We start from the raw sequence: 55,386 nt of genomic DNA on the forward strand, positions 1-55,386 counted from the left end.
TCGTCGGCTTCGACAACGTGATGAAGACCTACATCGTGGAGCGCGGGATCTCCTGCGCGCAGCTCGCCATCACCAAGAACGGCAAACTCGTGCTGGCCAGGGCCTACCGCTACAGCGACGACCCGGCGGCCGGGTGAGGGTGCGCAGCTTGTCAGGGGCGCGCTCCGGCACGTCCAGCGAGCGCGGGGACGGCGGCGACCAGGAATTCCCGGATCGAGCGTTCCATCTGCACCGAGTCCCGGTCGAAGAGCCACTGGGCCTGCACGCCGTTGATGAGCGCGATGGTCATCGTGGCGAGCGTCTCCGGATCGCTGGACGAGTGCAGCTCTCCGCGGTCGGCCAGGGCCTGGAACGCCATGGCGTAGAAGCGGCGGAGCATGCGGTAGCGCTCGGCGTAGTACGCGTGCGCCGGATGGTCGGGAGAGGTGGCCTCCCCCGACACGACACAGTGCAACTCCATCAGGCCGGGCTGCAGCTCGTTGTCCACGATGACGGAGAGCATGCCCCGGAGGCTCTCGACGGGGTTGGCGGTGGGATCGAGGGCGCGTGCCGATTCGAGGTAGGCGGTGCCGCGTTCGTCGCGCAGCTCCAGCACGGCCGCGAGCAGCTCCTCCTTGCTGGAGAAGTGGTGCAGCAGGCCCGTGTAGCTGATGCCGGCGCGCTTGGCGATGTCTTTCATGGTCGCGCCGTAGAAACCGGTCTGGCCGAAGGCGTCCACGCAGGCTTCGACGACCCGGCGGCGGATCGCGGCCGTCTTGGCGTACGGCCCGCGGCTGGTGCTCTGGCTCACGGTCTCCTCCGGCGGCGTTAAATTCGTACTCCTATTCGGGTTTGATGGTATCGCGGCGGCGCGCCGGCCCTCGCCCGGCGCGCCAAAATAGTATCGCGATTCGAGTTTCGGTGTTACCGTGTGTCGACCCCGCAGTCTCGAGCAAGGACCGAACGATGACCCGACCCGGATTCCTCTGGGGCGCGGCGACCGCGCCACACCAGGTGGAAGGCAACAACGTCAACAGCGACTGGTGGGTTCTCGAGCAGCGCATGCCGGGCATGGAGCGCAGCGGCGACGCGTGCGACAGCTACCACCGCTACGCCGAGGACATGCGCCTGCTGGCCGAGGCCGGGCTCGACACCTACCGCTTCGGCATCGAGTGGGCCCGCGTCGAGCCGTCTCCGGGGCACTTCTCCCGGGCCGAGCTGGCCCATTACCGCAGGATGATCGACACCGCCTTCGACCTGGGGCTCACCCCGGTCATCACGCTGCACCACTTCACCAACCCGCGCTGGTTCGCCGAGGAGGGGGGCTGGATGGGAGAGCGGGCGATCGAGCGCTTCCAGGCCTACGTCCAGGCGGTGACCGGCATTCTCGACGGGGTCGAGTGGGTCTGCACGATCAACGAGCCGAACATGCTCGCCCTGATGGTGACCATGAGCAGGGCCGCGCAGTCCGGCGACGCCAGGTCGTGGATGAGCCCGACCGTGGAGGGCGCCGCGCGACCGGTGCTGCCGAACCCCGACCCGGAGGTCGGCCACCGCCTGGCCGAAGCGCACGACGCCGCCCGCGAGATCCTGAAGAAGCACACCGGCGCGGCCGTCGGCTGGACGGTGGCCTGCCAGGCCCTCACCCCGACGCCCGGCAACGAGGACAAGCTCCGCGAGCTGCGCTACATCCGCGAGGACCTCTACCTGGAGGCGGCCCGCGGCGACGACTTCATCGGCGTGCAGTCCTACTCCAGCCAGGCCGTGGACGAGCACGGCGTCGTCCCGCACCCGCAAGCCCCGGACAGCACCATGACCGGCAACGCCTACCGGCCCGACGCGATCGGCATCGCCGTCCGGCACGCCTGGGAGGCGACCGGGCACACCCCGATCCTCATCACCGAGAACGGCATCGCCACCCCCGACGACACCCGCCGCATCGCCTACACGGACGAGGCCCTGCGCCACCTGTTCGCCTGCATGGACGAAGGCATCGACGTACGCGGCTACATCCATTGGACCGCGGTCGACAACTACGAGTGGGGTCACTGGGGGCCCACGTTCGGCCTCATGGCCGTGGATCGCGAGACGTTCGAGCGCAAGCCCAAGCCGAGCCTGGCCTGGCTCGGCGAGGTCGCCCGCCGCGGCGGGCTCGCGTAGGCCCCGCGTCAGGTCGACGCGCGGTGGACGACGTGCGGGTCCAGCGAGGTCGGCGGCAGCCGCGGCCTGCGGCCCGACAGGCTGGCCACGACCGCGTCCGCCAGGGATCGGCCGACCTTCTCCAGGTCGAAGGCGATCGTGCTGAGCGGCGGTTCGGCCGCCTGGGCGAGCGGGATGTCGTCGGCGCCGATGACCGCCAGGTCGCCGGGCGCGGTGAGCCTGGCCCGGCGCATGCCCGTCAGGAGCGCGATCGCGACCTCGTCGTTGTAGGCGCACACCGCCGTCACCGACTCCCGCCGCCACCGTCGCGCGGCGCGGGCCATGGCGGCGGTGTCGAGCTTGGTATCGAGCGCCAGCGGGGGTTCCAGGCCGGCGTGTGCGCAGGCCTCGGCGACGCCGCGCATCCGGTCGTCGGCGATCCTGCGGAGCAACGGGTGCTCTGGCATGGCGTAGCCGAGGCGACGATGGCCCAGGTCGATGAGGTGCTCGGCCTGAAGGCGGCCCATGCGCCGCATGGTGGGATGGGCCTCGACCTCGGTGGTGAAGACGAGGTCCGCGCCCGCCCGGCGCAACGCCTGCGCGGTGTCGTCGTCGAGCGGGTCGAGGCTGGCGACCACCGAGGCGTCGATGGCGGCGCAGACGTCGGGCAGTGACCGGCCGGGCGCTCCGGCCAGGTGGGTGACCAGGGTCAGGCCGGCCTGGGCCAGGCTGGCGGCGAACTGCTCCACGAACCGGGTGATCCCGGGGCCGATCGACAGATGCGGGATGGACAGCAGCACGACGTCGCTGCGACCCGCGGCCAGCGAGCGGGCCGAGCCACGCGGACGGTAGCCGAGCTGCTCGACCGCCTCGAGGACCCGGCGCCTGGTCTCCTCCGGGATCGACTGCCCTGGCGTGTCGTTGAGCACGTAGCTCACGGTCGTGGCGGAGACGCCGGCCGCCCGGGCGACATCAGCGCTGGTGGCCCGCTTTGCTGGGGGTGTCATGTCACTTCATCGTATGACGTGCTGGAACACATATGTGACTCATGTCTCCGTTGCGCAGTTGTTACGGGCGGATGTCTTGCGATCTGGTCCGCGGTCAACGGTAGGTTACTGATGCGCTTAAGTAACGAGCTGCACTTTCTCTGGCCCTGACTTCTCTGGAAGGGGTGTTCATGGCCACTCCCCCCTCTCTCGAACCCCTCGACGCCGAGGCGTCCGACAACCTGCCGAGGGCACGGGCGAGCTACATCTTCTGGATGATGGCCGCCAACTTCGGCATCTCCATGGCGTTCGTCGTCCCGCTGTCGTTCTCACTGGCGGTGCGGATCGACGAGCTCGTCCCCGGACGCGAGGAGGTGCTCGGGTACGTCACGGGCACCGCGCAGACGATCTATCTCGTGCTCAGCCCGCTGCTCGGCGTGTGGAGCGACCGCACCCGCAGCCGCCTCGGCCGCCGCCGCCCCTTCATGCTGGCCGGCCTGGCCCTGGGCCTGGCGGCGCTGGCGGGCATCGCGGTCGCGCCCAACGTGCTGCTCGTGGGAGCCGGCTGGATCGTCGCGATGCTGGGCTGGGCGACGGCCGCGCAGGCGATCCTCAACGTGCAGGCCGACCGCATCCCCGAGGAACAGCGCGGCAAGATCGGCGGCTTCACCGGACTCACCGGCCAGATCGCCCCCATCATCGGCATCGGGATCACCTCCGCCGTGGCGGGCAGCACGTTCCTCGTCTTCGTCCTGCCCGGTCTCGTCGGCGCGGTGCTGCTGGTGGTCTTCCTCGTCGTGGGCAAGGAGGCCGACACGCGCGGCACCGTCCGCACCGCGCCCGTGTCGGTGCGGACGCTGGCCGCAAGCTACGTGTTCAATCCCCGGAAATATCCGGACTTCGGGTGGAACTGGCTGGGCCGCCTGATGTTCTTCCTGGGCCTGTACTTCAACACGACGTTCACCACGTTCTTCTACGCCCAGCGCCTCGACCTGCCGGTCAGGGAGGTCGCGGGCACGGTGGCCATCATCGGCGTGGCCGGCGTCGTCGCCGCGGCCCTCGGCGCGGTCGGCGGCGGCTACCTGTCGGACAAGCTGCGCAGGCGACGGCTGTTCGCCCTCATCGGCGCGCTCTTCTTCGTCGCCGGCGGGAGCGTCGAGGCCTTCGCCCACACCTTCGTGACGCTGATGATCGGCTCCGTGCTGATGCAGCTCGCGATCGCGTTCTTCAGCGCCGTCGACCAGGCGATCGTGCTCGCCGTGCTGCCCAGCCGGGAGGAGGCCGGCCGGTACATGGCGGTGGTGGCGTTCGCGCACAAGCTCCCGAGCGCGATCGCACCGCTCATCGCGCCGTTCGTCATCGGCATCGGCGCGGGCGGCGGCGACAAGAACTACACGCTCCTCTACCTCGCGGGAGCGGCGCTGGCGCTGATCGGCGGACTGCTGGTGTTCACCCGCGTGAAAGCGGTGCGCTGAGCATGGGCGCACCTTACGACCTTCGGATCGACGCCGGCGGCGACCAGTTCCCGGTCTCCGAGGAGCGGCCGTCGCTGTCCTGGAAGCTCCCGCCGACGTGGAGCGGGCAGGACGGCTACGACCTGCGGTTCCGCGTGGACGGCGAGGAGCGGGCGGTGGCCGACGTCGCCTCCGGCCGGCACCTGTTCGTCGAATGGCCGCTGCCGCCGCTGCGCAGCCGCCAGTCCGTGGCGTGGCGGGTCCGCGCCCGGCGCGGCGAGGAGGTCTCGGGCTGGTCGTCCTGGCACGCCTTCGAGTCGGGCCTGCTGGACCGGGACTGGTCGGCACGCTGGATCTCCCCGCGGGAGGACGGCGAAGACCCCCGTCCCGCTCACGTCCTCGCCGGCAGCGCGCACCTGCGCGACGACATCGCCCGGGCCCGGCTGTACGCCACCGCGCTCGGCGGCTACGAGGCGTTCGTCAACGGCACGCGGGTGGGGACGGCCGAGCTGGCGCCGGGCTGCACCTCGTACGGGGACACGCTCCACGCCCAGGCCGCCGACGTCACCGAGCTGCTGCGCGGCGGCGTCAACGACCTGGAGATCCTGCTCTCGGACGGCTGGTACCGGGGCAGCAACGGCACCTGGCGCAAGCGCGACTGCTGGGGCACGGCCACCGCGGCCAGGCTCCAGCTGCACGTCCGCTACGCCGACGGCACCGAGGCGGTCGTGGTCACCGATGCGGGCTGGACCTCGCGCCGCAGCCACATCGTCGCGGCCGACCTCATGAACGGCCAGACGACCGACTTCACCGCCCCGCCCGGCACGCCCCGGCCGGTCCTGGTGGACGCCGTCACGGCTCCGCCGATCAGCTACTCGCCGGCCCCGCCGGTGCGACGGGTCGAACAGCTCGCCCCGCGCTCGGTGACCCGGCACGACAACGGCGCGTACATCGTGGACTTCGGCCAGAACGCCTCCGGCTGGATCGCCCTCGCCGACCTCGGCCCGGCGGGCACCCGCACGGTGATCGACCACGGCGAGCACCTGGACCCCACCGGAGACCTGACCACGAGCCACCTGGACAGCCGGAGGCCGGGCGAGAGCCCGATCCCGTTCACGCAACGCGACGAGGTCGTCTCCTCCGGCAGGCCCGGCGAGGTGTTCGAGCCCCGGCACACCGTCCACGGCTTCCGCTACGCGCGCATATCGCGGGCCGTGGACCCGGCGAGCATCACCATGCGGGTCGTGCACACCGACCTGCGCCCGACGGCGACCTTCGCGTGCAGCGACGACGACCTCAACCGCCTGCACGAGGCCGCCCGCTGGAGCTTCCGCGGCAACGCCGTCGACCTCCCGACCGACTGCCCCACCCGCGAGCGCCTCGGCTGGACCGGCGACTACCAGATCTTCGCCCCGACCGCCGCCCGCCTGTACGACGTGGACGGCTTCAGCCGCAAGTGGCTGCGCTCGGTCCGCGACGACCAGCTCGCGGACGGCCGCGTGGTCAACTCCTCGCCGGACGCCAACCGGCTCAAGATCCACGACGACCCGATGGCGGACGCGATCACCGGCTCGGCCGGGTGGGGCGACGCCGTCGTCCTGGTCCCGTGGGTGCTGTACGAGACCTACGGCGACACCGCCGCCCTCGCCGAGAACTGGCCCGCGATGCGCCGCTGGGTCGAATGGGCGCTCACGACCGCCCGCCAGGCCCGGCACCCCTCCCGCGTCGAACGCTCGGCCGAGCCCCTGCCCCACGAGGAGTTCGTCTGGGACGGCTCCTTCCACTGGGGAGAGTGGCTGGAGCCGAGGCGACGCGCCTCGGACGGCACCCTCATCGACCCCGTGCTGGCCGACCCCATCGCCTGGTACGCGGCGGACAAGGGCGAGGTCGGCACCGCCTACCTGTACCGCTCGGCCGACACCACCGCCGCGGTGGCGGAGGTGCTGGGCCGAGCCGGCGACGCGGCCCGCTACCGCGAAACGGCGCGAAAGGTACGCGAGGCATGGCAGACCGAGTTCCTGGACGCGGCGGGCCGCACGAAGGCCGGCACCCAGGCGAGCTACGTACGTGCCCTGGCCTTCGGCCTCGTCCCGGAGGAGCTGCGGGAGAAGGCGGCCCGGCACCTCGTCGGCCTGATCGGCACCGCCGGCGGCCACCTCGGCACCGGCTTCCTCTCGACGGCCGACCTGCTGCCCGTCCTGGCCGACACGGGCCATCCCGACGTCGCCTACGCGGTGCTGTACCAGCGGTCGTCCCCCTCGTGGCTCGGCATGCTGGACCGGGGCGCGACGACCATCTGGGAGGACTGGGACGGCGTGTCCGAGGACGGCACCGCCACCGCGTCGCTCAACCACTACAGCAAGGGCGCGGTCATCCGTTTCCTGCACACCCACACCCTCGGGCTGCGCCAGGCCCCGGGCTCCGCCGGGTGGGAGTCCTTCGTCGTCGCGCCGGTGCTCAATGAGGCGATCACCTGGGCCACGGGCACGTACGACAGCCCGCAGGGTCTGATCACCGTCGGCTGGCGCGTCGAGGACGATCACCTGGCCATCTCGGTCGACGTGCCCGGCGGCGCCCAGGCGCAGGTCCGCTTCCCGGACGGCCACACGTTCCACACCGGCCCGGGCCGTTTCTCCCGGCGCCGGCCCCTTTCCCACTGAAGGAGATCATTCATGTCCACTGCCGATGTGTCGGGCAAATCCCTGGCCGAGCTCGTCTCCCTGCACGGGCGACGCGCGGTCGTGACCGGAGGTGGCCGAGGGCTCGGCAAGGCGATCGCGCTCCGCCTGGCCGAGGCGGGAGCCGACCTGCTGATCGGCGACATCGACGAGGAGCTGGCCGTGACCGCCGCCAAGCAGCTCGCCGAACGCCACGGGGTACGCGCGATCGGCGCCGCCATGGACGTCACGGACGCGGCGGCCGTGGCCGCGGCGGCCGACCGCGCGGTCGCCGAGCTCGGCGGCCTGGACGTGTGGGTGAACAACGCCGGGATCTTCCCGAGCGTCCCGCTGCTGGAGATGAGCGAGGAAACGTGGGACCAGGTGTTCGCCGTGAACGCGCGCGGCGTCTTCGTCGGCGCGCGCGAGGCGGCCCGCCGCATGTCGGCGGCGGGCCCAGGCGGCAGTAGGGATGGTCGCGGGGGCGGTGTCATCGTGAACATCGTCTCGACCGCCGGCTTCCGCGCGAGCGCGCCCGGCCTGGCCGCCTACGTCGGTTCGAAGCACGCCGCCCGCGGACTGACGCGCGAGCTGGCCCTGGAGCTGGCTCCGCTGGGCATCCGCGTGCTCGGGGTGGCACCGAGCTTCGTCCCCACGGAAGGCAACATGATGATGGCGGCGGCCGTGATGACCGACGGCGTCCCGCCGACCGACCTCATGCTCGACAGCCCGATCGGCCGGGTCGGCGTTCCTGATGACATCGCGCGCGTCGTCCTGTTCTGCGCCTCGGACCTGTCGGCCTTCATGACCGGCAGCACCTTGCTCGCGGACGGCGGCGACACCGCCTGAGCAGCGGCCGACCGGGTCACGGGAGAGCCGGCGGTCAAGCGGGGCCGGGCGGGAGCTGGACGGTCATGATCAGGCTGCAGGTCCCGGTGCCCGAGCCGCGATAGACATGCGGGACGTCGCCGTTGTACGTGGCGGTCTGCCCGGCCTCGACGGCGTGCTCGGCGCCGTCGATGATCAGGGTCATCCGGCCGGAGGTGACGCTGACGGTCTCCACGACTCCGGCCTGGTGGGAGTCGCTGGCGTATTCCTCGTCCGGTTCCAGCTCCCAGCGCCACACCTCGACCGGGGCCGGGCCCGAGGTCGTCAGCATGAGCCGGGCCTGGCTGCCCCGTTCGCCGGTCCACAGCGGCGCGACGGCGCCGGCGGTCACGACGCGGACGCGGCCTTCGGACGGCCCCTGCATGAGGGCGGACACCGAGATGCCGAGGGTGTCGGCCAGGCGCACCAGGGTGGCCAGGTTGGGGTTGCCCTGGGCTTTCTCCAGTGCCACCAGCGCGCCCTTGCTGACCTGCGCGCGCCGGCTGAGCTCGTCGAGGCTCAGGCCCGCGCGGTTGCGGGCCGCCCGGACGTTGTGCGCCACCGTCCGCAGGGCTGTGGCCGTCTCGGCCATCTGATCACCATCCTCACAGCTGGACCACTTCAATGCACCATGCGGTCGTTTGATTAACCCTATCCGGTCGATCTATTGTACGCTCTGGTCGTTGTACTGGTAGTGAAGGATGTGCTGTGATCGCTCTGCTGCTGGCCCTGGGCAGCTCGCTCGCTTATGGGTGCGCCGACTTCCTCGGTGGTCTCGGTGCCCGTAAGGCTCATGTGCTGCGTACCGTGATGATCGCCGCCCCGGCCAGTCTCGCGATCGAGCTGCTGCTGTGGCCGGTGCTCGGCGCCTCGTTCAGCGCCGGGGCGCTCGGCTGGGGTGCCGCCTCGGGGGTGGCCTCGGCCGCCGCGTTCGCCCTGCTCTACCGCACCCTGGCGATCGGTCCGATGAACGTGCTGTCGCCGGTGACCGCGCTGGTGTCCGCCGTGCTGCCCGTCAGCGCGGGCCTGCTGCAGGGCGAGCACCTGTCCGCCGCCGGGCTGGTGGGCCTGCCGCTCGCCCTCGTGGCGGTGGTGCTGGTCAGCGCCGGACACGGGACGGGTGCGGCGCGCCCGTCCCGTGCCGCGCTGCTGCTGGCCTTCGGCGCGGGCGCCGCGATCGCCCTTCAGCTGATCTTCCTGCATCAGGCGCCGTCCGACAGCGGGGTGGCGCCGCTGATCGTGGGCCGGGCCTTCTCCTCGGCCCTCACCCTGGCCGCGGCCGGGCTGATGCGCCGCAAGCTGGGCCCCGAGCGGCCCGCCTACGCGATGTCGGCCGCCGCGGGTGCGCTGGACTCCGTGGCGAACCTGCTGTTCCTGCTCGCCTCCCGCGGCGGGGACCTCGCCGTCGTCGCCGTGATCGTCGCTCTCTACCCGGCCGGCACGGTCCTGCTCGCCCGTGGCGTGCTCGCCGAACGCGTCGGTCGCGCCCAGCTCGTCGGCCTGGGCACCGCCGCCGTCGCCGTCAGCCTCCTCGCCCTGACCTGACCGAAGCCGCCCGGCGGCACGCGACGGCCTTCAGGAGGCGTCCGGCCCCGAGGAGCCCCGCGGGCCCTCCGTGCCCGCCGGTTCGCGGCCGGCGAGCGCCGTCCAGCGGGCCCGCAGCGCGTGGGCCGCGGCCTTCGGCCTGCGGTCGCGGGTGAACACACCCTTCCTGTTGCCGTCCACGCGGTGGATGCCGTGGGAGGTCTGGAAGTCGGCGAAGTTCCACACGTGCTCGCCGACGAACGCCTCGATCCGGTCGAACACGCGGTGGTTCATCGCGAGGTAGGCCTGCTGGTACTCCTCGGTCCACGGCGTGTCCCACACCGAGTGCAGGCCGGGCAGGGTGTCGGCGCCGTACTCGCTCATCATGATCGGTTTGCCGAACTTCTCCGCCCAGCCGCGCAGGTCGTGCTCCAGGTAGGTCTCCGCGGTGGCCAGGTCGCCGGTGGCGATGTACCAGCCGTAGTAGCGGTTGACGCACAGGACGTCGAACAGGTCGGCGATGCGGTCGTTCTCGTGCGTGGCGAAGATGACGGCGGCGTAGCAGACCGGACGGGTGGGGTCGAGCTCGCGGGTCAGCTCCACCAGCGGCTCGAAGTACTCGCGGGCGCCCTCTTCGGCGGAGGACGGCTCGTTGGCGACGCACCACATGACGACGCTGGGATGGTTCTTGTCGCGGGCGACCAGCTCGCGGATCGCCTGGGCGTGCGCCTCGCGGGTGGCCGCGCCGAAGGTCTCCGGCGAGAAGGTCGGCCGGGGCGGCACGCCGGAGAGCCCGCCCTGCACCGCCAGGTTGAGCCCCACGGCCGCGGTCTCGTCGATGACGACGATGCCGTGCCGGTCGGCGAACTCCATCACCTCCTCGGCGTAGGGGTAGTGCGAGGTGCGGAAGGAGTTGGCGCCGATCCAGTCCATGAGCTGGAAGTCGTGCACGAGGTAGGCGTCGTCATGGCCCTTGCCGCGCACCGGCGAGTCCTCGTGCTTGCCGAAGCCGGTGAAGTAGAACGGCTCGCCGTTGATGAGGAATTGCGTGCCCCGGACCTCGACGGTGCGCACTCCGAACGGCTCGGTGCAGGTGTCGACCACCCGGTCACCGTCGAGCAGCTCGACCACCAGGTCGTAGAGGTAGGCCGCGCCGGGCCGCCACAGCGTCACGTCGTCGATCCGGAGCACGCCGTTCTCGCCCTCGGCGGCGGCGACCTCCGCTCCCGAGGCGTCCACGGCACGGACCCGGACGTGCCCGGGGGCGCTGGTGCGGACGGAGTAGGCCACCGTCCCGGAGTCCCCCTCGACGCCGGTCACGATCGTGATGTCCTCGACGTGCACGTCGGGGACGCTGCGGAGCCACACCGAGCGGGCCAGCCCGGCGTAGTTGTAGAAGTCGTGCAGGTAGGTCTGCTGCCGCCGCCCGTCGCGCGTGACGGTGACCGTGCCGGGCGGGATGGTGCGGCCGGTCAGCTCGTTGTTCACGCCGATGGTGAGCCTGAACTCCGCGCCCGGCCTCACCCGCTCGGTGATGTCGGCCTCGAACGGGGTGTAGCCGCCCACATGCTCGGCGACCAGGACGTCGTCGACGTAGACCCTCCCTTCGTGCGTGGCGGCGTCCACGCGCAGGAACACCCGCTCGCCCGTCCAGCCGCGCGGCACGCGCACGGTCCGCTGATACCACACCCAGCCGACATGATCGCGGATCGCGGGGTCGGTGAACAGGTCGTTGTAGCTCGCCGGCACCGCGGCCTCGAGCGGGGTGTCGAGCGTCCCGCCCCACGGCCGCTCACCGGCGGCGGAATCGACCGCGAACCGCCACAGGCCGTCCAGATTGACCAGCTCACGGGTGGCGGTGGCACGTGGCCTCAACATCGCGATGCCTCCTTGGCGCGTCTTTGAACGGCCACCCTAGCATCGAAAACCGAATTGCAATACGAGTTTCAAGGGAAGGTCGCTCGATGACTACCCAAGCGGATAGTTTCTTGACCCGACGTGGTAGTAAGCTATCCGAGCGAATAGGAGCGACGACATGACGACAGCAGCAGCTCCCGAAGACCTGACCGCCCGGGCGCGCATCAGGGACGCGGCCATCCAGCACTTCGGCGAACTCGGCTACGAGCGGGCATCCCTGCGCGGCATCGCCGAGACGGCCGGGGTCTCGCCCGGTCTGGTGCGTCACCACTTCGGGACCAAACAGGGCCTGCGTGAGGCCTGCGACGAGCACCTGATCAGGATGATCCGCCAGACCAACGACCATGCCAGAGCCGGCTTCACCTCGGGTGCGCTCGACTCGGCGCTCGCCGCGCGCGCGATCCCCGAGTCCCAGCGCCGCTACATGATGCGGGCGCTGGCCGAGGGCTCGGCGGGCGCTCTGTTCGACGAGCTCGTACGGCTGACCGTGCCGTGGCTGCTCGAAGCCGACCGGAGCCGGCCGGATCCCCCCGCCGTCGACGTGCGGATCCGCGCGGCCATCGCCACGTCGATGGCGCTGTCCGTCGGGATCCTGCACGAGCACCTGTCACGGGCGATCGGCGCGGACGTGTCCAGTCCGCGCGGCGACCGCCTGCTCGCCAGGGGGCTCGTCGACCTCTATTCGCACCCTCTCCTCAGCCTCGAGGACGCGCGCCGGATCCAGGCCGCGCTCGACGAGGCCGAGCGCACATCCCCCGAAGGAGAATCACGATGACTGACGCCATCGCGGTGTCCGGTCTGGTCAAGACATTCGGTACGAGCCGGGCACTGAACGGCCTGGACCTCAGGGTCGGCACCGGCGAGGTGCACGGCTTCCTGGGGCCCAACGGCGCGGGCAAGACGACAACCATCCGCGTGCTGCTCGGCCTGCTGCGGGCCGACGCCGGGAAGGTGAGCCTGCTCGGCGGCGATCCCTGGCGAGACGCCGTACGCCTGCACACCCGGCTGGCCTACGTGCCCGGCGACGTGAGCCTGTGGCCGAACCTCACCGGGGGCGAGGCCATCGACCTGTTCGGCAACCTGCGCGGCGGGCTGGACAGAGCCCGTCGCACGGAGCTGGTCGAGCGCTTCCAGCTGGATCCGACCAAGCGCTGCCGCACGTATTCCAAGGGCAACAGGCAGAAGGTGGCACTCATCGCCGCCTTCGCCTCCGACGTCGAGCTGTTCGTCCTCGACGAGCCCACCTCCGGCCTGGACCCGCTGATGGAGGCGGCCTTCCAGCAGACCGTCCGCGAGGTGAGCGCTCGCGGGGCGACCGTCCTGCTGTCCAGCCACATCTTCTCCGAGGTCGAAGCCCTCTGCTCGGGAGTGAGCATCATCCGTGACGGCGTCACGGTCGAATCCGGCACGCTCGCCCAGCTCCGCCACCTGACCAGGACCTCGCTCGCCGTGGAGGCGACCGAGCCGATCACCGGGCTGGCCGCCCTGCCCGGTGTCCACGACGTGGTGGCCGACGGCACGCGTGCGCGGTTCGACGTGGACTCGGCGCAGTTCCCCGAGGTGCTGCGGCACCTGGCCGGCTTCGACGTGCGGGCGTTGACCAGCCATCCGCCGACGCTGGAGGAGCTCTTCATGCGCCACTACGGCGACGCGCCCGCGGTCGGAGCAGGTCGATGAGCGCCTGCACGGGCACGGGCCGGCTGGTCCGCCTGGCGCTGCGGCGCGACCGCGTCCAGCTGCCGATCTGGATCGCCGGCTCGGTGCTGCTGCTGGCGGCCGGTGCCGCGGCGGTGGCCGACGAGTTCCCCGACGAGGCCGGACGGCTCGCCGCGGTGAAGGGCGCCGGCACCAGCCCGGCCGTCCTCCTCATGCGCGGCACACCGGTCGGCACCGACCTGGGCGCGGTGGTGAACTTCCGCAACTTCGCGTCCATGCTGGTGCTGGCCGGGCTGATGAGCACCTTCGCGATCGTCCGGCACACCCGGCAGAACGAGGAGAACGGCAGAGGTGAGATGCTCGGCGCGGGCAGCGTCGGCAGGTACGCCGGTCTCACCGCCGCTCTGGTCGTGGTCGGAGCGGCCGACCTGCTGCTCGGCGCCGCGCTGACCGGCACCCTGCTGGGGGCCGGCCTGCCCGCCGACGGCGCGGTGGCCTTCGGCGCCGCGACGGCCGCCACCGGCCTGGCCTTCGCCGGCCTGGCCGCGGTCGCGGCCCAGCTGTTCCAGAGCGCGCGCGGGGCCAACGCCTTCGCCGCGACGGCCGTCGGCGTGGCCTACCTGGTACGCGGCGTCGGCGACGCGCTCGGCGAACGAGCACCGGACGGCATCCAGGTGACCAGCGCCTGGCCGTCCTGGCTGTCACCCATCGGCTGGGGCACGCAGGCGCGCCCGTTCGGCGAGGAGGTGTGGTGGGTCCTCGCCCTGCCGCTCGTGTTCCTCGTCGCCTGCATGGCCGTGGCCTTCGCCGTGGCCGACCGCCGTGACTTCGGCGCCGGCCTGATCCCCGACAGGCCCGGACCCGCTGCGGGCACTCGCCTGCTGGTGAGCCCGCTCGGGCTGGCCTGGCGGCTGAACCGCGGCACGACGCTCGGCTGGCTGATCGGCAGCGCGCTGTTCGGCCTGGGCATCGGCACGCTCGGCGACACCGTCAACGAGGCGATGACCGGCAACACGGGCGTCACCGAGCTCCTGGACCAGCTCGCCAACGCCGGCGGCGCGACCCTGGTGGACACGTTCTACGCCGCGATGATGAACGTCTACGGCGTGCTCGCGGCGGCTTTCGTCATCCAGGCGCTGTTGCGCCTGCGTTCGGAGGAGGCCGGCGGACCGGCCGAAGCGGTGCTGGCCACCTCGGTGGGCAAAGTCCGCTGGGTGTGCGCGCACCTGGCCTGCGCGGCGATCGGCGCGACCGCGCTGCTGGTGCTGGCGGGCGCCGGCATGGGAGTGGCCGATGCCGCCGTCGGCGGCGTCACCGGCGTGGGCCCGCTCGTCGGCGCCGGGCTGGCGCAGCTGCCCGCCGCGCTCACCCTGGCCGGCTTCGTCGTGCTCGTCTTCGGCCTGCTGCCCCGGCTGACCGTCATGCTCGCCTGGGCGGCGCTGGTCCTGAGCATCGCCTTCGGGCTGCTCGGGGAGATCTTCGGGCTGCCCGAGGCGGTGCGCGACCTGTCACCGTTCACCCACGTGCCCCCGATCCCGGCGGCCGCCGTGACGGCCGGGCCGCTCGTGGCGCTGGTCATCGCGGCCGCCGCGCTGACGGCGGCCGGGCTGGCACTGTTCCGGCGCAGGAGCCTGGCCTTGTAGTCCCATGATGGCCGGCCCGCCGCCCTGGTGGTCTCCGCCGGGCTGTCCCGGTGACCTGCGGGCCCGGCTCACCGGCGACACCGGTGGGCCGGGGACCGGGAGAGGGCTGAACGTCCCGGGCGCCTGAGCCCTACTCCGCCAGGCTTCCGCAGGTGAAGCCCTTCTTGCGGTCGGGGGGCCACATCTGGACCTCGGTCAGGATCGTGCTCTCGGAGAACTTGCGGAAGGTCAGCGCCTTGTCGCAGTCATAGATGGCGTACCCTCCCTCGCGCTCGCCGAGCACCATCATCCAGCGGCTGTCGTACAGGGGCTTGCCGCTGCTGTCCTGGAGTTTGGCCCACTGCGTCTGGAAGCCGACGGCGTCCAGCAGGGCGGTGGACTCCCCCTTCTCCAGCACCGCGATCGCACCGTAGATCATCTGGATCATGAGGAGGTAGCCGAGCCCGATCCCGGTGAGCGCCCCGACCAGCACCTTCAGCCCCGCCCGGCCCATCGGTTTGCGGCGCAGCAGGCGGAAAGGCACGAGGTAGGCCAGCACACCGATCCCGGCCGCGATGAGCACGTCACCGGCTTCGACGGTCACTTTCGCGGTGGGATCGGCGGCGTCCAGAGCGGTCATGAAGTACATCCAACCCAGATAGGACGCACCCGCCCATGCCGCTGCGAGCGCGGCGATGATCCACGGCTGCTCCCGGGTCCGCTGCACGGCCCGGCCCACCAAGCCGCGCGTGATCACGTTCAGCAGCCAGCCCAGGCTGATGAGGATCCCGACGACGATGGCGCCGAGGATCAGCAGGGGCAGCAGCGTGCCCAGCAGCCGGCCCAGCAGCACCGACTGGTCGATGCCCGCCTGCTCGGGGGTGATGCCGAAGATCGCGTACATGCCCTGGTAACCCATGTAGAGCAGCGCGTACAACGTCACGCCGAGCGGGACGACGACTGATCCCACCTTTTCGAGCAGGTCGAGCACGCCCACCCTGTCGTCGTCCTCCTGGCGCGACCCCACTTCCGCGGGCTCTGCTGCCACGGGAGCCGGTAAATCGGAAATCTCCTGACTGGGAGAGTTTTGTGTATAGGGCGGAAAAGTCATGGGCGGAAGCATAGGGCGATGGCCTCCTTGGTGCGATCTGGAGGCCCGCGCCGGAGCCCCGTGCCCGGTTCTCGGGTCAGGCCGGATCGGGCCGCGATCCGGACCCGGCCAGCCGGTCCAGCAGCTCGCGGAGCAGGCCGTGCTCGCCGGCCGTCAGCCCTGTCGGGTCTTCGTCGACGAGCGTGCGCAGCGTCAGCGCCGCGCCGGCCCGCGTCGCCGCGGCGGCCGCCCGGTCGGGAGCCGGTTGTCTCGCGGCCGGGTGGAGGACGGCGGCCAGCGCCGCTTCGCGGACGCGATCGGACAGCCCCATGTCGCGTTCGCCCTCGGGCTGGGTGATCAGCGACAGGGTGGTCCCGACGTTCGCAGCCAGGATCTGCTCGGCCGCGTCGTCCACGGGGACGCCCAGCAGGCCACGGCGGGCGGCCTCGGTCAGAAGCTCCCGCAACATGGCGTGCGCGGGCGCGGTGATGGCGCAGGGCCTGCCCGGCTCGACCTGCCCGTACAGCAGCGCGTAGAAGGTCGGATGATCCAGCCCGAAGCGGACGTGACGCTCCCAGCCCTGACGGATGTCGTCCACGGGGTCAGCGGAGCCGCTGGAGGCATGCGGCTGGACGTACTGGGTGAACCCGTGGTTGAGCACCGCGTCGATCAGGCCCTGCTTGCTGCCGAAGTGGTGGTAGAGCGTGGGTGCCTGAACGCCGGCGCGCTCGCACACGGCGCGGGTCGACAACGTGCGGCCGCCGGAGCCGTCCAGCAACTCGGCGGCGGCGAGCAGCAGCCGGTCGCGAGCGTTGCCGCTCCGTCCTCGAGTGGTCATATCGCTATAGTAGCTTCTGTAGCGCTACATTATGTCGTATAGCGAAATTAGCGACCCCTGAAGGAGAGCTCATGAACGTCACCGTTCCCGGTGCTGTGGCCCGCTACTTCGAGGCCGACGCGCGCCGCGATCCGGACGCCGTCGTCGCCCTGTTCACCGAGGACGCCGTGGTCACCGACGAAGGCCGGACGCGACGCGGGGCCGAGGAGATCCGGGCCTGGCGAGAAGGCGCCGCGTCGCAGTACCAGTACACGACCGAGCTGCTCGGCGCCGAGGTCGCCGACGAGGACACCGTGCTGGTCACCGGCCGCCTGGAGGGCAACTTCCCGGGCGGCACGGCGGTTCTGAAGTGGCGCTTCTCCCTCACCGACGACCGCATCCGCCGGCTGGAGATCGCGCCTTGACAGGAGGCGGCGGAGGCGTGTGCCAGGGCGCCGAGGCCGGGCCGCAGACGGGAGCCGCCGAGATGGAGCGCCGAGATGAGAGCCGCGCACCCACGCGCGGGCTGTCCGCCGTGGTCACCGGGCGCGTCGGCTCACTTGCCGAGGAAGCATCCCTGGGCTCTGCGGTCTTCTGGCTGAGGGAGAGGCGCCGCAGGAATAGCATGCCTGGTGGGGCCGTTGTGGCCGGTGTGCGCGCCTGGCGGGCACCGTGGCCAGTGATCGCGCGTTCGGTCGCCGCCACCACCACGGGAAACCCCGCTGACCATCCTTGATCCACTGCAGTGCCGGGAGTGTGCATGACCGACCGCCTCACCGCCGTCATGATCAGCCAGGCGGCCGAACGGTTGCGGCCGGTGATCCGCCGTACCTCGCTGGAGCCGAACGAGCGGCTGTCCGGCCTGCTCGGCGGCCAGGTGCTGCTCAAGCGCGAGGACGCGCAGGTCTGCCGCTCCTACAAGGTGCGCGGAGCGTTCAACCTGATCGCCTCGCTCACGGAGGAGGAACGGCGGCGCGGCGTGGTCTGCGCGAGCGCGGGCAACCACGGGCAGGGCGTCGCGTTCGCCTGCGCGCGTCTGGGGATCAGCGGTCGCGTGTACGTCCCGTCCACCACGCCACGGCAGAAGCGCGAGCGCATCGCGGCGCTCGGCGGCGACCGGGTGGAGGTCGTGGTCGGCGGCGGCACCTACGACGAGGCGAGCAACGCCGCGCACATCGACAGCGAGCACGCCGGCGCGATCTACGTGCATCCGTTCGACGACGTCCGGACGATGGCCGGGCAGGGCACGGTCGGCCTCGAGATCCTCGCCCAGGGCGGGGAGGCGCCGGGCACCGTGGTCGTCCCGGTCGGCGGAGGCGGCCTGATCAGCGGCATCGCCGTCTGGCTGCGCGAGCACTCCCCCGGCACCCGCATCGTGGGCGCCGAACCCGCCGGAGCGGCCAGCATGAGCGCCGCCCTCGACCACGGCGGGCCCCTCGCCCTGCCCGAGCTGGACACCTTCGTGGACGGCGCCGCCGTCGGAAGGGTGGGAGACGCCACCTTCCCCCTGGTCAAGGACCTGGTCGACGAGGTTGTCGCGGTCGACGAGGGCGCGGTCTGCACCGAGATGCTGGACCTCTACCAGACCGACGGCATCATCGCCGAACCCGCCGGCGCCCTCGCGGGCGCCGCCGCCCGCGAGCTCCTGCCGCACGCCCCCGGAGGGCCGGTCGTGTGCGTGGTGTCGGGCGGCAACAACGACGTCAGCCGATACAACGAAGTGCTTGAACGCTCTCTCGTGCACATCGGCCTGCGGCACTACTTCCTGGTGACCTTCCCGCAGCGCCCCGGCGCCCTGCGCCACTTCCTGGACGATGTCCTGGGCGAGGGCCAGGACATCATCGCCTTCGAGTACGTCAAGAAGAACAACCGCGAAACCGGCCCGGCACTCGTCGGCATCGAACTCGAACGGCCAGGCGACCTCGACAGCCTCCTGCTCCGGATGAAGGCCGGCCCGCTCACGGTCGAGCGCATCCCCCCGGGCTCGCCCCTGTTCACGTTCATTCTCTGACCTCCGTCGAGGGTGGCCGAGCCCGGCCCTGGGGCATCCGTCCGGCCGGTTCCTCTAGGGATATCCCTGAGCGGCTCCCGGTGTCCGCCCTTCCGCCTCCGCCCGTACGGTGACGGCACCATCACGTGGAGGGAGGCGCCAGATGACAGCGGCGTACGAGGAGAAGCTCGTCCCGGGCCTGCTGCGCACGTCATGGCGGGAGGGCGCCCTGACCCGGATCCGGGAGCTGGAGGTGCTGTCGGCCTGGGCGCACGGCCAGGGCGAGGACCCGAAGCGGCACGAGGGCATCATCCGGGCGACCGAGGAGCACATCCGGCGGGCCAGGGAGGCCGTCGCCTACGACCGCAACTCCTACCGGTCCTTCACCGGCGCGCTGTTCGAGGCGGCCAACAGCAACTGCGACGCGGCCGAGGCCAACCTGTTGCGCATGGCCCCGAACTACTTCCTGCTCGGGCAGCTCCCGAGCCTGACCGCCCACGTGACCCGGCACCTGCCGGAGGGCGACCCCCGGCTGCAGGGCTTGGACGAGCTGCGCACCGACCTCGCGATCAAAGGCGAGGGCGCCTGTACCGAGCAGGCCAGGACGCAGCTCGTCGCGCTGGTGCGGGCGGCGAGCTCGGAAGCGGGCCGGGAGTTGATGAGCGTACGCCGCTTCCGCAACGTGCTTCTCGTGGCCACCTTCGTCCTGTCCCTGATCGCCGTGGCCGTCGCGGTCGCGGGCATGCTCTTCAAGGACGTGCTGCCGTTGTGCTTCACGCCGCAACGGGGTGCGGGCGTGTGGCTGGTGTGCCCCACGGGCGAAATGTCGCTCGCCTCGACGCCGCTGCGGCAGGCCGTCGCGGCCACGACACAGCCGTTCGACCTGCTGGTCGTGGAGCTCCTGGGCTTGGTCGCCGCGGCTGTCACCGCCGGGGCGGGCATCCAGGGCATGCGGGCGCGGACCGGCGCGATCGGCCTTCCCGTCGCTCTGGCGCTGTTCAAGCTGCCGTTCGGAGCGCTGACCGCGTTCATCGGGCTGCTGCTCATGCGCGGGCAGTTCGTGCCGGGCCTGAGCGCGCTGGACACCTCGGCGCAGATCATCGCCTGGGCGGTGCTGCTCGGCGGCTCGCAGCAGGTGTTCACCCGGCTGGTGGACCAGCAGGCCAAGATCGTGGTCGGCCGGGTCCGCGGGGCGAGGCAGGTCCGCCAGAACGCGATCAGCGCGTCACCCGCCTGACCACTCCGGGAGCGATCATGGCACTTCCCCTCTTCGGGGTGTCGACGGGGAACCGGCCGTCCGGGCTGGTACCGCCGTACGTCGATCTGTCCGGCTGGACCGAACTGCGGGTTCACGGCGTCGGCGGCTCCACGCCACAGAACCTCCTGGGCGACCTGGCGCCGCAACAGGTCTGGGGGGATCGTCTCGCCGGTTTCTACCGGACGGCGGACACCGCGGGCCGCCACGTCGAAGGCTACTCATGGGGCGGGCTGACGTCCCGGAGCGGGGCACGCGTGCTGTGGCTGCTTCTCCTGCCGTTCACGCTGGCGAACCTGGCGGGGTGGATGTGGCCGTTCGCCGTACAGAGGACACCGCGAGGATTCCGGGCGTTCCGGCTCTTGGTCCGGATGGCGGCGCTGGCGCTCACCCTCAACGTGGTCCTCCTGGTCGGGGCGCTCGCCATGGACTACGCGGCCTATCAGTGCGCGGGGGACGTGAGATGTCTGGATCCGTGGTGGCCGGACCTCCTGCCGACGGCCGCGGTCACGTCCCATCCCGGACGCCGCCTCCTGGTGGGGGCTCTCGTGCCGCTGCTGGCCATCGCTCTGCTCGCGTGGCTGTCGCAGAGGTCCCAGAGCCGCTACGAGGCGGTCCCGCCACCGGGTACGCCGGATCCGCCCCCGCCGTGTGACCACAGCGCCGCGGGCCTGCCGGCCGGATTGCTGGACCCCGACTTCTGGAACACCGCCCCGTATGTGCGCGTGCTCGGCCGCATCCACGTCGCGGCCGCCCTGGCCCTGCTGGCGATCCTGCTCACCCACACCGTCCGTTCCGCGGTTCCGGCCTCGCCCTCCATGGCGGGGCTGCTGATCCTGGCCCTGGCAGGGGCGATCCTCACCGGCGCGGTCGTGGCGCTCGTACCCGAAAGGGCTGGGCCCGTTCTGCTCAAGCTCGGCTCGGTGCTCGAATACGGATCGTTGCTGGCTGTGACACTGGCCGGGGTGTTCGCATGGCTGACGCCCGGTGCTGCCGCCGCTCCCCCGCAGGAACTGCCCGGCCTGGGCGAGATCATGTCCTGGGTCTACGGCGGGACGGCCCTCACCCTGCTGCTCGTGCTCGCCTGCCTGGTCGCCGGCGCCGTATCCCGCTCCGTGTCCTCACAAGGGCCACGTCGGGCCTTCCGCTGGGGCGCGCCGTTCGTACTGCTCGTCCTCGCGATCGGCCTGACCAACGCCGTGATGATCGGCCTGATCATCAACGTGGCGGACGCCTTCGGCGAGATCCGGTACGCCTCCCGTACCGCCGCCGACGGCTCCGAGCCCGTCATCGTGATCTTCCCAGGGTTCAGAGATTTGGCAGTGCAGCTGAACCTGGTTCCTGTCGCGCTGGCAGTGCTCTTCGCCGGCTGGCAGGCGGCCCGGTGGCGGGCGGGGCGACGTGAGAGCGCCGCGATGGTTGCCGCGGAGTATCGCGAAATGGACATGCCTGTGCCCGTCACTGCGGACATCTGGTCGGTCTCCGCTGCCGACGGCCCGTCGCCGTCACCGCTCCCCGACGTGGCCACATGGTCCCGCCGGGTCGCCAGAGCCAGGCGTTTCGCGGGGCTCCCGCTCCAGGTCGATCTGTTACTCAGCGCCATCGTCCTGGTCGGCCTGCTGGTGCTGCTGCTGCCGGGCTGGGGCCTGCGGGCGGTCGATGCCAACGGCACCGCCGGCTGGGTGGTCGGCACGGCCACCGTGCTCGCTCCGCTGCTGCCCCTGGTGATCCTCATGCTCGTCCGCGCCTCCTGGAAGGACTCCAGCACCCGGCACAACGTGGGCGTCCTGTGGGACATCGGCACGTTCTGGCCGCGCGGTTACCATCCGCTGGCGCCGCCGTCGTACGCCGAGCGCGCCGTGCCCGAACTGCAGCGCCGCATGTGGTTCCTGCACGACCGCGGAGCGCGCATCCTCCTGGTGGGCCACAGCCAGGGGGCGGTCCTCGCCGCCGCGGCCCTCGCGCAGCGTGGCTCCGTCCGCCCGCCGGACCTGCGGGTCACCCTGGTCACGTGCGGCTCGCCCCTGCGCAAGCTGTACGGCTGGGGCTTCCCGGCCTACTTCACCGAAGAACTGGCAGCGGCCCTGAACAGCGCCGAACACGTCGCCTTGTGGCGGAATTACCACTACCCCACCGACTGGGCCGGCGGCCCCTGCGCGGCCGGGACCGACCCGGCCGTGGACCGCCCGCTGCCGGATCCTCCGACCTGCCGCTTCCTGTACGGCGACACCCCGCCGCAGATCGGCGGCCACAGCGGCTACTGGCGAAACCCCGCCATGTGGCAGGAGATCGACAGCCTGCTGTCTCCTCCTGCTGAGCGGCCCGGTACTGGCCCGCGTCCACCTCCCTCATCACTCCAGCCCTCACTTCAGTCACCGTCCCGCCCGGCCGAGGCCCTTTCCCCCGTCCGCGGGACGACGCCGGTCTCGCGAGGGGACGCGCTGGTGCGCCTGACCGATCTGGAAACCCGGACCGGCTGGCTCGAGCAGCGGTCAGGCCATGGTTCGGCGCAGGTCTATGTCGTGGTGCGCGCCCACCTCGAAGCCGCCCGCAGAGCGCTCGACCATCGTTCCGGCCGGGACCTGCGTGCGCATCCGGGCCAGGCCCAGCGCGTCGTGGAGCATCTCGACGAGGCGGAGACGACCCTCCTGCTCATCGCCCCCACGGACTACGTGCGCGGACAGATGCCGCAGGTTCTCACGTACGTGCGCCGCCTTCCGCTGGGCGATCCCCGCAGGCTGGCCGCCGAGCGGATCGACGCCGGGCTCGGCGAGCGTGATCTGACCGACGTAGACCGTACCGTCCTGATGGCGGCTGTGCGCGCCGCCACCTTGCGGGCGGGGCAGGGGCGGCTGCGGGCAGGCGACCTGTTCCGGCAGTTCGTGGTGGTGGCGGTGGTTCTGGCGTCGCTGCTCGCCGGGCTGGCGATCTTCTGCGCGGCATTCCCCGGCGCGCTGCCGCCGTGCTTTCCGGCCGGAGACGCGCTCGCCTGCCCCACCGGCGTCCGCCCACCGGGCGGCGGGGCGACGCCGTGGGACGTGCCGCTGGTCATGGCGCTCGGCGTGGTCGGCGCGGCCATCGGCGCCGCGGTCTCGCTGCGCCGCCTGTCCGCGCTGCCCGCCTCGCTCACGCTGCTGAAGCTGCCGCTGGGCGGGCTGCTCGCGCTGGTCGGCCTGCTGGCCCTGCGCGGTGGCCTCACCCTTGGCCTGGGCAGCCCGAGTGGTCCCGCCCAGATCCTGGCCTGGGCGGTGCTCTTCGGCTTCGCCCAGCAGATGATCACGTCTCCCATCGACAGGAACGCGCAGAAGGCGCTCACCGAGCCGGACGAGAGCGGCGCCATCGAGGTCAGCTCGGAGGCCCTGGACAGCGCCGTGTCCTCCGCACTCCACAGGGCGCTGCAGCCGCCTCGGCTGATCAACTATCGCGGCGTTCTGTCGGTATGGCTCGAAAGCCTCGGGGGCGCCGTCCTCCAGCCTGACGACGAGGGCCGCTTCCGGTTGCGGCCGGGCGGATCGTACGTGGTCCGCGCCCGGCTGGGCCCCGCCGCCGCGCCTCGGTCGCTGGAGGCGTCGGTCGTCATCGAGCAGGGGGACCCTGCTGAGCGTGCGACCTTCACGGTCGAGCTCGTCGGCATGGGGGTGAGCGGGCCGGCGCAGCGCCTCGACCTGGTCGGCGCCGACGCCACCGCCACAGCCGGCCTGCCTTTCGAGCCTCCCGCCGAAGCCGGGGAGCGGCTGCTGTGGGTGCGGCTGGCGCAGCAGGAGCGGCTGATCCAGAACGTCAGGGTCTCCTGGACGGTGTCACCGTGAACCGGGCGTTCCTGCGCATCGATGTCAAGGAGGGGAGAGGCCGCGACACCATCCGGCTCATCCCCAGTACGGGCGAAGCGCGGCAGTATGACATTCCGCGAAACGCTCTCATCCATGCGCGCAAGGAGCTGGAACCCTGCCTCAACGCGCTCAAGGAGTGCATCGGACGCGAGGTCGGGGTCTCACCTGACACGTCTGGAAAAGCGCTGGGACAGTTGTTCCACGACACGAGAAGGCTGATGGAGAACATCTTCCAGAGCCTCGACCGCGTCCTGGAGATCCGCAAGTTCTGCGCGGGTGCCCTGCTCGCCGCGGCCACTGGCATCGAGGTGCCGATCGTGGAGGTCACGGGGCCTACCGGTGAATTTCCCTTCGAGTTGCTTCCCCTGTTCGGGCCGGCTCCGGTTCCCGAGCGCATAGAGGACATCGAGACGTTCAGCCGCCGGTTCCTCAGCTTCGTCGCCGTAGTGCGACGCGCACCGGATGTGCCGGACGCCGCACCGGCGCAACCACTCACAGGGAAGCCGCTGCAGCTCGCCTTCACCTGGTATCAGCCGTTGGCCGCGGTGCAGGACGAACACGACTTCTTCGTCGGACTGGGCGAGCGCGAGCTTCAACTCAACGGTCCCTGGCCGGCCCCGGGCGTACCGAACGTGGAGGTGGTGAACAGGCTGGCGGAGGGCCTGGTCGATCCCCGGCTGCGGTATTCGGCGGCAAGGGCGGACACCGAAGTTCAGGTGCAACATTTCGCCTGCCACTGCGTCGCCGAGCAGGATCGGAACTTCCTTCTGCTGTCAGGCTGCGAGGACGATGAGCCTCGACCGGTCACCCTGGAGACCCTGCAGTCCGCGTACACGACAGCGTGGGAGCCGTACCGCGAACGTCTGTCCGCCGATTCGGTCCGACCACTGGTGTTCCTCAACGCCTGCCGAGCGGGGACGATAGATCCCCAGCGGCTGTCCTCGTGGCCGATGTGGTTCATCCAAAGACGTCATCGGACCGTGATCGGCCCCATGACCAACGTGCCCGACGTGACCGCCGCCCAGTTCGCCCGCCTGTTCTATGAGGAGCTGCTCGCGAACCAGAGCGCCGGCAAGGCTCTCGTCCTGGCCCGGCGCGAGCTCCTGTCCAAGTTCGCCAATCCCCTGGGCCTGCTGTACGTCCTGTACGGCCAGCCCGATGTCGTCATCCCCCCGCCACCGTGAAGGAGACGCTTATGCCCGACACCGACCTCTGGATCATTGGCATCTCGGAGGAGAGCACGGATCGATCTCTGGGCACATTCCTCTTCCGGCGGGCCAAAGTGTCCGCCACGACGCTGCGGAGCAACATCACCGGATTCGTGGACGCCCTGAGCGAGGCCATGGCCGACGTTCCGCAGGCGTTGTCCGGCTACACGATGGAAAGCGTTCAGGTCAGCGCAGAGATCAGCGCCAAGGGCAAGCTGAGCCTGCTGGGTTCCGGGGGTGAGGCCGGGGGCAAAGGCGGGATCATCTTCACGTTCACCCGGGCCAAGCCGCCGTCCGATGACGCGGACCGGCCGGAGCTCCCGGACGATCATCGATCGTGAACTTACCTGCCGGGGCGTTCGGTGGCCCTGCGGTGATGAGGTCTGGCCCGGCCTGCGGTGCCGAACCGTGGCGGCGGGGTCCTCCGCCGGCGGATTGATGACGGCTTTCGGCTTCGGATGTGACGCTTCGGGTAGGGGGTGCGCATGACGACACTCATGGATCGGGTGCGCGCGTACCTGCGCAGCCCCAAAGGCAGAGCGAACGTGGAAAAGGCAAAACGGATCGCCCGCGACCCGCGTAACCAGCAGAAGGCTCGGAGTTTTCTGGAGCGGTTCCGGGGGCGGCGTCACTGATCCGGGCGTGCGGCACACCGGCCACCCGGTGATCGAACCGGGGTTCGGCCGGACCGCCACGGTCGTCTGACGCCGGTCAGCGCCCGACGAGGTTCATGTGCGCCTCGCCGTACCGATCGCCGGCCACACCCACCTTGGCAGCCAGGGCGTCCAGTTTCGGGCATAACTTTGCGACATTTCCTTGCAGCTCAGCCCCAAGGCCGACACCTGCAAGTTCTGTCCCAATGTCCTGGTGTGCACCGCTACCGCCGTGACCCGCGATGCGCTGTCATGCCCGGCCGACAAGGGATCATGCCCGGGAGGCCGGTGGGCGGGTCCGCGGCGCCTCGGCTCAGTCGATGACGGCGGTGGCCTCGACCTCGACCAGCAGGTCGGGTTCTCCCAGCGCCGCGACGCCCAGCAGCGTGATCGGCTTGACCGGGTCGACCCCCAGCTTCGCCGCCGCGCGGGCGACTCCCTCGCCCAGCAGCGGCATCTTGTCGGGTGTCCAGTCGACGACGTAGACGGTCAGTTTGGCCACGTCGTCGAAGGATCCGCCCACTGCAGCCAGGGCGGTGCCGATGTTGAGGTACGCCTGCTCGACCTGGGCGGCCAGATCACCCTCGCCGACTCGTCCGCCCTCGGCGTCGCGGGCCACCTGGCCCGCCAGGAACACCAGCTTCGATCCGGTGGCGATCGACAGCTGGCGGTAGACGTCGGGTTTCGGCAACCCGTCGGGGTTGACCAGCGTCACGGTCATGTCCGCTCCTTGCGCATCGGCACAGCATGTTCGGTCCCAGCCGATAACATAGCAAAGCTATGTATTGTGGGGCCATGGTGAGGTTGAAGGACCCCGCGGTCCGCTCGCTGCTCATCGACCGGGCCGCGCAGATGCTCGCCGCCCGGCAACCGGTCACGCTCCGCTCGCTGGTGGCCGGAACCGGCGTGTCGACCATGGCCGTCTACACCTATTTCGGCGGCATGGACGGCCTGTGGTCGGCGATGCGGCAGGAAGGCTTCACTCGCCTGGCGGCCAGGCTCGCCGCCGTGTCGATGTCCGCGGATCCGGTACGGGACCTGGCCGCCCTCGGCGCCGCCTACGTGTCCAACGCCATGGCCGGTCCCGATCTCTACCGGGTCATGCTCGACGCCGGGTTCGAGCTCGAAAACGCCGCGGCCGCGGACGACACGCTGCACTGCCTGGTCCGCACCGTCGAACGGGCCACGGCCGCCGGCCGCTTTCGCGACGACGTCGACCCGCTGGAGCTGGCCACGCAGAGCTGGACCATCGGACATGGCCTGGCATCACTGGTCGCCACCGGCCCCCTGCCCCGTCAGTCGCTGGCCCATGGCGTGCCGCTGCTGACCGCCCTGTTCACCGGTGCGGGCGACCACCCCGAACGATGCCGCCGGTCGGTCGAACGCGGCTGGCACCCCTGACCTCCGATCGCGCTCCGAGCTTCTACGAGCGGCTCGGGCTGAGCCGCACGTCAGGCCGGGTCATGGGATGGCTGCTGACCGCCGACAGCTCCGGTGCGGACGCGCCGGAGCTGTCCGAGGCGCTGGCCGTGGCCAAGAGCAGCATGAGCGTCGCGCTGCGGCAGCTGGAGCAGGCGGGCCTGGTGGAGCGGTTCCGGGTGCGGGGTGAGCGGCGCGACCGCTACCGGCTGGCCGAGGACGTCTTCGCCCGCGCCTTCCGCGCGAAGATGGCCGAGTTCGAGAGCTTCCGGGCACTGGCCGAGCAGGGGCTGCGGGCAGTGGGCGACGACCCGGCCCGCCGGCGGCGGCTGGAGCTCATGCGCGACATGTACGCGTTCATGATGGACCGGTTCCCCCGCCTGCTGGACGAGTGGGACGAACTCAAGGACAAGCGTTGAGACCGTTACTGATCACTGTGGGCAGTCGCGGCGATGTCCAGCCGTACCTTGCCCTGGCCCGCGGGCTGCTGGCGGCCGGGCACCAGCCGGTGCTGGCCGCGCCCCGGCGCTTCGCACCGCTCGCCGCCGCCCACGGGGTGGAGTTCGCGCCGCTGAACGACGAGATGCTCGCGCTCCAGGACTCCGTCCAAGGGCAGGGCGTGCGCGCCGCCATCACCCGCATCACCTGCCCGGACACAGCTCAGGCTTGAAGTGGAGCGGGGTGACCGAGAGGGTCAGGCGCCCTCGTGGCACCGCCCCGCCAGAGGCAGGTCCTTCTCCACCGTCGCCGGCCGGGTCTCGGCGGCTGCGGCAGCTCGGCCTGGCGGGCGGCACCAGGATGTCGAGCACGCGACGGGCGATGCTCATGACAGCGACTCCAAGATCTTGACGGCGCGGCTGTTCCCGTCCTCGCCTCGAACGGCGTGTCCCAGGCGCGCGGCGGCCCGTGCCATGGCCGCGTCACTCACGGCCGCGCGAATGGCGGCGGCCAGCCCTTCGGCGGTGAGACGCCGCTGGGGCTGCGGCGGCGGGGCGACACCGGCCGCGTGCACGCGGGCGGCCCAGAACGGCTGGTCGGCCACGAACGGGCAGACCACCTGCGGCCGCCCGGCGGCCAGTGCCGCGCCGGTGGTGCCGCTGCCGCCGTGGTGCACGATCGCGGCCATGCGCGGGAACAGCCAATCGTGCGGCGCCTGGTCGAGCTGGAAGACCTCGTCCGGCAGGTCGCGCACCCGCAGACCGCCCCACCCGGACGCCACCACCGCCCGCACCGCGGCCAGCCGCACGGCCTCGATCACGATCCGGCCGATCCGCTCGGGGTCGTTGCCCGCCATGCTGCCGAACCCGATGTACACCGGGGCCTGCCCCGCTTCCAGGAACGCGGCCAACTCCGGTGAGGGCGCCCAGCCGGGCGGGGCGGGCAGATACCAGAAGCCCGTGGTGTGCACCCAGGCCAGGTAATCCAGCGCCGCCGGAAGCACGTGCGCGCTGAAACCTTGCAGCACGGTGGCCGGGCTGCCGTCCGGGCGGCGCAGGAAGTCGTGCCTGCCGCGCCGCCGCGGCAGCTCCAGCCGATCGCGCAAGGTGTCGCCGAGGCCGTGGACGGAGCGAAGCAGCAGCTTGACCGCCAGGTAGGAGGCCCGGTTGACCACCTTGGGCAGCGCCACCGGCACCATCGGGTTGCGGAAGGCGCCGGTCGGCACCCACACCGGCTGCAGCACCGCGGGCACCGCCGGCACACCCAGCCGTTCGGCGAAGTGGTGCCCGGGGATGCTCGGCGTGTGCACCACGAGGTCCGCCCCGGCTTCGGCGACGGCGGCCATGTCGTCGAAGACCTGGGCCATGAGCGACTTGCTGCGCCGCATCACCTCCAGCGCGACCTTCTTGCCGCGCAGTCCCCGATAGTTGGTGTCGATCGCCTCGCGGATCCCGGGGTCGTCCATGAGCTTGTTCGTCCCGTCGTCCACCGGGGCGTAGGTGATCCCGTGCGGCTCGGCCAGGCCGGCCATCGCCGCCGGAGCGCCCAGCACCGCCTCGTGCCCGGCCCGTCGCAGCGCCAGCGCCAGCCCCGCGTACGGCTGCACGTCACCCCGCGTCCCGTGCGTGAGGATGAGCACCTTCATCGCGACCTCCGCTCGTTCCTGCCCCGGGCCGGCGGCGCCGGCTCAGCGGCGACCCTGCCGCGCATCGCCATCTGACCACACGCTCAGAATGCTAACCAAGTGGTCAGCATTGGGCAAGGACGGCGACCGCCGCGAGCGCGCTCCCGGCTCACCGCGCCGACATGACGGATGCGGCGGGATTTCCCGCTTCGGCAGGACAGAATCGGAGGCATGTCAGTCGAGGTGAGCCCGCGGGTCGTGGTGCGGCGGGAGCGGGCCGAGGTGGCGGCGTACATGTTCGATCCGGCTCACGACCTGGAGTGGACCGGTGGCATCACCGCCAGCCGCCCCGCTCGGCCTGGCCCGCTGCGGACGGGCGACCAGGTGGAGCGGACCGCCCGGTTTCTCGGGCGCGGTTTCACCTACGCCTACGTCGTCACCGCGCATGAGCCCGGCCGCATGGTGGAGCTGGCGGTGGAGCGGCCGTTTCCGATGACGATCCGCTACGAGCTGGCCGGCCATCCGGACGGCACTCTGGTCACCATCCGCGCCTCCGGCGAGCCCGGCTGGTTCTTCCGCTGGGCGACGCCTCTGCTCAGACGCCAGGTCCACCGGAGCATCAGCGCTGACCTGGACCGCCTGCGCGCCCGGCTGGAGGCCTGACCGGCTCTGCTTCGGCGAGCTCGGCCAGCAGCTCCTGCTTGCGCCCGGGCGGGAGGTTGCGCCAGTCGGTGTCGGTCAGGGCGCCTTCCATCGCCCACAGGGCGTTCAGCGACAGCCCGGGAACGGCCGCGTCCTGCAGGCGGCGATAGACCTCCACGGCGCCGGGCTCGGCGAGTTGCCCCGGCTCCCGGACACCTGCCAACGCCAGCCACTCCTCGCTCTTGGGCCCCAGATTGCGCAGATCGCGCAGCCTCATCGCGCACCACCCTCCAGCGGCAGGCCGAACCGGCGGTACAGGCCGAGGTCGGGGAAGCCGACGATCTCCGCCACACCGTGCGGGGTCAGGGACAGCACCATGATCCCGTAGCCGCGGCAGGTGCCGGTGCGGTCGGGCAGGTAGGCCGCCAGCGCCGGCTGGCCGTTGGCCGCGATCTCGACCAGGGTGATGAGGTCGAGCCGCCCGCCGGCCGGCCGCGTGGCGAAGAACTCCGTCACCGCCGTCCGGCCGGTGATCTCGACCTGCTCCGGCGGCATCCGGAGGATCACGTCTTCACGCAGCAGGGCGGCCAGCGCGTCGAGGTCGCGCCGCTGCCAGGACCGCACGAACCGGCGGAGCAGCTGTCTCTCGTAGTCGATCAGCGGACGCTCCGGCCGGGCGGCCTGCGAGCGAAGGGCGGCCCGGCCGCGTTGCAACGAGCTGTTGACGGCCGGGACGCTGAGCTCGAGCAGGGCGGCGACCTCGGCGGCGCTCCAGCACAGCACCTCGCGGAGAATGACCACGGCCCGCTGGGTCGGCGGCAGCAGCTGCAGCGCCGCGACGAACGCCAGCGCCACCTCCTCGCGCCGCTCGGCGACCAGGGCGGGGTCAATCTCGTCGAGCAGCGTGTCGGGGTAGGGCTGCAGGTGGGCGATCTCGGCGTGGACGGCCGGGAGGCGCTCCCGCCGCTCGACGGCCCGCAGACACGCCATGGTCGCGACCCTGTGGAGCCAGTGGTGCAGCGGCGCCCGGCCCTCGAAGCCGCCCAGGCCGCGCCAGGCCCGCAGCAGCGCTTCCTGCAGCGCGTCGTCGGCCTGGTCGATCGAGCCGAGCATGCGGTAGCAGTGCAGGTGCAGGGCTCGCCGATGCGGCCCGACCAGGGCGTCGAAGGCGGCGCGATCGCCACCTTGCGCGGCGGCCAGCAGACGCGCCTGCTCGATGTCGGTGTCCTCGGCCGTGCTCACGGCAGCGAGCCTAGCGACCGGGTACGACATCCAGCCGGAGATCGGGGAGGGGTCGTCGGCTGCCGCACCCTGGCCCGTTCCTGCCCCGAACCAGGGCGTCTACCTTTTGTGCATGATCCGTCAATGCGCAGGCTCTAGCTTCGTGCGCCATGTCCAGTCACCAGGTTGCAATAGATCACACTGATACACCCCCGCTCGCCGAGAGTCACGCCTCGCCGGAGCAGGACAGCGACGGCGGCGTTCTCGGGCTGATCGAGCGCATCGGCTCCGTCATCGTCCCCATCGGCGTGACGCTCTACGCGGTGCTCTACCTCGGCGTCGAGCAGATGTACGGGGTCTTCGGCATCAATCCGCAGCAGGTGGGCATCGATCAGTCCGTCCTTCTGGGCCGGCTCATGGGCACCCTGATCCTGATGCTGCTGATCCTCGTTCCCACCCTCGGGCTCGTCGTGGGGTTCTGCTGGGTGGCCGACAAGCTGACCGGTGGCGCGCTCGGCAGGCTGCTGGGAGCCGTCCGGCGGCGGCCGTGGCTGTCGGCCTCGATCGCCGCGTTGTGGTCCGGTGGGACCTACTGGGGGCTGTTCAACATCGTCGGCGACCTCGACCTCACCGTCATGGTCGTCATCGCCGTGGGGCTCGGCGTGCTGACGTTCCTGGTGCCGTTCCGGCTGCTGCGCCGCAAACCGGTCGGGCGCGCCGCCACGAAGGTCCTCGTCGGCGCCCTCACCGGTGTCGGCCTGGGCTTTCTGCTGATCTTCGCGATGGTACGGGGCGCGATCGAGGTCCAGGAGACCGGCCAGGCCAACGAGCTGCTCGGCTACGTCGGCTTCCAGGACCAGTGGACCGTCATCAAGAACGCCGAGAACGACAAGCCGCTCTACGACGGCCGCTGGATGATGCTGCTCGGCGAGAGCGAAGGCACGTACGTCTTCTACGACTGCGACAAGCTCGAGACCTTCCGCCGGCCCATAGAGACGACCAACCTGGGCGAGATCCAGCTCGAGCCGGAGCGGGAGAAGGGCTTCACCTGCGGCGGGCTCGCCAAGGACTGACGCGGCGACTTCCCTCGACCGTGGGATCGGGAGTGCGGGCGCCTCTCGGCGTCCTGCCTCCGGCCTTGTCCTTCCGCCCGGACATGTCACGACTTCTATCGATTTTCGGCGAAAGGGTATGGGCAAGTCGAAGATCTCGACTTATATTACGGCGCAGAGCAGCATTACCCCTCCCCGTTCCAGCGAATGAGACCCGGCATCCGTCGATGGATCGCAGCCGTCCCGGCGATGCCGCACCCCCGCCCACGCCGAACGCGGCACCCTCTCCGAGATGGGACAGGCCATGCGGAAATCACCCCTGTTATCCGTCTTAATGATCACCGCTCTCGCCTGCCTGGTCGTACCCGCTCAAGCGCACGCGGCGGTCCCGCCGCAGGAGCCGGGCATCACCCTGCGCACCTACGACGTCCAGGTCGAGCTGTCCAAGCTCTGCACGCTCAAGCCCGGTCAGACCCCCAACGTCGACAAGCTGATGCCCACGATCGACTGGACCTCCGACGCCGACTTCGGCCTGACCGACATGTTCGTCACCGAGGCCATCGGCAACATCGACATCCCGGCCCCGGGCACGTACGAGTTCCGGCTCACCAGCGACGACGGCTCGCGGCTGAGCATCGACGACACCGTCGTGATCACCAACGACGGGCGGCACGGGCCGATCGCCGTGGACGGCACGATCACCCTGACCACCGGCTACCACGCGCTGCGCGTCGACCACTTCGAGCACCTGTACGGCCAGCAGCTCAAGCTGGAGTGGAAGCCGCCCGGAGCCTCCGCGTTCACCCTCGTACCGACCTCGGCGCTGAGCACCGACGCGGACGTGGTCAGGGTCACCGCCCCCGGGCGCAAGGACTGCGAGAGCGGCGCCGACTCCCCCGGCGACGGGCTGCCCCTGGAGTCGGTACACCCTGACTTCACCCTCACCGACCTGCGCCCGGCCGGTTTCCAGCCGCAGGTGACCGCGATGGACTGGCTGCCCGACGGCCGGCTGGCGATCACCACGTGGGGCGGCTCGGAGACCAAGACCGGCGAGGTCCACCTGCTCGGCAACGTCACCGGCGAGACCTCACCCGCGCGGGTGACCACCAAGAAGATCGCCGAGGGGCTGCAGGAGCCCATGGGCATCAAGTACGTGGACGGCAAGCTCTACGTCTCGGAGAAGTCGCGGCTGGTGGAGCTGAACGACACCGACGGCGACGAGGTCGCCGACACCCTCAGGACCGTGGCGAGCTGGCCGTTCGGCGGCAACTTCCACGAGTTCGCGTTCGGGCTGCTCTACCGCGACGGCCACTTCTACCTCAACCTCTCCGTCGCCATCAACTACGGCGGCGCCACCACCGACCCGCAGCCGGCGCCGGACCGGGGCACGACCATCAAGGTCAGCAAGGCCACCGGCAAGGTCGAGTACATCGCCGGCGGCCTGCGCACGCCCAACGGGCTCGGCTGGGGCCCGGAGGGTGAGCTGTTCGTCACCGACAACCAGGGCGGCTGGCTCCCGGCCTCGAAGCTGGTGCACGTCAAGAAGGACCGGTTCTTCAACCACTACACCAACCCCGACGGCCCGTTCGACGGCAACCTGGTGAGCCCGCCCATGCTGTGGCTGCCGCACAACGAGATCGCCAACTCCCCCAGCACCCCGCTGCTCATGAAGCGGGGCAGGTTCGCGGGGCAGCTGCTGTTCGGCGACGTCACCTACGGCGGGATCCAGCGGGCCTACCTCGAGAAGGTCAACGGGGAGTACCAGGGCGCGGTCTTCCGCTTCACCCAGGGACTCGAGGCGGGGATCAACCGGATCAGCCTGGGGCCCGACGGCGCCGTCTACGCGGGCGGTCTGGGCGCCGGCGGGAACTGGGGCCAGCCGGGCAAGCTCACCTACGGCCTGCAGAAGCTGACCCCCGGCGGCGACAGGGCGTTCGACATCCTGAGGATGCGGGCGGTGGAGGGCGGCTTCGAGCTGGAGTACACGCAGCCGCTGTCGGCGGAGACCGCCGCCTCGCTGGCGGCCAGGTACCAGGCCACCCAGTGGCGGTACGTCGCGGCCGCCACCTACGGTGGCCCCAAGGTGGACGAGGAGCCGCTGTCGGTCACCTCCGCCAAGCTGACCGCCGGCGGGAAAAAGGTCACGCTCAAGATCCCGGGCCTGAAGCCGGGGCGCGTGGTGCACCTGCGGTCACCGCGTCCGTTCAGCTCGGCAGCGGGGCAGCCGCTGTGGAGCACCGAAGCCTGGTACACGCTCAACTCGATGGTCGGCGGCCCGGCGGCGGACACCACGTACGAGGCGGAGAGCGCGTCGCACAGCGGCGGCGCCAAGCTCAACACCGACCATCTGAGCTACTCGGGCAGCGGCTTCGTCGACGGTTACTGGACCGCGGGAGCGGCCACGCGGTTCGCCGTACGGGCGGCCGAGACCGGCACGTACCACGTGGGCCTGCGCTACTCCAACGGCCCGAACCCCGCGCCCGGCACCAAGTCGCTGAGCGTGTACGTCAACGGGACCAAGGTCAGGCAGGTGCCGTTGCCCACCACGGAGACGTGGGACCTGTGGGCCACCCGGGTCGAACCGCTCGCGCTGAAGGCAGGCGTCAACACCATCGCCTACACGTACGACAGCGGCGACGCGGGCAACGTCAATCTGGACTCCATCACCGTGGCCGCGCGGCCGGTGCTCGAGGCGGAGGACGCCCAGCTGCGCGGTGGCGCGAAGGTGGGCACGGACCATCAGGGCCACACCGGCAAGGGTTACGTCGACGGCTACACGACCGCGGGCGCGAGCACGACGTTCACCGTGCGGACGGACTCCCCCGGCCGGCACAACGTCGGGCTTCGCTACGCGGCCGGCACCGGCACGTCGGTGAGCGTGTACGTCAACGGGGCCAAGGTCCGGCAGGTGCGGCTGGCCGGCACCGGCGGCCCGGACGCCTGGGCCGTCCAGACCGAGCCGCTCGACCTGAAGCGGGGCTCGAACAGGATCGCCTACAGGTACGACTCCGGCGACGCGGGACAGCTCGGTCTCGACCACCTCACCGTGTCGAAGGCGCGGCGGATCACGCTGTTCGACGGATCCCATCTGGCGGCTTGGGAGAAACGGGCAGGCGGGACGGCGACCTGGCCGGTCGCCAACGGCTCCATGGAGTCCTACGGCGGCGACATCCGTACCCGGCAGACGTTCGGCGACTTCAAGCTCCACGTCGAGTGGTACGAGCCGGACTACCCGCCGGACGTGACCGGGCAGCAGCGCGGCAACAGCGGTGTCTTCCTCCAGGAACGCTACGAGGTGCAGGTCCTCGAGTCCTTCGGGGACACCACACCGGCCGCCAACGAGGCGGGCGCGATCTACTCCAAGCGCGCGCCCGACCGCAACATGGCCACCGCCGCGGGAACGTGGCAGACCTACGAGATCACCTTCCGCGCGGCCCGCTACACCAGCGCGGGGGTGAAGGTGGACGACGCGCGGGTGACGGTCGTCTGGAACGGTGTGGTGGTGCACGACGACGTGGCCATCGACGGCGGGACCGGCGACAACATCCCGGAGAGCGCGGCGTCGGGCGGGATCCGCCTCCAGGACCACGGCGATCCCGGCGAGAACCCTCGATTCCGCAACGTGTGGATCGAACCCGTCACCTGACACCGTCCGGCCCGGCCGGTCGCCCCGCCCCCGCGCGTGGGCGGCCGGCCGCGGCCGTTGCTCAAGGAGGACCATACGGGGGCAGGGGCGGCTCAGCTGAGACCGACGGTCTGCCGCTCGGGCTCGATGACGGCGACAATGCGGTCCTCTCCCCGGGAATAGGGCTGTCCGATGTACTTCATCGAGATCCGGTCGATGATCTCCCACGCCGCGTCGCCGTCGAGCCACTCGATGACCCGGCCGCGGACCATGACGGGCTGGAGCGGGTTGTCGGCGGGCGCCACGGAGAGCGCCACCCGCGGGTCGCGGCGCAGGTTGCGGGCCTTGCGCGACTGCGGGCCGGTGAGGAAGACGACGTGGTCGCCGTGGGTGCCGACCCAGAGCGGGACGGTGTGGGGCGAGCCGTCCGGCAGGACGGTGGCGAGGTGGGCCAGCGAGGTGCCGTCGAGGACGCGGCGTACGTCGGGGGTGAGCATGTTCTTCTCCTTGCGGTTGTCGGTGGGTCAGCGCTCGACCTGGTAGTGGAGGTGGGTGGCGCCCGGCGCCGGGACGGCTTCGAGCAGGCGGAGGCGTACGTGCCCGGGCAGTTCCTGGAAGAAGGGGCGGCCGCCGCCGAGCAGGATCGGCACCTGGTGGAGGATCACCTCGTCGACGAGCCCGGCTCTCAACGCCTCGGTCGCGACGCCGCCGCCCATGAGGCCGACGTCCCTGCCGCCGGCGGTCTCGCGGGCCGCCGCGACGGCGTCCTCGATGCCGGTGGTGACGAGGGTCTGCCGCTCGGTCATCTCCGGTGCCGCCCGGTGGCTCAAGACGAACAGGCGGGCTGCCGGGTGCGGGCTGCCGCCGCCGAAACGGTCGGAGTCCTCGTACGTGTTGCGCCCCGCCACGATCGCGCCCACGCGTCCGGCGAGGGCGTCGAAGACCCGGGCGCTGGGCTCGCTCAGCCGGAACCCGTCGAACACCTGGCTGGGCGTGTCGCCGTGGAAGTACCAGTCGAACAGCATCGACCCGTCCCCCAGCCCGCGCCCGGCGCCCGGATCGCGCCCGGTGATGTAACCGTCGACCGACACCGCGTGGGCGCTGATTACCTTGCTCATCTGCGCGATCCTTTCGGAGTTCCTTCAAGAGACTCCATGACCGTAGCACTCGGAGTTCCCTAAGGGAACCCCAATTTGGTAGAGTGCTCCCATGCAACGCACGAATTTCGGGCAGATGGCCTGCTCCATCGCGCGCACCCTCGACGTGATCGGGGAGCCGTGGTCTCCGCTCGTCCTGCGTGACGTGTGGGTGGGGATGAGCCGGTTCGAGCAGATCCAGGCCGACCTCGGGATCTCGCGCAAGGTGCTGACCGAGCGCCTCAATCACCTCGTCGACGAGGGCGTGCTCGAGCGCCGCCCCTACGACAAGCGGCCCCGCTACGAGTACGTCCTGACGCAGAAGGGCACCGAGCTGGTCGACCTGCTCATGGTCATGACCTCCTGGGGGGACAGGTGGCTGGCGGGCGAGGCCGGCCCGCCGGTCCTCTACCGCCATCACGCCTGCGGCGAGATCAGCAGCGTCGACCTGCGCTGCGCCCACTGCGGCGAGCCGATGCACGCCGGCGACATCGACCCCGTGGAAGGACCGGGCGCGGCCGTCTGACGAGACGCCTCCAGGTCTTCCGGCAGCCTCCACTCCACCCCGCCGAGCAGGGTGCGCGATTTCGCTGGCGCCGGGCGCACGGGCGACCGCTGGTCAGGAACGAGTCCTGAGGCGTTCACCCGCAGACAGCTCGACGAAGACCCTTCGGTCGCGCTCGTCGCGTCACGCCGCCGCCCGGCTGCGCGGGCGGCCCGCGCCCTTCCCCCACCCCCGCACCGACGCGCTGAGCCGGCAGCCCCGTACGGGGGCGGGCGTCACGGTCCTTCCCCCTGGTGGTCGTGGGGGCCGGAGGTCAGGTCGGCAACGGTCTGGGTCAGGTGCCGGGCCAGGACCTCGGCGGCGGTGTCGGCGTCGCGGGCCAGGGCCGTCTCCTCCAGGCGGCGATGTTCGGCGACGCCGTCGCGGCCGGGGGCCCGGTGGGCCGACCAGCGGCGGGCCAGCTCGCTGGCCGTCCACAGCCGGTCGAAGGTGTCCAGCAGCACCGGGTTGCCGCATCCCTCCAGCAGCGTCCGGTGGAAGACGCGGTGGGCTTCGGACCACGCGCTGCTCAGGTAGTCGCCCTCCTCCGGCACGTACACCGGGGTGCGGACCAGCCGGTGATGGGCCGCGCGCACCCGCGCCTCCCAGTCGACGTCGCCACGCTCGATCGCCAGGCGCAGCATGACCGGCTCGATCGTACGGCGGGCCTCGGCGATCTCCTGCCAGCGCCGATCGGAGAAATCCGGGACCGCGAAGCCGCGGTTGGGCAGCCGGACCGCGATGCCCTCGCCGACCAGCCGCACCAGGGCCTCCCGCACGACCGCCAGGCTGACCTGGTGCCGCTGGGCCAGCTCCTGCGGCTTGAGCGCTTCGCTCGGGACGTACTCGCCCCTCATGATCGCTTCCCGGAGCCGGGCGTGAACGCGCTCGGAGAGCATCTGCTTCGACGAAGTGTCGGCCGTCTGCGTCATGCCGCCCAGCATAGACGATTCGACAAATAATCGATTATTCGTGTTATGGTCGATTGTGTTCGGACGGCGCCCCTCGACGGCGCCGTCCGGCCGACCCCACCATCTCCGTAGAGGAACAATGCGATGAGCATCAACAACCCCTTCGCCCGGCTCCCCGAGGTGCCCTCCTTCACCGTCACCAGCACCACGCTGGCCGACGGCGCCCCCTGGCCCGCCGAGCAGATGTCCGGCGGTGTCCCGGGCGGCAAGGACGTCTCTCCGCAGCTGTCATGGAGCGGCGCCCCCGAGGGGACGAAGAGCTACGCCGTGACGGTGTACGACCCGGACGCGCCGACCGGCTCCGGGTTCTGGCACTGGGCCGTGGCCGGCATCCCCGCCACCGTCACCGAGCTGCCCGAGGGCGCGGGCGACGAGACCGGATCGGGCCTTCCCGAGGGCGCCTACCAGCTGCCCAACGACGCCCGTATGGCCCGCTTCATCGGGGCGGCCCCGCCGGCGGGGCACGGCCCGCACCGCTACTTCGTCGTGGTGCACGCCCTCGACGTCGAGACCATCGGCGTCCCGGCCGAGGCCACCCCTGCCTACCTCGGCTTCACCATCGCCGGCCACATCCTCGGCCGCGCGGTCCTGACCGCCACCGCCGAGACCCCCGCCTGACCGCCACCGCCGAGATCCCCCGCCTGACCGCCGAAGCCGGGAACGGCCGCAGGAGGCCGACATGCCCGGTTCGGTGCCGGGTCAGAGCATGAGCTGGTCGATGGTGATCGGCAGGGAGCGGAGGCGCCGGCCCGTCGCGTGGTGGACGGCGTTGGCGATGGCCGCCGCCACGCCGACGAGGCCGACCTCGCCGACGCCCTTGGTGCCGATCGGGGTGGCCCGGTCGGGCTCGCCGACGAAGATCACGTCCAGGTCCGGGACGTCGGCGTTGACGGGGATGAGGTAGTCGCCGAAGGTGGCGTTGGCGATGCGGCCGGTCTCCGGGTCGGTGGCGGTGTCCTCGAACATGGCCTGGCTGATGCCGCCGACCGTGCCGCCGATGATCTGGCTGGTGGCCGTCTTCCCGTTGAGGATCCGGCCGCCGTCGATGGCCGAGACCACCCGCGCCACCCGCAGCAGCCCGAGGTCGGGGTCGATCCGCACCTCGACGAACTTGGCCCCGAACGCGCCCGCCACCGCCATCCCGAGCTCCTCCGGCTGCGGCGGCGTGCTCCTGCCGTCGGCGCTCAGCTCCTCCAGGCCGTGCCGGGCCAGGATGTCGGTGTACGCCTCCCCCTGCTCGGGGGCGCCGGCGAGGTGGAGGCGCCCCTCGCTGACGGTGACCTCGCCGAGCCCGGCCCCGCGCAGCGGCGAGTCCGCCTCGTCGCGGACCAGGTCGAGGAACTCCCCGATGAGACGCCGGCAGGCCAGGTGCACGGCGTTGCCCAGCGCCCCGGTGAGCCCGGACCCGCCGGCCTGCGGCGCGTACGGCATGTCGGAGTCGCCCAGGTCGAACCGCACCCGCGCGACGTCCAGTCCGAGGGATTCGGCCGCCAGCTGGGTCATGACCGTGTACGTGCCGGTGCCGATGTCGGTGGCCGCGCTGCGCACGAACGCCGACCCGTCCCGGTGCAGCGAGGCGCGAGCCTGGCACGGCACCTGGTAGGCGGGATAGGAGACCGCCGCCAGGCCGTACCCGACCAGCCAGCGGCCCTCGCGCATCGAGCCGATCTCCGGGTTGCGGCGTGACCAGCCGAACCACTCGGCGCCCACCTGGTAGCACTCGCGCAGCGCGTTGCTCGACCAGGGCAGGCCGGACAGCGGGTCCACCTCGGCGAGGTTGCGCAGCCGCAGCTCCAGCGGGTCCATGCCGAGATCGTGGGCGAGCTCGTCGAGGGCCGATTCCAGGGCGAAGTTGCCCTGGCCTTCGGCGGGCGCCCGCATGGAGCCCGGGCAGGGGATGTTGAGCCGTACCTGCCGGTCCCGGGTGCGCACGTTGGGGCAGGCGTAGGAGGTGGCGGCGCAGAGCGAGACCGGCTCGTAGTCGTCGTCCTCCATCGCCACCGACGAGACGCCGTCGGCGTCGATCGCGACCAGGTCACCGTCCCGGGTGGCGCCGATCGTGATGTGCATGACGCTGTACGGGCGGTGGCCCACCGAGGTGAACATCTCCGGCCGGGTCAGCACGAGCTTCACCGGCCGGCCGGCCTCGCGGGCGGCCAGCACGGTCAGGATGACGTGCGGCCACATGCGCAGCCCGGCGCCGAACCCGCCGCCCACGTACGGCGCGAGCACCCGGACCCCGCTCTCGGGGATCTTGAAGATCCGCGCCAGCGACGTGCGCACGTTGTGCGGCCACTGGGTGGAGTCGTGCACGGTGAGCGAGTCGCCCTGCCACAGGGCGATCGTGGACATCAGGCCGAGCGGGTTGTTGGTGTTGTCCGGCGTGCTGTAGGTGCCCTCCAACACGACGTCGGCGGTGGCGAACCCGGCGGCCACGTCGCCGCGCTCGGTGTCCAGGCCCCACGGGTCGGTGACGATCTCCGCCCGGGGATCGTCGAGGTCGAGCAGGGCCTTGGCGGTCTCGTACTCGACCCGGACCAGCGTGGCGGCGTGCCTGGCCTGCTCGGCGCTGTCGGCCACGACGATGGCGACGTGCTGGCCGTGGTGCAGGACGCGGTCGTCCTGGAGCGGGGCGGGCGGGGACGGCCCCAGCAGGGTCATCGGCCCCCGCTCCAGCTGCGGCGCGGTGCGGTGGGTGATGACGGTCAGCACGCCCGGCGCGGCCTCGGCCGCCGAGGTGTCGATGGCGCGGATCCGCCCGGCGGCGACGGTCGCGCGGACCAGGGCCGCGTGCGCCATGCCGGGGTAGGCGAAGTCGTTGGGGTAGTGCGCGCTGCCCGTCACCTTCAGCGGGGCGTCCACGCGGTCCAGGCCCGCGCCGATGATCGCGGTCATGCTTCCACCCCTGCGGTGGTCTCCAGCGTGCGGACGAGGGTGCGCCTGGCCAGGTCGACCTTGAACGCCGTGCCGGGCAGCGTCCTGGCTCCCTCCAGCGCGGCGTCGGCGGCGGCGTGGAAGGTGTCGCGGTTCGCCGGCGCCCCGAGCAGGACGTCCTCGGCGGCCCAGGCCCGCCACGGGACCGTGCCGACCCCGCCCAGCGCCACCCGGGCGTACCGGATGGTGCCCTCCTCCACCACCAGGGCGGTCCCGGCCGAGGTCAGCGCGAACTCGTAGGAGACCCGGTCGCGGACCTTCAGGTAGTGCGAGCGCGCTCCCTCCGGCAGCAGCGGCACCTCGATCGCGGTGATCAGCTCGCCGTGCCGCAGCACGTTCTCGACGTGCGGGGTGTCGCCCGGCGGGAGATGGAACTCGGTGAGCGGGATGCCGCGCGGCCCGTCCATGCCCTGCACGTGGACGACGGTGTCCAGGGCGACCAGCGGGATCGCGACGTCGGAGGCGTGCAGCGCGATGCAGTGCTCGCTGGTGCCCAGGATCGCGTGCATCCGGGCGAACCCGGTCATGGCAGCGCATCCCGATCCCGGATTCCGCTTGTTGCACGCCTCGACGGTCGGGTCGCGGAAGTAGCGGCACCGGGCCCGCTGCAGCAGGTTGCCGCCGATGGTGGCCAGGTTGCGCAGCTGGGTGGAGGCGCCGAGCAGCAGGGCCTCCCGGACGAACGGCAGGCGCTCGGCCACGACCGGATCGGCGGCCAGCTCCTCCATGGTGGTGGTCGCGCCGACGCGGACGGCCGTGCCGGTGTGCGTGATGCCGCCCAGCGGCAGCCGGGTGATGTCGACGAGCCGGGCGGGGCCCAGCACGCCGTCCTTCATCAGGTCCAGCTGCGTGGTGCCGCCCGCCAGGTAGGAGGTGTCCGGGTCGGCGCTCACCAGGGTCACGGCCTGGCCGGCGTCGGCGGCGCGCACGTACTCGAACGGACGCATCCCTCAGCCCCCCGCCGCCACGTCGCGGATCGCCTTGCGGATGTTCGGATAGGCCCCGCAGCGGCACAGGTTGCCGCTCATGAACTCGCAGATCTCCTCCTCCGAGCCCGCCCGGCCCTCGGCCAGCAGCGACACGGCCGACATGATCTGCCCCGGGGTGCAGTAGCCGCACTGGAACGCGTCGTGCCGCGCGAACGCGGCCTGGACGGGGTGCGGTGTCCCCGACTCCGACAGGGACTCCACGGTGGTGGACCTCGCGGTCCTCGCACTGCGCGGCGAGCGTCAGGCACGACACCACCCGCCTGCCGTCCAGCAACACCGTGCACGCGCCGCAGGCGCCCTGGTCGCAGCCCTTCTTCGCACCTGTCAGGCCGAGGTGGTCGCGCAGGGCGTCCAGCAGGGTGACCCGGGCGTCCAGCCTCAGCCCGTGCGGGACGCCGTTGACGCGGAGGGTGATCTCCACCTGCGGGACTTCGGACGTCGTCTCTTCGTGCGGGTGTGCTGTGCTCGCGGCTGTCTTCATAGCGCCTCGATTCCGAGTTCTCGATCGAACGCCGCTGAGTTCGCACATTACCTATCAAAAGAGACAAAAGTCGCAATCAGCCATAAAAGTCTGCACTAAGGGCGGGAAAGCCCTGCCCTCATGAGGCCAGGCGATGATCGATCGTGGCGATGACGGTCAGCACGACCACGACGGCGGCCATGGCGGCCCAGCCCGCGAACGACGCCGCCACCCCCAGCGGCACCGCACACACAGCTCCGACGACGCGATCGGCGATCCGGCCGCTCTTCAGCATGGCGCGGTAGACGGCGTGTCCGGCCAGGAAGATCGCGGTGCCCCAGCCCAGCCACCATGGGTTCACCCGCCCGCCGAAGTGGTGGATGGCGTCGGTGATGCCCGCCGCGACGAGGATGACCCCGATGATCATCACGAGGTGGGCGCCGGTGAAGGCGTAGTAGGCCAGCGTCTGCCGGCGATGCTCGGTGGCCTTCTCGAACGCCGCCTCGGCCCGGACCTCGTCCCCGTCGAAGTACACCCACCACAATCCGGCCGCCGCCGCGATGCCCAGGATGACCCCGAGCGCCAGGGGCCAGTCCACCGCGTGCCCCTGCGGGCTCTCCGCGCCGATGCCGATGGCCACCACGGACTCGCCCAGCACCACGAGCAGCAGCAGCGCGTGGCGCTCCACGAAGTGGTGGGGCTCGATGACGAACCCCCGGATACGGCCCAGGAACGGCGACAGGTAGAGCACCGGCACGGCGGCGGCCCAGCACACCCAGCCCCACACCTCGGGCAGGTGCGGCGCGACGAGCACCAGCACGCCGGCCGCCGCGTTGAACGGCATGTTCCGCAGGATCGCCCGCCGGGCCGTCGGGGCGCCGGCGGTCAGGTAGACCCCGCAGTGGATGGCCACCACGGCCAGGTAGGCGACGGGAAACGCCCAGCCCTCGGGTTCGAAGGCGTACGGCACGTCGAGGCCCATGACGAAGAAGGCCATCATCGCGAGAGTCAGCAGGATCCGCACCCCCACCGCGTCGGGCCGTACGGCGTTGGTGAGCCAGCCGAACGCGCTGAACATCCACCACACCACGACCATCGGCAGCAGGCCCTTGAACAGCCCCTCCCAGCCCGGATGCCGCTCCACAGCGTGCGTCACCTGGGTGACCACGAAGACGAAGACGAGGTCGAAGAAGAGCTCGGTCGGCGTCACCCGGCCGCCGCCACTCGTAGAGGTCCCCAGCCGGAACCGGGCCGCGGGCGAACTCATCCGCTCATGCCTCCCACGTCGACAGGGTCATGATGACCTGGTTCCGAAAGGGTAGCCGTCCGGGATCGCGCGGCGGAAACGAGCTCCTGGCGGTGCGAAGCGGCACCACGGTGTCTCCTACGGAAGCTGCCAGAGGGCCCGGAAGACCCCGTCCGGGTCGTGGCGGTGCCACAGGTGCCTGACCCGGTCGCCGGTCGCGCCCGGGTAGATCCGCTCGAAGGCGTCCTTGTCCGGCCGGCTCTCGAAGCCGACATAAGCACCGTCGACCCGTCCGGCCAGCGGGCGCCAGGCCGCGTCCAGTGCCGCGCCGCGACCCGGCGGGAACACCGAGGCGACCACCAGCGTGCCGTGCCGCCGGTGCGCGTACGCGGTCGCGTCCGCCGGCACGTCGTTGACCGCCCCGCCCACGGACCGCAGCTGGACCAGCGCCCGGCGCGGCCCGCTCGCCACGGCCACGATCGCCGCCGCGTCCTCGTCGGTCATGGCCGTCAGCAGCCCGTTGGTGGTCATGCTCGGCTGCTGGCCGACGTTGGCGTGCAGGTGCGCCATGGAGACCAGGGCGGAGTACGGGGCGATCTGGGCCTGCTGGTCCAGCGTGGCGCCGATCCGGAGCAGCGGCTCGACCGCCGCCCGCAGCCGCTGCTCGCCGCCGCCAGCGACCACGGCGGTGATGGAGGCGACCAGGGACCGGCTGTGCGGCAGCAGGGTGACGGCGGTGGACAGCTCGCGCGGGGCGGAGGCCAGGTGGTCGGCCCATCGCCGCAGCGCGCGGCCGTCCCGGTCGACCTGCACGGCGATCTGCGCGTATCCGATGTCGCGCAGTTCGATCGCCTCGATCTCGAAGGCGACCACGATGCCGGCCCCCGCGCCGGCACCGCGCACCGCCCACAGCAGATCCGGCTCGTGCTCGGCGTCGGCGCGCACGGCGGTCCCGTCGGCCAGCACGACCTCGGCCGCCCGGATGCGGTCGATGGTCAGGCCGTAGTGACGGACCAGCCAACCGATGCCGCCGCCGGTCGCCAGCCCACCGGCGCCCACGTTGCCGTGGTCGCCGGAGCTGATCGCCAGACCGTACGGTGACAGCGCCTGAGCGACCTGCGCCCACCGCGCTCCCGCCTCCACCCGGACGAGCCGCGCCGCCCGGTCGATCACCTGGACCCGGTTCATCGAGGACAGGTCGATGACCACGCCGCCGTCGTTGGAGGAGCGCCCTGACAGGCCGTGACCCCCGCTCCGTACCGATAAGGGCAGGCCCCGCTCGCGGGCGAACCGCAGCGCGGCGGCCACCTCCGCCGTGCTTCCGGGAAGCAGCACGGCGGCGGGGCCGGCCACGGTCGTGTACGTGGAGCGCAGCAGCCGGTACCGCTGGTCCCCGGGAACGACGATCTTGCCCTGCAGCTCGGGCGGCACCGGGGAGAGCTTGGGTGTCATCGCTGCCCCCGCGTCCTGGCGACCTGCTCGCGGACGGCCGGGACGACCTCGGCGGCGAACACGTCGAGCTGGACCCGGTGCTCGGCCACCGGCCAGAAGACGAACGTGTCGAAGCCCAGCTCGACCGCCCATTCGGTGAGCGTGTCCGCCCACCGGCGCGCGTCGCCGGCCAGGCCGGGCCCGCCGCGGACGTCGCCGATCACGCCGATCACGTTGTAGATCCTTCGTATCTCCGCCGGGTCGCGGCCCGCCGCGCGAGCCGTCTCGTCGATGGTCTTCTGCTTGCCGGGCACCTCGGCCGGCGGGACGTAGATGTTGAGGGGTGAGACCCAGCCGTCGGCGGCGCGGCCGGTCACGGCGAGCATCTTGGGGCCCTGAGCGCCGAGCCACAGGGGGATGGGAGCGGGCGGCACGGGACCTGCCGCGTACCCCTCGATCGTGTGCTGGTCGCTGCGCAACCGCACCCCGCCGCCGCTCAACGCGGCCCGCATGACGTGCAAGGACTCCTCGGTGTAGGCGACCATCTCACCGCCGCCGCGCCGCCCGCCGCCCATGCCCGCGATGGCGTCGGCGAACGCCCCGCCACCGACTCCGAGGACGGTCCGGCCCCCGGCCAGCACGCCGAGCGAGGCCGCGGCCTTGGCCAGCATCGCCGGCGGGCGCAACTGCAGGTCCGCGACATCGGTGAGGAACGAGACGCGCCTCGTCCGCGTGGCCAGATGGGTGATGAGGGTCCAGGCGTCCAGGTGCCCGGGTTGGTAGGCGTGGTCCTGGATGGCCAGGTAGTCCAGTCCGCCGTCCTCGGCGACCGTGGCCAGCAGCCTGGTCTCGTCAAGCCGGTTCATGTCGGGGTCGAGGCTCAGCCCGAAGGACAGGGCGTGTCCGTAATCAGTCATGACTTCATGCTCCGGATGCCGGCGCCATTAGGCAAAGGCGAGGTTAGTGACTTATCTTTGATAAGTGGCTAACGAAACACTCCAGGGTGCCCGCCCGGCCATTCACGAGCCGAACTGCCGGAGCTTCCAGGACATCGTCGAGCTCGTCGGCCGCCGGTGGACCAGCGCGATCCTGCTCGCCGGCCGGCGCGGTGCCCGCCGGTTCGGCGAATACCGGGGGTCGGTGCCGGGGATCTCCGATCGGCTGCTCGCCCAGCGCCTGAAGGAGCTCGAAGCCGAGGGCCTGATCACCCGCACCGTGATCCCCTCCACCCCGGTGCAGATCCGCTACGCCCTCTCCCCCGACGGCGAGGAGCTGATGCGGATCCTGCAGCCGCTGGTGGACTGGGGCTACCGGCGCGGCGGGCCCCATGAGGACCGGTCCGCCGGCACCGTATGACCCGCGTGCGGCTCGGCCGCGTACGCGTTGTGGGAGCTCGTCCTGCCCCTGCTGGACCCCCCTCGGCGGATCACGTGCGCCGGGATGCCGATCGTCCACCGGGCCGGTCCCGCCCGCGGAGCCGCCGCCCGGCTGCCTGCCGGAGCCCGCGCCGGCGGCGTCCCGGATCCTGGTTCGTCCGGAGCCCGGGAGTCGCGGGGCGGGGAGGCTAGCGTTCGCTTCCCAGCAGGCGCACCGCCTCCAGCGCCAGGGCCAGGTCCACGATGTCGCGCGGCCGGGTGAGCGAGCGGCCGGTGAGCTGCTCGATCCTGCGTACCCGGTTGATGATCGTGTTGCGGTGGCAGAACAGCCGCCCGGCGGCCCTGGCGGCGGAGCCGTCGCAGGCGAGCCACGTCTCCAGCGTGGTCAGCAGGGTGTCCCGGTCGGCGGGGTCGAGGGCGAGCAGCCGCCCGAGCGCGCCGTCCACGAGGTGGCCGGTGACGTCGGCCTGGCTGATCATCAGCACGGCCGGGACCCGCTCGTCCAGGCGGGCGATCTCGGGTCCCCCGTCGACGCACGTCCGCATGGCCAGGGAGGCCAGGTCGTGCGCGCTCCGTACCTGGTCCAGGCCCTCCACGACCGGGCTCACGCCCGCCACGCCGCTGACGATGAGGCTCAGCTCCTGGCACAGCTCGTCCAGCGTGGCCTGGCCGAGCGCGACCACGGCGACCTCGTGCGCGGGGCGCATCCGCCACATCAGCCGCATGGCGCCCAGGGTCGCGGGCAGCCGCACGTCGTGGTGGCGGGGGAAGCGGACGGTGACCACGGCGTAGCGGCCCCGCTCCGGCAGGTCGAGGGCGGCCGCGGCGGTCCGTACGACCCCGGTGTCGGCGGTGCCGTCGAGCAACGCGTCGAGGAGGGCGTTGACCCGCTCCTGGCTGCGGCCGAGGATCTCCTGCTCGCGCCGGCCGTAGATGTCGCAGGCCACCATGGACTGCCGGTCGATCGCGTGCCACACGTGGCCGGCCGCGCGGACCAGGACGCCCAGCCGCTCGGGGCGCTCCCGCTCCATGTGCTCCACGATCGCCGACCAGGTGACCTGGCCGGCCAGGCGGTACATGCGCAGCAGGGAGTCCAGCGGCAGCCCCTGCTCCGCCCTGCGCTGCGCCATGGATGCGGTGAAGACCAGGTCCCGCCGCTCCGAGGGCTCCTGGAGGATCGCCGTGATGCCCTGGCGCACGCCTTCGAGGGTGCTCTTCCAGTGCTCGTCGTAGGGGACGCAGGCGCAGTAGACCGCGTCGCCGCCACGCGTCCGGCTGACCAGTTCGTCCGTCAGCGCGGGCAGGCGTTCGAGCAGGGCCCTGGCGGCGGTGTGCAACGTCTGGCGGACGTCCTCGTCCACGACCGAAGAGGGACGCATCCCCCGAGGCTGCCATCCCCCTTCTACTAGAACAAGGCTCTGTAGCGTTTTGTGATCTGCCGTTGTGCGGCTGCACAACCGGCCCGGCGCCGGGATGGGCAGGGAGCCTGACTTCACCGCGGCATCTGGACGACGGTGCACGTCAAAGGTTTGGGTGAGCCGGCATGAGGTCTTGTGAGGGGATCGAATGGCGGAGCTGACCGTAGACGATCTCGCGGTGGACTACGGTCCCGTCCGGGCTCTGGACGGGGTCTCCATGCGCGTCCCGCCGGGGTCGGTCGTGGCCGTGCTCGGCGCGAACGGCGCGGGGAAGACGACGCTGCTGCGCGCGGTGTCGGGAACGCTCCGGTTCCAGCGCGGACGGGTGGCCAGGGGCTCGATCGGGGTGGACGGCACGCGCATCAACGGGCTGGCCGCCGCGACCGTGGTACGGCGGGGCGTCACGCACGTGCCCGAGGGCCGCCGCGTCTTCGCCCGCATGACGGTGGAGGAGAACCTGCGCGCGGGCGGCATGGGCACCCCGCGCAAGGCCGCGGGGCGGGCCAGGGAGCGGGTCCGCGAGCTGTTCCCGGTCCTGGCCGAGCGGGCCCACCAGCGGGCGGGGCTGCTGTCGGGCGGCGAGCAGCAGATGCTGGCCATCGGCAGGGCGCTGATGGCCGAGCCGTCGGTCCTGCTGCTCGACGAGCCGACGCTCGGCCTGGCACCGCAGATGGCGGCCAGGATCGCCGCGACGATCAGGACGATCAACGAGGCGGGCACCTCGGTGCTGCTGGTGGAGCAGAACGTCGCCACGGCGCTCTCACTGGCCTCCTACGCGTACGTGCTCGAGGTCGGCTCGATCGCCCTGGAGGGACCCGCGGCCACGCTGGCGGACAGCGACGAGGTCAGGCGCCGCTACCTGGGCGTCGGCGGGGAGTCGCCGGTGCTGGAGGCCAGGGCCGGGCTGTCGAGGTGGTCCGCGTGACCCCGACGTACCGACCGGATGGTATGCCCGCGCTGGAGGTCCGTGACGTGACGGTCCGGTTCGCCGGTCTGACGGCTCTCGACGGCGTCGGTTTCACGGTCGCGCCCGGCACCGTGCACGCGATCATCGGGCCCAACGGCGCCGGCAAGTCGACCTGCTTCAACGTGCTGTCCGGGGTCTACAAGGCCACCTCGGGCAGCGTCAGGTTCGGCCGGGACGAGCTCACCGCGCTGCGCCCGCACGAGGTGGCGGCGCTCGGCGTCGCCCGCACCTTCCAGAACATCGCGCTCTCCCCCCGCCTGCCGGTGCGCGACAACCTGCTGCTGAGCCGCCACCGGCTCACCCGCGCCGGCTTCGTGTCGGCCGGGCTCGGCCTGCCGCGCGCCCGCCGCGAGGAGCGGGCCCACACCGCCCGGGTGGTGGAGATCGCGGAGTTCGTCGGGATCGCCCCGCTGCTGGCCACCCCCGTCGGCCTGCTCCCGTACGGCGTGCAGAAGCGGGTGGAGCTGGCCAGGGCGCTGGCGATGGAGCCCCGGCTGCTCCTGCTCGACGAGCCGGTCGCCGGGATGAACAGCGGCGAGCGGGTGGAGATGGCCGAGCTGATCGTCTCGGTCAGGGAGAGCCTGGGGATCTCCATCCTCCTGGTCGAGCACGACATGGGCATGGTCATGCGGCTGGCCGACCGGGTCACCGTCCTGGACTTCGGCCGCCGCATCGCCGACGGGCCGCCCGCCGAGGTGCAGAACGACCCCCAGGTCATCGGCGCGTACCTGGGCGCAGAGGAGGTTGTGTGATCACGTTCCTGGAGCTGCTCGTCAACGGGATCTCCATCGGGGCCGTCTACGCGCTGATAGCGCTCGGCTTCGTCGTCATCTTCAAGGCGACGGAGGTGGTCAACTTCGCGCACGCCTCGCTGCTGCTGGCCGGCGGCTACGTGGTGGCGCGGCTGCACCCGTACGTCGGCTTCTGGCTCGCGCTGCTGATCGGCGTCTGCGCGGCCGCGGTCATCGGCGCGCTGGTGGAGTTCCTGGTCATCCGCCGGTCCAAGGCCGGCTCGCACAGCGTGCTGGCCATCGTGACCATCGGCGTGGACATCATGCTGACCACCGAGCTCACCCGGCAGATCGGCACCGAGGTGCTGGCCATGGGCGACCCGTGGGAGTCGCGCGTGCTGCACATCGGGGGGATCACGATCGCCGAGACCAGGATCGTCGCGCTGGTCACCGCCGGGGCGCTGATCGGGGCGTTCCTGCTGGCGTTCAAGTTCACCGGCTGGGGCGTGGCGATGCGGGCCACCGCCGAGGACCCCGAGACGGCGGCCCTCATGGGGGTGCGGCTGGGCCGCATCTCGCTCAGCGCCTGGGCGGTGGCCGGCGCGCTGGCCGCGGTGGCCGCGCTGTTCCTGTGCGTCTTCCCCACGCCCGGCCTGGACCGCAGCTCCTCGCTGGTGGCGCTCAAGGCCTTCCCCGCCGCCATCCTCGGCGGCCTCGACTCCACCACCGGCGCCCTGGTCGGCGGCCTGATCGTGGGCGTCACCGAGGCGCTCATGACCGGCTACCAGAACGACCTGGCCTTCCTGGGCAGGGGGATCGGCGACGTCTCACCGTTCCTGATCATGATCGTCATCCTGCTGCTGCGGCCCGCGGGCCTGTTCGGGACCAAGGAGCTGGCCCGTGTCTAGGCTCCCCGTGTTCAGGATCGCCGTGTTCAGGATCGCCGTGTTCAGGATCGCCGTGTTCAGGATCGCCGTGTTCAGGATCGCCGTCCTGCTCGCCTTCGTGGCCGTCCCCTTCTATCTCGAGGGCTTCTGGCTGCAGGCCGGGCTGTTCGCCATGTCGGCCGCGGTCGGCGCGATCGGCATCAACCTGCTGACCGGCGCCACCGGGCAGCTCTCGATGGGGCACGCGTTCTTCCTGGCCGTGGGCGCCTACGCCTACGTGTACTTCGCCGCCGAGCCCACCCGGACGCTGGGCGGCCTGGGGCTGCCCACCCCGGTGGCCGCCGTGCTCGCCGTCGCGGTCGCCGGGGCCGCGGGCGGGCTGTTCAGCCCGATCGCCAGCCGGCTCAAGGGCGCCTACCTCGGCATCGCCACGCTGGCGCTGATCTTCGGGGGCCAGCACCTGCTGTTCAACGCCGAGCCGGTGACGGGCGGGTTCAACGGCAGGGCCGTACCGCCCATGGAGATCTTCGGGTTCGCCTTCGCCGACGCGCCCGAGCTGGTCCTGCTGAACGTGCCGTTCGGCGCGCTGGAGCGGCTGTGGTTCCTGGGCGGGCTGACGCTGCTCGCGGCGGCGCTGTTCGCCCGCGGCGTGCTGCGCGGCCGCCCGGGGCGGGCCATGAACACCATCCGCGACCACGAGATCGCGGCCGGCGTGATGGGCGTGCCCGTCACCCGCTACCGGGCCGGGGTGTTCGCGCTGTCGTCCATGTACGGCGGGCTCGCGGGCGTGCTGCTCGCCCTGGTCTTCCAGCGGACCGTGCCCGACTACTTCGGCATCCTGCTCTCCCTCGACTACCTCGCGATGATCGTGATCGGCGGCCTCGGCTCGGTGGGCGGCGCGGTGATCGGCGCCGTCTTCGTCTCGCTGCTGCCGCAGCTGCTCACCCGCTACAGCGACGCCATCCCGCTGGTCGCCGCGCCGGGCACCGCCGGCGTCTCGCCCTCCGAGGCCGCCCGCATCCTGTACGGCGCGGTCGTGGTCACCGTCGTGCTCTTCCTCCCGGGCGGCCTGCTCGGCCTGTTCCACTCGCTCCGCAGGAGGTTGTCCGGCCTCCGGCTGCCCCTGTCACCCACTCCGTCCCCCGACACCAGGAGCTCACATGTCCCGTAACCGTACGGCCGCCCTGTCCGCGCTGGTGGCGCTGGGGCTGCTCGCCACCGCCTGTGCCAGCGGCAAGGCCACCGGTGGCGACCAGGCGCCCGCCGGGGCCACCGGCGGCGTCAAGACCGGCCCCGGCGTGACCGCCGACACGATCACCCTCAGCCTGCTCACCGACCTGACCGGCCCGTACGCCTCGCTCGGCAAGAGCCTCACCCAGGCGCAGCAGCTCTACTTCGAGCAGGTCAACCAGGCGGGCGGGATCTGCGGGCGGAAGATCGAGACGATCGTGCGCGACCACGGTTACGACGCGCAGAAGGCGATGGCCTCCTACGCCGAGGTCGCGCCGAAGACGGCCGCGATCCCGCAGTTCATCGGCTCACCGATGGTGACCGCGCTGAAGGACAAGATCACCGCCGACAAGATCCTCACCCTGCCCATGGCGTGGGCGACCGGCCTGCTCGGCAGCGAGGCCATCCAGGTCACCGGCACCACCTACGACGTCGACATGATCAACGGCGTCGACTTCCTGGTGAAGGAGAAGGGGATCAAGGCCGGGGACAAGATCGGTCACCTGTACTTCGAGGGCGACTACGGCGAGAGCGCCCTCGACGGCTCCAAGTACGCCTCGGACAAGCTCGGGCTCTCCCTGGTGGAGCAGAAGATCAAGGCGACCGACCAGGACATGACCGCCCAGGTGGCGGCGTTCAAGAAGGCGGGGGTCAAGGCCGTGCTGGTCTCGGTCGGCCCGCGCCAGGCCGCCTCGCTTGCGGGCGTCGCCCTGGCGGGCCGGATGGACGTGCCCTTCGTGGGCAGCAACTCCGCCTACAGCCCGCAGCTGCTGCAGACCCCGGCGGCTCCCGCGCTGCTGAAGGACTTCTACTACGTGACCGCGGGCGCACCGATCAGCGCGCCGCTGCCGGCGTACCAGAAGCTCATCACCGACTACCAGGCCAAGTACGCCGGCCAGCCGCTGGACAGCGGCGTCTCGGCCGGGTGGACGGCGGCCATCATCGTCGGCGACGCGCTGCGCAAGGCGTGTGACGCCAAGGACCTCAGCCGGGAGGGCATCGTCGCCGCCCACCGGTCGCAGAAGGCGTGGGAGGCCGGGCTGGGCGGGACGCCCATGGATTTCAGCGTCTTCGACCGGCCCGCCTCGCGCTCGTCCTACGTGGTCAAGCCGGACAAGCAGGCCGTCGGCGGTGCCACGATCTTCAAGGAAGCGGCCGTGTCCGGCCTCGCCGAAGAGTACTCCGTGCCGTCGGCCGGCTGATCATGGCCGCGTTACTGGAGGTCGGCCGGCTCACCGTGCGGTTCGGTGGGGTCAGTGCCCTGTCGGGCATCGACCTCGCCGTCCGCGAGGGCGAGCTCGTCGGCCTCATCGGGCCCAACGGCGCGGGCAAGAGCACCCTGTTCGACTGCCTGACCAGGCGGTGCGAGCCGCAGGAAGGCTCGCTGCGGCTCGGCGGCGAGGAGCTCGCCCGCCTGCCCGCCCACCTGGTCGCCGGGCGCGGCATCGCCCGCACGTTCCAGAACTCCGCCCTGTTCCCCAGCCTGTCGGTGCGCGAGAACGTCATGACCGGCGCTCACCGGCACGGCCGGGCCGGGTTCTGGGCCGCGGCGCTCGGGCGGGCCGCGGCCGAGGAACACCGGACGGGTGCCGCGGCCGACGCGCTGCTGGACCGGTTCGACCTCGCGCGCTACGCCGACCATCCGGCGGGCGGCCTGCCGTACGGGGTGACCAAGCGCGTCGAGATCGCCCGCGCGCTGGCGGGCGAGCCGCGGCTGCTGCTGCTCGACGAGCCCGCGAGCGGGCTCGCCCCCGGAGAGGTGCCGGCGCTCGCCGACCTGATCAGGCAGATCCACTACGAGCGCGGCGTCACGATCATCGTCGTGGAGCACCACATGGACTTCGTCCTCGCGCTGTGCCGCAGGATCGTCTGCTTCGAGCTGGGCCGCAAGATCGCCGACGGCCCGGCCGGCTCGGTGCGGCAGGACCCCGCCGTCATCTCCGCCTGCAAGGGGATGGCCTGGTGAGCGGCCTCGACGTGCGGGGGCTGCGCGCGGGGTACGGCGCGGCCCGGGTGCTGCACGGCGTCGACCTGGCCGCGGGAGAGAACGAGATCGTGGTGCTGCTCGGCCCCAACGGCGCGGGCAAGACCACGCTGCTGCGCGCGCTGTCCGGGCTGGTCGGCGCCCGGGGCTCGGCCACGCTCGACGGGGTCGCGCTCCTGGGCCGCGCGCCCGACGAGATCGCCCGGCTCGGCGTCGCCCATGTCACCCAGGAGGGCGGCACGTTCGGGCCGCTCACGGTGGAGGAGAACCTGCGCGTCGGAGCGTACGCCCGGCGGCGGCCGCGCCGCGGCGTCGCCGAGGACCTGCACCGGGTGTTCACCTACTTCCCCGGGCTCCAGGCGCACCTGGGGCAGCCCGCCGGCACGCTGAGCGGCGGCGAGCAGCGGATGCTGGCCATCGGCAGGGCCCTGGTGGCCCGGCCGCGGCTGCTCCTCCTGGACGAGCCGACGCGCGGCCTGGCACCGCCGCTCAGGTCCAGGCTGTTCGGCACCATCCACGCCATCAACCGGCACGAAGGAACCATCATGATCATCGTCGAGCACAACGTGGCGGCGGCGCTGGAGGTGGCGCACCGGGCCTACCTCGTCGAGTCGGGCCGGATCGCCGGCCTGCGGGAACGTCGCAGGTGGTGACCGGATGTTCGTCCAGCAGCTCTTGGAGGGGCTGGGAGCGGGCGCGGGATACGCCGCCCTCGCGCTGGCCCTGGTGCTCACCTACCGGTTCACCGGCATCGTCAACTTCGCGCAGGGCGAGCTGGCCATGCTCGCCACGTACGTGGCCTGGCAACTGGTCGACGCCGGGATGCCGTACTGGGCGGCGCTGCCCGTGACGGTGGCCGTCGCGTTCCTGGCCGGGGTCGTGACCGAGCGGACCGTCATGCGGCGGGTGGAGGACCGCGCGGGCGAGCTCACGCTCGTGGTGACCACGATCGGCCTGTACGTCACGGTGAACGCGATCGCCGCCCTGGTGTGGACCTCGGCCCTGCGCTCCTTCCCCAGTCCCTTCCCCGACGGCCCGGCCGGGGTGTCCGCGCTCGTGGCCGCGTGCGTCGCCGGGCCGGTGCTCGGCGCGGTCGCCCTGGTCGTCCGGCACACCGGCCTCGGCCTGGTGATGCGCGCCGTCGCCGCGGACCCGCGCTCGGCCCGGCTGTCGGGGGTCCGGGTCGGGCGCGTGCTGGCCCTGGGCTGGGGCGCCGCCTCCGCCATCGGCGCGGTCTCCGGCGTCCTGCTCGCTCCGATCCTCTTCCTGGAGCCCACCATGATGACCGGCGTCCTGGTCTACTCCTTCGCCGCCGCCGTGCTCGGCGGCCTGGACAGCGCTCTGGGCGCGGTCGCCTGCGTGCTGATCGTCGGGGTCACCGAGACGCTGGCGGGCACGTACCTGGGCTTCGTCGGGG

General features: G+C 71.6%; 52 protein-coding genes and 1 pseudogene. 32 read left to right on the top strand and 21 right to left on the bottom strand.

All coding sequences use genetic code 11. The annotated features are described in order from the left end of the window. Positions 1–151: 151 nt before the first annotated feature. Entirely contained in the window at positions 152–790 is a 639-nt protein-coding gene (locus tag ACTWPW_RS42230; RefSeq protein ID WP_443171988.1) for a TetR/AcrR family transcriptional regulator, read from the bottom strand. A gap of 155 nt (positions 791–945) precedes the next feature. On the opposite strand from ACTWPW_RS42230, the gene ACTWPW_RS42235 reads away from it, so the two are divergent. Next, a complete protein-coding gene (locus ACTWPW_RS42235) occupies positions 946–2,139 on the top strand; it encodes a family 1 glycosylhydrolase (RefSeq protein WP_443171989.1) in 1,194 nt (397 codons plus the stop codon). 8 nt (positions 2,140–2,147) lie between these two features. On the opposite strand, the gene ACTWPW_RS42240 is transcribed toward ACTWPW_RS42235, so the two are convergent. After that, a complete protein-coding gene (locus ACTWPW_RS42240; protein ID WP_375113600.1) occupies positions 2,148–3,125 on the bottom strand; it encodes a LacI family DNA-binding transcriptional regulator in 978 nt (325 codons plus the stop codon). 170 nt (positions 3,126–3,295) lie between these two features. Between ACTWPW_RS42240 and ACTWPW_RS42245 the strand changes: the two genes are divergently transcribed. From ACTWPW_RS42245 to ACTWPW_RS42255, 3 genes are read left to right on the top strand one after another with little or no spacing between them, the layout of a single operon-like run. Continuing rightward, a complete protein-coding gene (locus ACTWPW_RS42245; RefSeq protein ID WP_443171990.1) occupies positions 3,296–4,579 on the top strand; it encodes an MFS transporter in 1,284 nt (427 codons plus the stop codon). A 2-nt stretch (positions 4,580–4,581) separates the two neighbouring features. After that, a complete protein-coding gene (locus ACTWPW_RS42250; protein ID WP_443171991.1) occupies positions 4,582–7,218 on the top strand; it encodes a family 78 glycoside hydrolase catalytic domain in 2,637 nt (878 codons plus the stop codon). A gap of 12 nt (positions 7,219–7,230) precedes the next feature. Beyond that, the gene (locus ACTWPW_RS42255) at positions 7,231–8,064 is read left to right on the top strand and encodes an SDR family NAD(P)-dependent oxidoreductase (RefSeq protein WP_375113603.1); all 834 of its coding nucleotides are present in this window, start codon (positions 7,231–7,233) and stop codon (positions 8,062–8,064) included. Positions 8,065–8,098: 34 nt separating this feature from the next. Here ACTWPW_RS42255 and ACTWPW_RS42260 read toward each other — a convergent pair whose 3' ends face one another. Further along, positions 8,099–8,674 carry a helix-turn-helix domain-containing protein gene (locus ACTWPW_RS42260; protein WP_375113604.1) on the bottom strand — a complete coding sequence of 192 codons (576 nt, stop codon included), beginning with the start codon at positions 8,672–8,674 and terminating at the stop codon, positions 8,099–8,101. Positions 8,675–8,790: 116 nt separating this feature from the next. Here ACTWPW_RS42260 and ACTWPW_RS42265 point away from each other — a divergent pair, with 116 nt between their 5' ends. Beyond that, a complete protein-coding gene (locus ACTWPW_RS42265; RefSeq protein WP_375113605.1) occupies positions 8,791–9,627 on the top strand; it encodes an EamA family transporter in 837 nt (278 codons plus the stop codon). A 30-nt stretch (positions 9,628–9,657) separates the two neighbouring features. Here ACTWPW_RS42265 and uidA read toward each other — a convergent pair whose 3' ends face one another. Next, on the bottom strand, positions 9,658–11,484 hold the full coding sequence (gene uidA / locus ACTWPW_RS42270; RefSeq protein WP_443171992.1) for a beta-glucuronidase: 1,827 nt from the start codon (positions 11,482–11,484) through the stop codon (positions 9,658–9,660). 157 nt (positions 11,485–11,641) lie between these two features. Here uidA and ACTWPW_RS42275 point away from each other — a divergent pair, with 157 nt between their 5' ends. Genes ACTWPW_RS42275 through ACTWPW_RS42285 form a run of 3 tightly spaced genes read left to right on the top strand, consistent with a single transcriptional unit; the run spans position 11,642 to position 14,822 of the window. After that, entirely contained in the window at positions 11,642–12,298 is a 657-nt protein-coding gene (locus tag ACTWPW_RS42275) for a TetR/AcrR family transcriptional regulator (protein WP_443171993.1), read from the top strand. After that, entirely contained in the window at positions 12,295–13,200 is a 906-nt protein-coding gene (locus ACTWPW_RS42280; protein WP_443171994.1) for an ABC transporter ATP-binding protein, read from the top strand. Before ACTWPW_RS42275 ends, ACTWPW_RS42280 begins: the two co-directional genes overlap by 4 nt. Then, entirely contained in the window at positions 13,197–14,822 is a 1,626-nt protein-coding gene (locus ACTWPW_RS42285; protein ID WP_443171995.1) for an ABC transporter permease, read from the top strand. The genes ACTWPW_RS42280 and ACTWPW_RS42285 overlap by 4 nt, the downstream gene beginning before the upstream one ends. A gap of 130 nt (positions 14,823–14,952) precedes the next feature. Here the strand turns inward: ACTWPW_RS42285 and ACTWPW_RS42290 are convergent, their stop codons facing one another. Together ACTWPW_RS42290 and ACTWPW_RS42295 are read right to left on the bottom strand one after the other, a co-directional pair. After that, a complete protein-coding gene (locus ACTWPW_RS42290; RefSeq protein ID WP_375113610.1) occupies positions 14,953–15,849 on the bottom strand; it encodes a hypothetical protein in 897 nt (298 codons plus the stop codon). Positions 15,850–15,988: 139 nt separating this feature from the next. Continuing rightward, positions 15,989–16,729: a TetR/AcrR family transcriptional regulator gene (locus tag ACTWPW_RS42295; protein ID WP_443171996.1), complete on the bottom strand. Its 741-nt coding sequence runs from the start codon at positions 16,727–16,729 to the stop codon at positions 15,989–15,991. A 71-nt stretch (positions 16,730–16,800) separates the two neighbouring features. On the opposite strand from ACTWPW_RS42295, the gene ACTWPW_RS42300 reads away from it, so the two are divergent. The 7 genes from ACTWPW_RS42300 to ACTWPW_RS42330 all read left to right on the top strand — a co-directional run bounded on the left by ACTWPW_RS42300 (position 16,801) and on the right by ACTWPW_RS42330 (position 25,626). After that, a complete protein-coding gene (locus ACTWPW_RS42300; RefSeq protein ID WP_375113612.1) occupies positions 16,801–17,133 on the top strand; it encodes a nuclear transport factor 2 family protein in 333 nt (110 codons plus the stop codon). Positions 17,134–17,468: 335 nt separating this feature from the next. After that, positions 17,469–18,719, top strand: coding sequence for a threonine ammonia-lyase IlvA (gene ilvA / locus ACTWPW_RS42305; protein WP_375113613.1), 1,251 nt, complete (start codon positions 17,469–17,471; stop codon positions 18,717–18,719). A gap of 142 nt (positions 18,720–18,861) precedes the next feature. After that, positions 18,862–19,935 carry a hypothetical protein gene (locus ACTWPW_RS42310; RefSeq protein ID WP_443171997.1) on the top strand — a complete coding sequence of 358 codons (1,074 nt, stop codon included), beginning with the start codon at positions 18,862–18,864 and terminating at the stop codon, positions 19,933–19,935. A gap of 17 nt (positions 19,936–19,952) precedes the next feature. After that, the gene (locus ACTWPW_RS42315; protein ID WP_443171998.1) at positions 19,953–23,762 is read left to right on the top strand and encodes a hypothetical protein; all 3,810 of its coding nucleotides are present in this window, start codon (positions 19,953–19,955) and stop codon (positions 23,760–23,762) included. Further along, on the top strand, positions 23,759–24,967 hold the full coding sequence (locus ACTWPW_RS42320; RefSeq protein WP_443171999.1) for a CHAT domain-containing protein: 1,209 nt from the start codon (positions 23,759–23,761) through the stop codon (positions 24,965–24,967). Before ACTWPW_RS42315 ends, ACTWPW_RS42320 begins: the two co-directional genes overlap by 4 nt. Before the next feature lie 11 nt (positions 24,968–24,978). Then, the gene (locus ACTWPW_RS42325; RefSeq protein ID WP_443172000.1) at positions 24,979–25,332 is read left to right on the top strand and encodes a Pepco domain-containing protein; all 354 of its coding nucleotides are present in this window, start codon (positions 24,979–24,981) and stop codon (positions 25,330–25,332) included. Positions 25,333–25,476: 144 nt separating this feature from the next. Further along, positions 25,477–25,626, top strand: a complete 150-nt coding sequence (locus ACTWPW_RS42330) for a hypothetical protein (RefSeq protein WP_375113618.1) — start codon at positions 25,477–25,479, stop codon at positions 25,624–25,626. Between the two features lie 331 nt (positions 25,627–25,957). On the opposite strand, the gene ACTWPW_RS42335 is transcribed toward ACTWPW_RS42330, so the two are convergent. Continuing rightward, positions 25,958–26,365: a RidA family protein gene (locus ACTWPW_RS42335; RefSeq protein WP_375113619.1), complete on the bottom strand. Its 408-nt coding sequence runs from the start codon at positions 26,363–26,365 to the stop codon at positions 25,958–25,960. A 74-nt stretch (positions 26,366–26,439) separates the two neighbouring features. Here ACTWPW_RS42335 and ACTWPW_RS42340 point away from each other — a divergent pair, with 74 nt between their 5' ends. The 3 genes from ACTWPW_RS42340 to ACTWPW_RS42350 are packed head-to-tail and all read left to right on the top strand — an operon-like array spanning position 26,440 to position 27,733. After that, positions 26,440–27,045 (top strand): TetR/AcrR family transcriptional regulator, encoded by a 606-nt coding sequence (locus ACTWPW_RS42340; RefSeq protein WP_443172001.1) that lies wholly within the window; start codon positions 26,440–26,442, stop codon positions 27,043–27,045. After that, complete coding sequence (locus tag ACTWPW_RS42345; protein WP_375113621.1) at positions 27,009–27,482, top strand: GbsR/MarR family transcriptional regulator; 474 nt, start codon at positions 27,009–27,011, stop codon at positions 27,480–27,482. The genes ACTWPW_RS42340 and ACTWPW_RS42345 overlap by 37 nt, the downstream gene beginning before the upstream one ends. Then, positions 27,479–27,733 (top strand): glycosyltransferase, encoded by a 255-nt coding sequence (locus ACTWPW_RS42350; RefSeq protein ID WP_443172002.1) that lies wholly within the window; start codon positions 27,479–27,481, stop codon positions 27,731–27,733. The genes ACTWPW_RS42345 and ACTWPW_RS42350 overlap by 4 nt, the downstream gene beginning before the upstream one ends. A gap of 153 nt (positions 27,734–27,886) precedes the next feature. Here ACTWPW_RS42350 and ACTWPW_RS42355 read toward each other — a convergent pair whose 3' ends face one another. After that, positions 27,887–29,146 (bottom strand): glycosyltransferase, encoded by a 1,260-nt coding sequence (locus tag ACTWPW_RS42355; protein ID WP_443172003.1) that lies wholly within the window; start codon positions 29,144–29,146, stop codon positions 27,887–27,889. Between the two features lie 210 nt (positions 29,147–29,356). On the opposite strand from ACTWPW_RS42355, the gene ACTWPW_RS42360 reads away from it, so the two are divergent. Then, entirely contained in the window at positions 29,357–29,788 is a 432-nt protein-coding gene (locus ACTWPW_RS42360; protein ID WP_443172004.1) for an SRPBCC family protein, read from the top strand. Here the strand turns inward: ACTWPW_RS42360 and ACTWPW_RS42365 are convergent. Beyond that, complete coding sequence (locus tag ACTWPW_RS42365) at positions 29,745–30,044, bottom strand: TfoX/Sxy family protein (protein WP_443172005.1); 300 nt, start codon at positions 30,042–30,044, stop codon at positions 29,745–29,747. The two genes, ACTWPW_RS42360 and ACTWPW_RS42365, sit on opposite strands and share 44 nt — an antisense overlap. Then, positions 30,041–31,009: an RNA polymerase subunit sigma-70 gene (locus ACTWPW_RS42370; RefSeq protein ID WP_375113627.1), complete on the bottom strand. Its 969-nt coding sequence runs from the start codon at positions 31,007–31,009 to the stop codon at positions 30,041–30,043. Before ACTWPW_RS42370 ends, ACTWPW_RS42365 begins: the two co-directional genes overlap by 4 nt. Positions 31,010–31,158: 149 nt before the next feature. Between ACTWPW_RS42370 and ACTWPW_RS42375 the strand changes: the two genes are divergently transcribed. Both ACTWPW_RS42375 and ACTWPW_RS42380 read left to right on the top strand, forming a co-directional pair. Further along, positions 31,159–32,061: a hypothetical protein gene (locus ACTWPW_RS42375; RefSeq protein WP_375113628.1), complete on the top strand. Its 903-nt coding sequence runs from the start codon at positions 31,159–31,161 to the stop codon at positions 32,059–32,061. Positions 32,062–32,374: 313 nt separating this feature from the next. Beyond that, positions 32,375–35,686, top strand: coding sequence for a family 16 glycoside hydrolase (locus ACTWPW_RS42380; protein ID WP_443172006.1), 3,312 nt, complete (start codon positions 32,375–32,377; stop codon positions 35,684–35,686). 92 nt (positions 35,687–35,778) lie between these two features. Here the strand turns inward: ACTWPW_RS42380 and ACTWPW_RS42385 are convergent, their stop codons facing one another. Both ACTWPW_RS42385 and ACTWPW_RS42390 read right to left on the bottom strand, forming a co-directional pair. Continuing rightward, on the bottom strand, positions 35,779–36,162 hold the full coding sequence (locus ACTWPW_RS42385; protein WP_443172007.1) for a PPOX class F420-dependent oxidoreductase: 384 nt from the start codon (positions 36,160–36,162) through the stop codon (positions 35,779–35,781). Positions 36,163–36,189: 27 nt separating this feature from the next. Next, positions 36,190–36,783, bottom strand: a complete 594-nt coding sequence (locus tag ACTWPW_RS42390) for a dihydrofolate reductase family protein (protein ID WP_443172008.1) — start codon at positions 36,781–36,783, stop codon at positions 36,190–36,192. A gap of 91 nt (positions 36,784–36,874) precedes the next feature. Between ACTWPW_RS42390 and ACTWPW_RS42395 the strand changes: the two genes are divergently transcribed. After that, complete coding sequence (locus tag ACTWPW_RS42395; RefSeq protein WP_375113632.1) at positions 36,875–37,327, top strand: winged helix-turn-helix transcriptional regulator; 453 nt, start codon at positions 36,875–36,877, stop codon at positions 37,325–37,327. Positions 37,328–37,581: 254 nt separating this feature from the next. Here the strand turns inward: ACTWPW_RS42395 and ACTWPW_RS42400 are convergent, their stop codons facing one another. Beyond that, positions 37,582–38,277, bottom strand: coding sequence for a GntR family transcriptional regulator (locus ACTWPW_RS42400; protein ID WP_443172009.1), 696 nt, complete (start codon positions 38,275–38,277; stop codon positions 37,582–37,584). 123 nt (positions 38,278–38,400) lie between these two features. On the opposite strand from ACTWPW_RS42400, the gene ACTWPW_RS42405 reads away from it, so the two are divergent. Beyond that, positions 38,401–38,934 (top strand): YbhB/YbcL family Raf kinase inhibitor-like protein, encoded by a 534-nt coding sequence (locus tag ACTWPW_RS42405; protein WP_443172010.1) that lies wholly within the window; start codon positions 38,401–38,403, stop codon positions 38,932–38,934. An 81-nt stretch (positions 38,935–39,015) separates the two neighbouring features. On the opposite strand, the gene ACTWPW_RS42410 is transcribed toward ACTWPW_RS42405, so the two are convergent. The 7 genes and pseudogenes from ACTWPW_RS42410 to ACTWPW_RS42440 form a co-directional block, all read right to left on the bottom strand. Then, the gene (locus ACTWPW_RS42410) at positions 39,016–41,211 is read right to left on the bottom strand and encodes a xanthine dehydrogenase family protein molybdopterin-binding subunit (protein ID WP_443172022.1); all 2,196 of its coding nucleotides are present in this window, start codon (positions 41,209–41,211) and stop codon (positions 39,016–39,018) included. Continuing rightward, positions 41,208–42,197: an FAD binding domain-containing protein gene (locus ACTWPW_RS42415; RefSeq protein ID WP_443172011.1), complete on the bottom strand. Its 990-nt coding sequence runs from the start codon at positions 42,195–42,197 to the stop codon at positions 41,208–41,210. The genes ACTWPW_RS42410 and ACTWPW_RS42415 overlap by 4 nt, the downstream gene beginning before the upstream one ends. A gap of 3 nt (positions 42,198–42,200) precedes the next feature. Next, complete coding sequence (locus tag ACTWPW_RS42420) at positions 42,201–42,440, bottom strand: (2Fe-2S)-binding protein (RefSeq protein ID WP_443172012.1); 240 nt, start codon at positions 42,438–42,440, stop codon at positions 42,201–42,203. Positions 42,441–42,543: 103 nt separating this feature from the next. Continuing rightward, positions 42,544–42,768: pseudogene (locus tag ACTWPW_RS42425) on the bottom strand (hypothetical protein); the annotation flags it as partial. Between the two features lie 70 nt (positions 42,769–42,838). After that, entirely contained in the window at positions 42,839–43,966 is a 1,128-nt protein-coding gene (locus ACTWPW_RS42430; RefSeq protein ID WP_443172013.1) for a low temperature requirement protein A, read from the bottom strand. A 117-nt stretch (positions 43,967–44,083) separates the two neighbouring features. Then, positions 44,084–45,397 carry an FAD-binding oxidoreductase gene (locus ACTWPW_RS42435; RefSeq protein ID WP_443172014.1) on the bottom strand — a complete coding sequence of 438 codons (1,314 nt, stop codon included), beginning with the start codon at positions 45,395–45,397 and terminating at the stop codon, positions 44,084–44,086. Next, entirely contained in the window at positions 45,394–46,293 is a 900-nt protein-coding gene (locus ACTWPW_RS42440) for an LLM class flavin-dependent oxidoreductase (protein ID WP_443172015.1), read from the bottom strand. Before ACTWPW_RS42440 ends, ACTWPW_RS42435 begins: the two co-directional genes overlap by 4 nt. Before the next feature lie 64 nt (positions 46,294–46,357). On the opposite strand from ACTWPW_RS42440, the gene ACTWPW_RS42445 reads away from it, so the two are divergent. Continuing rightward, complete coding sequence (locus tag ACTWPW_RS42445) at positions 46,358–46,732, top strand: winged helix-turn-helix transcriptional regulator (RefSeq protein WP_443172016.1); 375 nt, start codon at positions 46,358–46,360, stop codon at positions 46,730–46,732. A 208-nt stretch (positions 46,733–46,940) separates the two neighbouring features. Here ACTWPW_RS42445 and ACTWPW_RS42450 read toward each other — a convergent pair whose 3' ends face one another. Next, positions 46,941–48,131 (bottom strand): PucR family transcriptional regulator, encoded by a 1,191-nt coding sequence (locus ACTWPW_RS42450; protein ID WP_443172017.1) that lies wholly within the window; start codon positions 48,129–48,131, stop codon positions 46,941–46,943. Between the two features lie 187 nt (positions 48,132–48,318). Between ACTWPW_RS42450 and ACTWPW_RS42455 the strand changes: the two genes are divergently transcribed. The 8 genes from ACTWPW_RS42455 to ACTWPW_RS42490 form a co-directional block, all read left to right on the top strand. Further along, positions 48,319–49,095, top strand: a complete 777-nt coding sequence (locus ACTWPW_RS42455; protein ID WP_443172018.1) for an ABC transporter ATP-binding protein — start codon at positions 48,319–48,321, stop codon at positions 49,093–49,095. A 23-nt stretch (positions 49,096–49,118) separates the two neighbouring features. Beyond that, a complete protein-coding gene (locus tag ACTWPW_RS42460) occupies positions 49,119–49,889 on the top strand; it encodes an ABC transporter ATP-binding protein (RefSeq protein WP_375113863.1) in 771 nt (256 codons plus the stop codon). Then, the gene (locus tag ACTWPW_RS42465; RefSeq protein ID WP_364117128.1) at positions 49,886–50,776 is read left to right on the top strand and encodes a branched-chain amino acid ABC transporter permease; all 891 of its coding nucleotides are present in this window, start codon (positions 49,886–49,888) and stop codon (positions 50,774–50,776) included. Before ACTWPW_RS42460 ends, ACTWPW_RS42465 begins: the two co-directional genes overlap by 4 nt. Before the next feature lie 52 nt (positions 50,777–50,828). Beyond that, positions 50,829–51,926: a branched-chain amino acid ABC transporter permease gene (locus ACTWPW_RS42470; RefSeq protein ID WP_443172023.1), complete on the top strand. Its 1,098-nt coding sequence runs from the start codon at positions 50,829–50,831 to the stop codon at positions 51,924–51,926. Further along, on the top strand, positions 51,916–53,187 hold the full coding sequence (locus ACTWPW_RS42475; protein WP_443172019.1) for an ABC transporter substrate-binding protein: 1,272 nt from the start codon (positions 51,916–51,918) through the stop codon (positions 53,185–53,187). Before ACTWPW_RS42470 ends, ACTWPW_RS42475 begins: the two co-directional genes overlap by 11 nt. 2 nt (positions 53,188–53,189) lie before the next feature. After that, on the top strand, positions 53,190–53,951 hold the full coding sequence (locus ACTWPW_RS42480; protein ID WP_375113646.1) for an ABC transporter ATP-binding protein: 762 nt from the start codon (positions 53,190–53,192) through the stop codon (positions 53,949–53,951). Continuing rightward, complete coding sequence (locus ACTWPW_RS42485) at positions 53,948–54,622, top strand: ABC transporter ATP-binding protein (protein WP_443172020.1); 675 nt, start codon at positions 53,948–53,950, stop codon at positions 54,620–54,622. Before ACTWPW_RS42480 ends, ACTWPW_RS42485 begins: the two co-directional genes overlap by 4 nt. 4 nt (positions 54,623–54,626) lie before the next feature. Beyond that, positions 54,627–55,386: branched-chain amino acid ABC transporter permease (locus ACTWPW_RS42490; protein WP_443172021.1), on the top strand; the 760-nt coding region annotated here is incomplete at its 3' end.

It is taken from the genome of Nonomuraea sp. KM90, assembly GCF_052246675.1.
GTDB lineage: Bacteria > Actinomycetota > Actinomycetes > Streptosporangiales > Streptosporangiaceae > Nonomuraea.

Excerpts from the sequence above, each read along its gene's own strand:
- ACTWPW_RS42375 (WP_375113628.1), top strand. The coding sequence starts at position 31,159 with ATGTCCAGTCACCAGGTTGCAATAGATCACACTGATACACCCCCGCTC.
- ACTWPW_RS42345 (WP_375113621.1), top strand. The coding sequence starts at position 27,009 with ATGCCGCCGGTCGGTCGAACGCGGCTGGCACCCCTGACCTCCGATCGC.
- ACTWPW_RS42355 (WP_443172003.1), bottom strand. The coding sequence starts at position 29,146 with ATGAAGGTGCTCATCCTCACGCACGGGACGCGGGGTGACGTGCAGCCG.
- ACTWPW_RS42280 (WP_443171994.1), top strand. The coding sequence starts at position 12,295 with ATGACTGACGCCATCGCGGTGTCCGGTCTGGTCAAGACATTCGGTACG.
- ACTWPW_RS42430 (WP_443172013.1), bottom strand. The coding sequence starts at position 43,966 with ATGAGTTCGCCCGCGGCCCGGTTCCGGCTGGGGACCTCTACGAGTGGC.
- ACTWPW_RS42260 (WP_375113604.1), bottom strand. The coding sequence starts at position 8,674 with ATGGCCGAGACGGCCACAGCCCTGCGGACGGTGGCGCACAACGTCCGG.
- ACTWPW_RS42255 (WP_375113603.1), top strand. The coding sequence starts at position 7,231 with ATGTCCACTGCCGATGTGTCGGGCAAATCCCTGGCCGAGCTCGTCTCC.
- ACTWPW_RS42300 (WP_375113612.1), top strand. The coding sequence starts at position 16,801 with ATGAACGTCACCGTTCCCGGTGCTGTGGCCCGCTACTTCGAGGCCGAC.
- ACTWPW_RS42325 (WP_443172000.1), top strand. The coding sequence starts at position 24,979 with ATGCCCGACACCGACCTCTGGATCATTGGCATCTCGGAGGAGAGCACG.
- ACTWPW_RS42340 (WP_443172001.1), top strand. The coding sequence starts at position 26,440 with ATGGTGAGGTTGAAGGACCCCGCGGTCCGCTCGCTGCTCATCGACCGG.
- ACTWPW_RS42440 (WP_443172015.1), bottom strand. The coding sequence starts at position 46,293 with ATGACTGATTACGGACACGCCCTGTCCTTCGGGCTGAGCCTCGACCCC.
- ACTWPW_RS42235 (WP_443171989.1), top strand. The coding sequence starts at position 946 with ATGACCCGACCCGGATTCCTCTGGGGCGCGGCGACCGCGCCACACCAG.
- ACTWPW_RS42335 (WP_375113619.1), bottom strand. The coding sequence starts at position 26,365 with ATGACCGTGACGCTGGTCAACCCCGACGGGTTGCCGAAACCCGACGTC.
- ACTWPW_RS42435 (WP_443172014.1), bottom strand. The coding sequence starts at position 45,397 with ATGACACCCAAGCTCTCCCCGGTGCCGCCCGAGCTGCAGGGCAAGATC.
- uidA (WP_443171992.1), bottom strand. The coding sequence starts at position 11,484 with ATGTTGAGGCCACGTGCCACCGCCACCCGTGAGCTGGTCAATCTGGAC.
- ACTWPW_RS42460 (WP_375113863.1), top strand. The coding sequence starts at position 49,119 with ATGCCCGCGCTGGAGGTCCGTGACGTGACGGTCCGGTTCGCCGGTCTG.
- ACTWPW_RS42395 (WP_375113632.1), top strand. The coding sequence starts at position 36,875 with ATGCAACGCACGAATTTCGGGCAGATGGCCTGCTCCATCGCGCGCACC.
- ACTWPW_RS42250 (WP_443171991.1), top strand. The coding sequence starts at position 4,582 with ATGGGCGCACCTTACGACCTTCGGATCGACGCCGGCGGCGACCAGTTC.
- ACTWPW_RS42385 (WP_443172007.1), bottom strand. The coding sequence starts at position 36,162 with ATGCTCACCCCCGACGTACGCCGCGTCCTCGACGGCACCTCGCTGGCC.
- ACTWPW_RS42285 (WP_443171995.1), top strand. The coding sequence starts at position 13,197 with ATGAGCGCCTGCACGGGCACGGGCCGGCTGGTCCGCCTGGCGCTGCGG.
- ACTWPW_RS42455 (WP_443172018.1), top strand. The coding sequence starts at position 48,319 with ATGGCGGAGCTGACCGTAGACGATCTCGCGGTGGACTACGGTCCCGTC.
- ACTWPW_RS42390 (WP_443172008.1), bottom strand. The coding sequence starts at position 36,783 with ATGAGCAAGGTAATCAGCGCCCACGCGGTGTCGGTCGACGGTTACATC.
- ACTWPW_RS42450 (WP_443172017.1), bottom strand. The coding sequence starts at position 48,131 with ATGCGTCCCTCTTCGGTCGTGGACGAGGACGTCCGCCAGACGTTGCAC.
- ACTWPW_RS42310 (WP_443171997.1), top strand. The coding sequence starts at position 18,862 with ATGACAGCGGCGTACGAGGAGAAGCTCGTCCCGGGCCTGCTGCGCACG.
- ACTWPW_RS42410 (WP_443172022.1), bottom strand. The coding sequence starts at position 41,211 with ATGACCGCGATCATCGGCGCGGGCCTGGACCGCGTGGACGCCCCGCTG.
- ACTWPW_RS42295 (WP_443171996.1), bottom strand. The coding sequence starts at position 16,729 with ATGACCACTCGAGGACGGAGCGGCAACGCTCGCGACCGGCTGCTGCTC.
- ACTWPW_RS42315 (WP_443171998.1), top strand. The coding sequence starts at position 19,953 with ATGGCACTTCCCCTCTTCGGGGTGTCGACGGGGAACCGGCCGTCCGGG.
- ACTWPW_RS42400 (WP_443172009.1), bottom strand. The coding sequence starts at position 38,277 with ATGACGCAGACGGCCGACACTTCGTCGAAGCAGATGCTCTCCGAGCGC.
- ACTWPW_RS42405 (WP_443172010.1), top strand. The coding sequence starts at position 38,401 with ATGAGCATCAACAACCCCTTCGCCCGGCTCCCCGAGGTGCCCTCCTTC.
- ACTWPW_RS42245 (WP_443171990.1), top strand. The coding sequence starts at position 3,296 with ATGGCCACTCCCCCCTCTCTCGAACCCCTCGACGCCGAGGCGTCCGAC.
- ACTWPW_RS42480 (WP_375113646.1), top strand. The coding sequence starts at position 53,190 with ATGGCCGCGTTACTGGAGGTCGGCCGGCTCACCGTGCGGTTCGGTGGG.
- ACTWPW_RS42365 (WP_443172005.1), bottom strand. The coding sequence starts at position 30,044 with ATGAGGCTGCGCGATCTGCGCAATCTGGGGCCCAAGAGCGAGGAGTGG.
- ACTWPW_RS42475 (WP_443172019.1), top strand. The coding sequence starts at position 51,916 with ATGTCCCGTAACCGTACGGCCGCCCTGTCCGCGCTGGTGGCGCTGGGG.
- ACTWPW_RS42360 (WP_443172004.1), top strand. The coding sequence starts at position 29,357 with ATGTCAGTCGAGGTGAGCCCGCGGGTCGTGGTGCGGCGGGAGCGGGCC.
- ACTWPW_RS42415 (WP_443172011.1), bottom strand. The coding sequence starts at position 42,197 with ATGCGTCCGTTCGAGTACGTGCGCGCCGCCGACGCCGGCCAGGCCGTG.
- ACTWPW_RS42330 (WP_375113618.1), top strand. The coding sequence starts at position 25,477 with ATGACGACACTCATGGATCGGGTGCGCGCGTACCTGCGCAGCCCCAAA.
- ilvA (WP_375113613.1), top strand. The coding sequence starts at position 17,469 with ATGACCGACCGCCTCACCGCCGTCATGATCAGCCAGGCGGCCGAACGG.
- ACTWPW_RS42275 (WP_443171993.1), top strand. The coding sequence starts at position 11,642 with ATGACGACAGCAGCAGCTCCCGAAGACCTGACCGCCCGGGCGCGCATC.
- ACTWPW_RS42380 (WP_443172006.1), top strand. The coding sequence starts at position 32,375 with ATGATCACCGCTCTCGCCTGCCTGGTCGTACCCGCTCAAGCGCACGCG.
- ACTWPW_RS42240 (WP_375113600.1), bottom strand. The coding sequence starts at position 3,125 with ATGACACCCCCAGCAAAGCGGGCCACCAGCGCTGATGTCGCCCGGGCG.